Raw genomic sequence first — 56539 nt, 5'->3', positions numbered from 1 at the left:
GGGCCTTGACCCCGGATCCTGAACACGGGTTACGCGGCTGGCGTCAGCGTAGTTGGTGCGAGGTGGAAGGCGTTCTCGAAGGCGATGGGCGACCGCTGTCCGAGGCGGGAGTGTCGGCGCCGGGTGTTGTAGCGGTGGAGCCATCTGAACGCATCGAGTCGGGCCTCGCGCTCGCCCGGCCAGCTCTTTCGGCCCTGCAGGGTCTCGCGTTTGAAGGTCGCGTTGAAGGACTCGGCGAGTGCGTTGTCCGCGCTGGACCCGACCGCGCTCATGCTCTGTCGGACCCCTGCTGACCTGCAGGCTTCAGCAAAAGCCCTGCTGGTGTACTGGGCTCCGTGGTCGGTGTGCATGATCGACCCCGCGAGGCTGCCGCGGGTGCGGACGGCCGCGGCCAGGGCGTCGGTCACGAGATCCGCGCGCATGTGGTCGGCGATCGCCCAGCCGGCAAGACGGCGCGAGGCGAGGTCGATGACGGTCGCCAGGTAGCAGAACTTCCCGCCGTCGAGGGGCAGATAGGTGATGTCGCCGACGTACTTTGCGTTCGGCGTGATGGCGGTGAAGTCGCGGCGGATCAGGTCCGGGGCCTTGGCTGCAGCCGGATCGGGGACGGTGGTGCGGTGCCGGCGGCGCAACCGGACCCCTTCGATCCCGGACTCCCGCATGATCCGGGCGACCCGCTTGTGGTTGACCGCCTCACCGCTGGTCTCGCGGAGCTCGGCGGTGATTCTTGGGGCTCCGTAGGTGCCGTCCGATTCCTGATGCACCGCCCGTATCCGGGCGGCCAGTTGTGCGTCGGCCGCCCACCGGGCGGCCCGGTCGGCGGCTGTCCGGCGCCAGTAGTAAAAGCTCGAGCGGCTGATGCCGAGGACGTGGCAGAGCCGCTTCACGCCGTAGCGGCGCTGCAGGTCGGCGACGCACTGGAAGCGGTTCACCAGCGCGTCTCCCCGGCGAAATATTTGGCCGCCTTCCGCAGGATCTCGCGTTCCTCCTCGAGCTCGCGGATCTTCTTCCGCAAGGCCGCGTTCTCCGCCTCCAGCGGTTGCGGCGGCTGGGCCGTCTCCGACGTCCGGCGTCCTCGTGGACGGCTTGCTCCGGCAGCCCTCACCCAGTTCCGCAGGGTCTCCGGATTGATGCCCAGATCGGCGGCGACCGACCTGATCGTCGCCTCCGGCCGCGACTCGTAGAGCGCGACCGCGTCCGCCTTGAACTCCGGCGGGTAGTTCTTCATGACCACGAGATGTCCGTTCTCAGATCCTCTAGATCCAGTGTCTCGTGTGTCCAACATCAGGGGTCAAGGCCCGCTCACGCGGAATCGTCGGCCTGCTGCGGCGCCTGATCGAGGCCGGCTGCACCGGGGCCATCGCCAGCGGTGAGGAACGACTGTCCCTGGAACTGCTCAGAAGCACGCCGATCCGGCTCGGGAACCTCGATGACCTCGACGCGGAAACCGGCGAAGTCCCCGACATCCCCCAGAACGTCCCGCCACCGGCGGCCTCAGCCAAGAAGTCCGCCACCAGGCCCCGCAACACGGTCTTCGACGACCGTGGAGAACGGCCGGCCGCCGATGGCTGAGACGGCGAATGAGCCCGCGCGGCCGTTGGGCATGAGCTTGGAACCACTGGCAGGCGAGTCCCTGAATGGTTACCTCCTGCGGCTTGCCTACCGACTCCACCTGGAGCCGAACCGGCTCACCCGACTGCTCGGATGCGGCAGCACTCCAGAGACCCGGGTCAGCCGACGGCTCCATTTGGACCTCCGCACGAACGCCTTCGCCCGCGCCACCCGCCTGACCGAGGCCGAGGGCGAGTACCTGACACTCCGGCCCTGGGCCGACCGCTATCCACCCATCTCCCGGTCTCTGACCGCAGTGAAGGCTTTCGACAGCTGGCTGTTCAACGACAGCCCCCGCTACTGCCCGCAGTGCCTGGCCGGCGACGGCAGCACCGTCCAGCAGGAGTACGGCGGTTGCTGGAAGAAGGTATGGCAGATGCCCATCGCCTCCCTCTGCCCGGACCACCTGTCCTTCCTTCACCATGGCTGCCCGAGGAACCACGAGATCAGGCGAGTCACTCCCCTCTTCGCTGGCGCCAAGCATGCTGGCCTGCACCCCGCCGAGTGCCGCTTGCCGGATCCTGGAATCAAGCATGAGCCGGGGTTCACCCGCACACCCTGCAGAGTCCGCCTCGACCGACGTTCCAGCTCCGGGCCTGGACCGAACCCTGTGATCACCGAGATGCAGGCGCGTCTCCTGGACCTCCTGGACCCCGACACGTCCGCCGAGGAGGCCGCACAGCGGTTCGCGGATCTGCGAGTCGTCACCGCTCTGCTCTGCGCGTCCTGGCCCATGGGGCAGGACCTGCTGACACCAGCTCTCGCCACCGCAGTGGCCGGCCATGTGCACGAAGCGAACCGCAGCGGCAGCCTCTACTCGCCCCCTCGCAGCCCAGTGGCAACAGCGGCACTCCTCTTCGCCGCTGAAGCCGTTCTGGGAACAGACGATCTCGAAGGCGCCCTCGCCGGCCATCACCGGGCCAGTTGGAGCGGCCTGCCCAGCCTCGCCCCCTGGAGCCACATCCTCAACCGACACAGGAGTTTGTGCTCCGAGAGGCTTTTGCTCGCCGCCGAGCCGTCCATTCGAGCCTTCCGCCGCGACGGAGGTGCCTTTGGTCTGCGAGCGCCGACCCGCACGGTCGGCTACCAGCCGGAGCACATCGCCGCCGCATTGGAGCATGGCCAATTCGAACGCCACCTCGCGGTCTTCGGCTGGGGCACCCATACCCGAGCCGCACGCCGGCTGGCTGCCGTCAAACTCGTCCAGTGGAGGATCGGTGGCGCCATGGCCGAGGCAACCTCATACCTGGGAGTCACACACGCGGGCAAGCACACGATCACCCGGGCGCTCAGCCGTCAGATCGCCAGCCACCCTCCCGACCGGTTCACAACCGCTCTTCGGGCTCTCGCACGAGAACTTGACGCAGCACCGAACCCAGTCGACTACCGGCGACGCCGCGTCGCACTGAACAACTGGAGCTTGAGCCCACACGAATGGCAGGATCTTCGGTTCCAGCGACGGGGGTGCCCGGCGGGTGCCTCCCACCGGGCATCCCCCGGGAGCGGCTCGCGCCGGCCGCCGGTGACCCGGCCGCGCAGCCTCCCCGGGCCGGCTCCCGGGTGAGCGGCGAGCGACCTGCACGGTCGCGTCCGGCCGCACCTGGTACAAGAGCGACCGCGGAGCGGCATCAGCCGCGCCAGCACCGGCCTCCTGATACGCGCGGTGTGGTCCGGGCCGTTGGTGCCCGGTCGCGACCGAACGCGTCTGTCTGATACACGGCGCCATGAGAGAGCAGGCCCCTTCAGCCCTTGCGGTGTACGCCAACGTCGCCATGCCGGGTGCGGGCGGCGTTCCGGCGGGGGTGACCGGCCTGGCGCGCTCTCGTTGGGCAGGGCCAGGCGCCCAGTGCTCCCGCACGGGGCGGGAGCGGTGGGGTGCCAGAGACAAGGGTGTGAAGCCAGTGACGACGAGCCATGACGCGGTCCTGCGGGCGGGCGACGGTGCGGTGGGCGAGTGGCTGGCGAAGAGCGGCCGGGCGCTGCCCGCACTGCGCGCCTGGGCCGTGCGGGATCCGCAGGAGCCGCTGGCGGTGGCTTTGTGGGCGTACGCGGATGCCGAGCGCCTGGGGCACCAACAGGTCCGCACCCGTCTCCAGGCCGCCCACGCCGCCGCTGTGCAGGCAGGGAACGCGCATGCGGCATCGTTGATCCATGCGGTGTGGCTGGCTGCGCACAACCAGCACCGGGCCACGGCCGATCATCTGGTGCTGCACCTGGCCCAGCACCCCGGTGACGTGCTGGCCGGGCCGCTGCTCTCCGCGTTCTCCCTGAGCGGTGACCTCGCCTACCGCGACCACGGCCGGAACCTGGCCGTCACCCAGTACGAGGCGGCGGGTCAGGAGTCGTGGCCGTGGGCGTCCTGGGCGGCCGCCGCCCTGGCCGAGATGGGCGAGAGCGACCGGGCCTGGCACCTCGCCGGCCATGCCCTCACCCTCCAGCCACGCTCGGGAACCGCAGTGCACGCCCGCGCGCACGCCGAACACGAACAGGGCACCGGTCCCGCCTACACGTCCTTCATCGACGGCTGGCTCAAGGACGACCCGCGCGCCCTCCAGCGCCGCCATCTGCAGTGGCACGCCGCCCTGCAGGACCTGGCGTGCGGAAACCTCCAGGCGGCCCGCCTGCGGGCCGACACCGAGCTGCACCGTGGGGACGTGGGGATGCGCGCGGCCACCAACTGGCGCCTGCTGCTGGCCGGGCAGGCCCCCGCCAACACCAGCGACCTGGACCACATCCACCAGCTGGTGGACGAAGGCGCCGGGTGGGCGGAGGTCTTCCACACCTTCCAGCTCGCCCTCGCCCTGGCCGTCGCCTCCGACACCGACGGCCTGAACGCCATGGCGGCCCGCGCCGGGGGTGACCGGCGCCCGGACTACCACCAGGTCCTGACCCCCGTCATCCAGGCCCTCGCCCACATGACGGACGGCCAACCCGGTAAAGCCGTCGACCTCCTCACCCCCCTGGGCCAAGAGGTGGAGCGCGTCGGCGGGGTGCGGGTGGAACGCGAGATCATCCAGGACACCCTTGCCCGCGCCCTCATCGACACCGGCCAGATGGAACAGGCAGCCCACCTCCTGCACCACCGCGTCATCCACCGCCACCACCACACCTATGAAACCCTCCTCCTCACCCCCCGCACCCACGCCCTCCCCCACCCCACGCACGCACCCGCCGACTCCCCAGCGGCCCGCACCTGCACCCGGACGGGAGCGTGAGAACAACGGGCTCTCCCGAACGGGTACTTCGACCGCACGCCCGTGTCCCCTCCACCACGGGAGGCGTTAACCGGCTGATCACTCCGGCATGGACCGCCGGAAGGGCACCGGTTACCGCCAGCACAGGAAAGAGGCACTCATGGGTGTATGGAGTCTTCCGCGGACGCATCTGCGTAAGCGTGTTCTGGTCGTCGCTGCCGCAGCGGGGGCGGCCGGAGCCGTCCTCGGCCCCGCCCAGGCAGCGCAGGCCGACATCCTCGGCATCGGCAACCAGCAGAACGGCAACACCGCCGTCGTCCACGGCGCCAACCAGACGACGAACACCACCACCACCGGGAGCGGCGTCCTGACCGGCCCCGTCGCCACCCTGCCCGTCAACACCACCCAGGCCGCCGCCGGCAACAGCGGCATCACCTGCGTCGGCGCCGCTCACGGCCCCGGAGGTCTCGGCTTCGGGGTCTCTGACCGGGCGTTGAAGACGGCGGTGACCGCGGTGGTCTGGGAGCGGTGAAAGGCCGGCGGCTGCGGGGTGTGCTGGCCCGGGTGCGGACGCCCGCCCAGGTCCGACAGCTACGCGTCCGGGGCGGGTCGGCGGCCGGGCTGGCGTCGACGGCCGTCACCGGTGCCGTGACCGGCGGCGAGCCGGTCAACGGCTACCGGGTCCTGGAGCAGGTGGTGAACCTGCCCGTCAGCACCTGGCGCTACCACTGGGACCCACCCCACGTACGGCATCTGGGGCCGATGGCACAGGATTGGTGGAAGGCGTTCGAAGTCGGCGAGAACGACCGGACGATCTGCTGCACCGACACCAACGGCGTCGCCCTCGTCGCCATCCAGGCCCTGCACCGCGAACTTACCGACCTCCGGGAGGAAGTCGCCGCCCTACGGGTTCAGACCCTCCAGAACACCCTCGGCGCAAACGAAACCTGACCAACCCGGTGCCAGTCGGTGTGGGGGCGGTGGCCCCACCGCCACCGCCCACGCTCTTTCTTCCGATACTCGGTGCTTCACCGTGGAGCCGACTGTGGTTGTCCACGTGAGATTTCCTCGCGACAGGAAGCATCCGCCTTCATCTGGTCCCATGTCACCGAAGGTAAGCCCCAGTTCGCACCACGGCCCATCGAAGCCCAGCAGCCCGACGACATCCGCCGATCCTGGCTGCTGAGACGGGTCTCCACGCGGTCTCAGCTCTCGCGCCCCGACCCGCTGAACCACTATGCAGATGCACGGAAACTCCTCCTCCACCATGGCGACCTGCTCGCCAAGAAGATCGACACCGAAGCGCTACTTGATCAAGTGGAAGTCGGGATGTTGCAGCCAGGCTTCCAGAAACTCCACGTCTCCGACGTGTCGAAGCCACCGTCCACCGCCCCCGGTGCCATAGGAGACCTCCGAAAGCCTTCCCGGGAGGGCTGACGCCAGTGCTCTCGCCCGGGCCAGGACTGCCTCGTTCCTCGTGTCGTCTCCCGCGGCGGGGCAGCTGCTCAGGAGGCCGTCGAAGTCGACCAGCGCATCCAGACGGCGGGCGAGAGCGAGCGTCAGATGACCGAGCAGCACATGGTTCACTGAGCCCGAGCAGCCGGCGCCGACTACGAGCCCCTGCACCGGTGGCCGCAAGAAGGCTGCGTAATCCTCGTCCTCCCCAGGCACCTCCTCGTCCTCCGACACGAAGAACACGCCGACGCTGGCCGGGTCGAAGGCGCGCAGGCCCAGGGCCGAACCGTCTCGCACCCAGAAGTCCACAGCTCCGCCAGCTTTGGTCTCCACCGGTTCGCAGAATGTCTCCAACCACGGGACTACATCGGCCAGGATGTCCGCGAACTCGCGCGGTTCGAAGAGCCACAGTCCAACCGCCGGTCCCGACACACCGCCCCCAGAGCCTCGTGGCCCAGACGCCACTGGGACCCGGTTCTACCAGGTCCCGACGGTCGGCGTCTGATCATTTTGGGGCACAGCCAAAGCTCAAGATCGATTCCAGTGCTGGAGCCCTCCGGTTCCAACAACCGTGGCCAGGTTCCAACTAACGTCTCACGGCTCAACGGCCGGGTTCCTGCCCGCCCGGCGAAGGACGAGCCAGAGCATTATCACCTCGACATTGGGTACGCGTTCACGACAGCGCATGCGGACGTGGGAAGCATCCAGGAGGCCGAAGTCACCGGGGCCGCGTGGCATCAGCTAGCTGAGGCGGAGAGCCTGGTCGGCAGTCGCATCGCGCGAGCGGTCAGTACGCCGGCCCGGACCGATTGACCGACCGGGGCGTGGCGGTATCGCAGTCGGGAACGCCGCAGCGCGCGCCCAGACCCCGCCCTTCGACCAGCGGTCGACATTCTTAAAGATCGTCTTCCAGTTCCCGGACCGCTCGGGCGGATCACGCCACGGCGCCTCGCTGCGAGACCGCCACGCTGTCGCTTCGACCACCATGCGTCGGTCTACCGGCGGACGTGCTGCTGGGGTCATGTGACGAAGGCGATGTAGGTGCCGAGAGTGAGGCCAGAGAAGGTAATGAGCTGGCGCGGTTTGAGGCAGGTGAAGGCGCTGTGCAGACCGATGCCGAGGACGACGGCATACGGCATGGTCTGCGGGTAGAGCAGGGCGGGCGGCAGCGCGATCTCCGCCGCGATTACGGTGGCTGCGGACAGCCGCCATAGCCTGATGTCTCGGTCGCTCAGGTTACCCATGTTGCGTCGGACGAGGCCGGGGACGGCGTACTGACCGCGGTAAGGCAAGTGGCCTTTGACCTGGGCATAGACGTGCATCCACTGGGCGAGGTAGAGACCGGTACGGAACTGGGGCGAGCGGAGTTTGTGATAGGCGCTGTTCCAGTAGATGTCGGTGGTGACCAGCACCAGGAGGCACTGCGCCCAGGTGTTGGCCGTGCTGGCACCGTGCTCGATGCGCAGTCCGTGCCCGATGTCTCCCGCGAGGAGGAGGCAGGCGCCGGTGAGCAGGGTGTAGCGGACGGCGTTGGGGCTCTTGAGGTAGAGGAGTTCCATCCCTGCGCCCGCAAGGACGAGCACGAGCGAGAGCCTGGATACCAGTCCGATGGCCAGGCCAAGGGCGGCGGCAGTTCGGATGATCAATGCTGGCCGGTAGATCCGGGCGAGGATTTGAGCCTTGGCCGGGCCGAAGCGCTGCTCGGCGAGATGGCGGCTGAGGGAGCCGGGAGCCAGGCGGCCCCAGCCGCCTTGGCCGATGGAGAGGGCGAACCGCAGGGTGAGAATGACGCCGAAGATGATGCGGAACAGATGGAGCCTTGCGGGGTCGGTGGGGTGGTGGAAGCCGGAGGCGAGGCTCTCAAAGAACCACACGGCTGTCCCTGATGTCGATGGGTCGCTCGCCGTCGGCGTTGAGGAGGCGGCCGTGGCCGTCGACGCGGTCGTAACGGCCCGTGTGGGTGAGGTAGTTGAGGATTGTCTGGAGCTGGGGCGGGCCGAGAATGAAGGAGCCGGGCGACAGATGGTCGTACACGTTTACGGGCTCGGTGCGGCCGTCCTTGGTGCCGGTGAGCGTGACGATGGTGAAGGTGGCCCGGCAGAACATCTTCCAGCGCAGCCAGCGGCCGGGCAGGCGGGTGAAGCCGGTGGCCATCCAGGCCACCAAGGCGAGAGTGAGGGCGATCTCGACAGCGGACAGCACAGATGCGTGCATGCGCAGAAGCCTCCGTCAGGGAGGTGAAAGGTGGGTGGAGGCCTCGCGTGCGCGGGGCGCCGGGGGATCAGCGCTCAGGCTTGGGCGGGCGCTGCATGAGCGCGGCCGTAGCCTGGCCGAGTGTGATCTTTCCGTTCAAAAGGGTGGTGATCACGTCGGTGATGGGCATGTCGACGCCGTGGGAGTGGGCCAGGGCGAGGATCGCCTCCGCGGATTTGACGCCCTCAGTGGTCTGACGGGTGGCGGCGGTCGCCTCCTGGACGCTCAAGCCCTTACCGAGGTGGGTGCCGAAGGTCCGGTTGCGGGAGAGCGGCGAGGAACAAGTGGCGACCAGGTCACCCAGGCCGGCCAGGCCCGCGAGCGTTGCGGGATGGGCGCCCATGGCAGCGGCGAGCCGGGTGGTCTCGGCCAGACCCCGGGTGATGAGCATGGCCGCGGCGTTGTCACCCAGGCCCATGCCGGAGGCGATTCCGACCGCGAGTGCGATGACGTTCTTGATGGCACCACCGAGCTCGCAGCCGATCACGTCGGTGCTGGTGTAGGGCCGGAAGTAGGGGGCATGGCATGCCTGTTGGAAGCGGGCGGCGGCGTCTTCGTCGGGGCAGGCGACGGTCGCTGCAGCGGGCTGTCCGGCCATGATCTCGCGCGCCAGGTTGGGCCCCGACAGTACGGCTACCCGGTGGGCGCGGACGCCGGCCACATCGATGATGACCTCGCTGGCACGCTTGTCGGTGTCGCGTTCGATGCCCTTCATCAGCGACACGACGACGGTGTCGGGCCCGATGTGCGGCGCCCACGTGGCCAGGCTGTCCCGCAGGGACTGCGCGGGGATGGACAGCACAAGGAAGTCCGCGTTGTCCAGAGCGATAGCTGGGGCGGTCGTGGCCTTCACGGCAGCGGGCAGTTCCACGTCCGGGAAGTATCCGGGGTTGCGGTGCTCTGTGTTGATCGCGTCGGCGATCTCGCTGCGGCGAGCGTGCACGATGACGTCGGTCCCGGCGTCGGCCATGATCTTGGCGACGGCGGTGCCCCAGGACCCGGCGGAGAATACCGCCGCGCGGACGGTACGGCGCTGAGTCACTGCGGGGTCCTTCCGCTGAACGTGGGGCTGTTGCCGACGCGGCGGTCGAGCGTCGTCATCCTAGCGGCCGCAGGGGACCCCACTGGGCCGGTCGCGGGGCGTCTCAGCGTCAACAGGACAGCACGGCGACCGACCAGGAGGGGCAGCATCCGGTGTGCCTCGCGCAGCATGCTCTGGGCCTGGCCCCCGCCCAGCTCGCCAATCAAATCATCGGCGTGGGCGATCCATAGCCGGTAGAGCCGTTCCCACATCACCGGTTCGGCAGGGCGTTCGTCCACGTGCTCCACCTCGAGCCCGGCCGCCTGCGCCTGCTCGGTCCAGGCCGCAGTGGTGCCGGGGCGCAGCGAGCGGGTCATCGCCAAGCGGCCACCGGGGGCCAGGACACGGCCGAGCTCGCACATCGCTGAGACTTTGTCGGCGGAACGCCCCAGGACGTCCACACAGACGATGCCGTCGGCGCAGCCATCGGACAGACCGGTGTCCGCAAGCTCCGCGATGCGGAAACGAGCCCAGGTGGCCTTGCGGTCGAGGAAGTGGGGGCGGCGTGTGGTGGCCTGTGCGATGGCGATGGGGGAGAGGTCGAAGCCCTCCAGGCGTACGGCAAGGGCGCGGGCCAGCCACAGACCGATGCCTCCGGTGCCGCACCCCGCGTCCACCAGGAGCTGGTCGGGGGACATCCGCAGCCGTGCGGTCAGTAGCCCGAGCAGGGGCCAGTCGCAGGAACTGGAGGCGCTGACCTCCGATGGATAATCCTCGCCCATCGCAGCGGCGTACAGGCGGGCGGTCAGATCGGTGCGGGCGCGGGCGGCATGAAAGGCGTCGTAGGGGGCCGAGCGCTGTTTGCTAGTCGTGGGTGGCGTGGTCGTCTGTACCGCGGCGGGGTTCATCGGGGCATCGATCTCCTGATACGTGAGCGGGCTCCGGGGCAGATGACCTGGACGGTGGGGACTGGTGCGGTCGCGCCGGACAGATTCAGGGCCACTGGTTCGTGCCCTGTCACGGCGGTGATGCGCCGGGCCGCCTCAGCGACTTGGTTGGCGAAGCCGCCCTCGGGTGCGGGGTACGAGCCGCTCACTTCGGTCCACGGCGCGAGTGCAGTGGCGGTGGCCGGCCGCAAGGGCGTGGTGTCGAACGCGCCGGGGTCGCTGGCGAGGTCGTCGCGTGTTCCGGCGATCGCGGTCAGCCGGGACTGGGCGGCTTCGGTGAGGGCTCGGGTCAGCGCGATCGACGGGTCGTAGTGGCAGCCGCCGCCAGCGAAGACAACGGGATGGTCCTCCGCCCAGAGGTAGGCCACACACACCGGCAGGCCGTACGGGCCGTCCACGGACGCGGTCTCCAGCGACATGCCCGCGGCCAGCAGCCGATCCACAACCTCCCGGCCGAAGGAGTCGTCGACTGTCTTTGGATTGATGAGGGTGCGCTGGCGTCCGCCCGCCTGTCCGTCCCGGTACAGCACGTCTCGCTCCACGATCTCCAAGAGGGCGTGCAGCAGGGCCTCATCCCGGCTGTTGCCGCAGGCCAGGCCGGTGCTGGTGGCGCGCAGCAGGTCCGGAACCCACTCGGGCCGTTGCACACGGCGGCGTACCAAGTCGACCGGCAGCAGCTTCGTGACGCCGCTGAGCAGGCCGCTCCCGGGAGTCCACTCCCACACGATCCGGGCCAGGGACTCGTGGGAGTAGGGGATGGTCAGCGGCAGTTCGGTCACTGGGCAGGAAGGGGCTACCTCGACGGCCGGGCCGCGAATGGTGATGGGCAGCGGCTGTTCGACGTGCCACAGTTCGATTGCTTCCATGACCGCTGACAGCTTCGCCAGCAGGTGGGAGGCCCCCTTGCCCTGCGCCGTGCTCAAGGTACGCGAGGCAGGCCGGATCGCCGTCCATACTGGCAGCCCGATGCTGTCCAGGCCGGTCAGGTCCGCGACCCGGGTGATCCCGTAGTCGGGCAGCCGGCCGGACACCGCCGCCCAGGTCTGCGCTGGAGGCCGCGCGCGCACCGTGCCCGGCAGCGCCACCTGGCTGTCACCGCGCGGCATGGGCCACCTCTATCCGCGCGCTCGACACGAACATCCCGGCCTCGGCCTCCTCTACCAGGCCCGGCACGAGCCTTTTGGCCGACTCGACGGCACGCGCCCCGCACATCAAGCCCCGCGCGGACGCCTCCGCGTCGAAGCGCTCCTCGCAGCAGTGCCACACCCTCAGCAGCAGCCGGCGCGTGAGGTCCTCGCGTACCGCCGCGACCGAGAAGCCGGGCCGAGGGCGGCGCGCCTGGAGAGCGGCCCGGTAGCGGGCGACGGCCTCCCGGTCCTGCTCGGTCTCGCCAGCCAGCAGGAGCGACACGCTTTGTGCGTCCCGCAGGTCGATGGTCGGATGGAAGACGCGGTCGGCAGTCAGATCGCCGCCGGTGACCTGGGCCAGCCGCTCAGCCAGCGGCCGGCCCGGCCCGTCGGCCGGGTGCAGCGAGCGGTACTCCAGGTAATGGGCCCACGTCTCGGGGAACGCCGGGTCAAAGACCTGCTGGTAGATCAGACGGTCCTCGGTGGCCAGCTCCAGGCCCTCCACACGGCCCCGCGCGAAGGCGTTGGACCAGCGGCGGAAGTACCCCGTTTCCCAAACCTCAGGCGGCAGTCGGCCCCCCGGTACTGGCGTGGGGCCCTCGAGGGCCGCCTCAACGGCCTGGAGCGCATCGACACGCTTGATGTCGCCGAAGTGCCGGTTGTGCGTGCGCTGGAGCTCCAACCAGCGGGCGGCCTCCGCGGCTCCTTCACGCCGCAAGACAGCCAGCACCGCGGCCATGGTGCGCTGCGGGTAGTAGATCGCGCGCAGCGCCGCCAGCAGCCGCTCGGCTCCGCCACCGTCGATGACCCCCGCCCTGACCGCAAGGTCCAGGACATGCCGCAGATTGACCACCGGCCACGTCAGCGCCTTCAGGTCCCCATCCGGGGCCTGCCCGACGGCGACCTCATCGTCGCCCACGATCTGTTCTCGGGCATAGGCGGTGTAGACGGTGCCGATGCCGAGCATCCCGAACGGCGCGAGTTCAGCAGCGCGCAAGGCCCCGATGCTCGCCGCGCCGATCACCCGAACACCCCGGCCCATCGCCGCCAGGATCTCCTTGTGGCGCAGTGCCGGTGCCTGGTGGTACACCCCGTCGATGAGCACCACCGTATCGCTGTCCGCGATCGAGCTGGTGAACAGGTCACCGTGACGTATGGGCGGGTGTACCTGTACGTTCCCCACGGTGAGCTGAGGAGCGGACCGCTCCAGCGTCGGCCCGACGAAGACGTGGATCACTGTGACCTCCAGGATGCGGTGCGCGGAGCGCCCCCCTGGCCTTGGAAGAGGCCGAAGAGAGGGGCGCCTGGGACGGGATGCGCGGGGTGGGACTACTCCTCGTCCTCGACGTCGACGGCGACTACCACCGTGTCGGTGAGCTCCTCGGTCTCCTGGGTGGGCTTCAAAGTGCTGACGGCGGCCTGGGACTTGGACACCATGTGGTCCTCCTGCGAAAGGCGGCCGGTCGATCCGGCCGCGGGCATCCGCCAGTGAAGTCCGATCGGCCGATGCCAGTAACCCCACCGTGGGGGCCCCACCGTGGGGGTAGCGTCCCCTCGGGCACTGCGGCATGCTGCAGAGTTCGAGGGGGGAGTTGTGGATGAATTGCGGCAGTCGCCAGCCCAGATCCCGCGCCGGTTGTTGGATGATCCCTCTTTCCGTCGCGCGGTCCAGCATCGGGACTTCACGCTTGTGTTCGCTATGGCGCACCGAACTGGGATCTCTTTCAACCGGATCGGTGAGGCATGCGGGATGAAGGCCGAGCGGGCCTCCAAGGTCGCCCGGGGGGAGGCGACCGTGACGGCCCTTGACACCGTGGAGCGCGTCGCGGACGGACTCCGCATCCCAGGTGCCCTTTTGGGGCTGGCTGCGCGACTCTGGGAGGACAACCCTCCGACACCGCACCGGGAGTTCGACGATGGAGACGATCCCATGAACCGTCGCCAATTATTCCGCGGCGCGTTCGCCGCCGGCCTCACCGGGGCCGCTTTGACCGCCCTGACCGACACCCGCCAGTCGCTGAACCTCGCTCTTGCCTCCGACACCGACCTGGCCGGCCTGGCTGATCTGGAAACGGCCGCTGAAACGTACGGCTACGGCTACCACGGTCAGATGCCGACCCGCGTCGTGGCCGACCTCGCAGGCGACTTCACCGAGCTGCGGCCCTACCTCGACACCCCTCAACCTGTCGCCACGCGCGTCCGGGTCTGCCGCACCGCGGCACAGATGGCGGGGATGATCGCGATCGTGTTGCACGACCTCGGCGCCCGCAAAGAGGCCCGCAAATGGTTTGCCACCGCGGGCACTGCTGCTCAGGAGTCCGGGGATCGCCAACTGCACGCGTGGGTTCTGGCACGTGAGGCGATGGTCCCCCTCAACTACGGTGCCCCGCAAGCCGCCGCGCGTCTCGCGGAACAAGCCCGCTTTGCCGCCGGCAACCGACCGACCGCCGCCGCCACCCTCTCCGCCGCCGTCGCCGCCCGCGCATACGCCCTCTCTCACCAGCACGAACAAGCCCGCCAAGCGGTCAGGGCCGCAGAGGTACTCATGGAGCGCCTGGACGCCGGTGCACGCGCCGACACGTGGCTGACCCACGGCGAGCAGAAACACCACGTGCACCTGTCCCACGCCTTCACCGTCCTCGGCGACACCCGCCGAGCCCGCCAGAGCCAGGAGCGTGCCCTGGAACTGTCCGCACCGACCAGCACGATGACCCGCTCTTTGCTGACCATCGACGGTGCGGCCTGTTTCCACCACGACGGCGATACCGAGCAGGCGTGCCGACGCACCATCGCGGTCCTGGACAGCCTCTCGGACGCCTACCGCTCCGGGCTCGTGCACCAGCGCGCCATGAACCTCTACCACTCCATCCCCGACCGTCACCACCACGAAGCCGTCGTGGACGAGCTGCGCGACGCCCTCGCCGCATGAACCCTGCGGCACGCGCTGTCCACGGGCCCGCAGAGGGGCATCCAACAACGGTGGGACGAGCGGCGAGTGCAGCGCTGCTCATGCGGGGTGCCCGCGCGCGAGGTGGTTCAGCATGTACAGCCAGGCCGGTTGCGGATCGCGGGTGGAGGTGGCGCGGCGCAGGGCTGTCAGGAGTGCGCTCACGCGCGAAAGGTGTTGCAGGATGCTGTGCGCTTGGTGGGGCAGACGCATTCCGGGAGGGGCCAGGAGGGCGGCCGCGACGGCGTTGAGAGTGTCGGCGTGCCAGAGGCAGAGAACGTCCAGGAGCCAGGAGGCCCGGGCGGGCCGGGGGATGGCACGGCTGTGGTCGGTGACGGCTTTGCGAAGAGCGTCGGTGATCAGCTTGGCGGTGGCTGTGGGACAGGCGAGGAGGTCCAGTGTGCAGCGGGAGATGAGCTGGGCGAGGTCGGCGCCGCGGGGCCCGAAGTGGAGGAGGGGGCTCAGCAGCGTTTCGCGGTCTGCGTCGTGGCAGATGATGTGGTCGGTGTGCAGGTTGCCGTAGAGGGGCCGCGGGGAGCGGGGCAGCTTTTCGATGCGGGGGAGGAGCGTACGGGCGGCGTGGGTGATCTGGGTGATGAGGTGAGGAGCTGGTTGCGTGGCGGCGCTATGGGCGAGGTGGTGTGCTGAAGCGGTGTCTGGTTGGAGGCCGCGGAGGCCTTTGATGATCGGGCTGGCGCAGAGCGTGTTCCGGTCGAGCAGCGTGTCGTGCAGGGTGGGGCCGGTGGAGCGGAGGACTCGGGTCAGGACCGTGGCGGCGTGCGCCGGGTCGTCCTTCAGGACGTGGCTGAGGGTGGGGCCTGGGACGTGTTCGGTGAAAAGGAAGCCGCCGACTGCCTGGGTGGGGGCTGCCACGCTCAGCCCGGCTGTCCGCAGAGAGGTCAGGTGCCGGTGTTGGACGCGCTCATTGCTGTTGTCGGACAGCCGGTAGGCGACCTGCTGGCGGCGGATGTTGGCCGCGGAGCCGTAGGTGCCGCGGGTCAGGGAGTGCAGCGGGGCTCCCAAGGGCTGGTACTTGGCCACGAGCACCTGGCCGTCGACGTGGACAGTGCGCACGATGCTGGTGAGCGAGGGGATCACGGCACCGACCCTGACGCGGCGGTGGGGCCAGCACCGGTTGATCACGCCGCGCATCTCACTCTCGGCCCACACGAGGAGGTCGGGGCAGGCCGGAGCGGTGTGCAGCCCTGCCGGTGATCTGGCGGGGGCATAGGAGGGGTGGGGGCCCAGCATGCCCCAGGCGTGGGCACGCCGCACCAAGTCCGCCGTGTTGTCGGCGCCGGTGACGCGGACCAGTCGTGAGCGCCGGGGGCGGACCTCCGTGAGCGTGATCAGTGCGGCCGCGGCGATGTCTTCCTGGGCGGGGTAGCTCACCAGTGCGCGCAGCAGCAGGAGTTCGCTGGCGTCGAGCGAAGGCAGCCGCGCGTCACCGGCTGGGGGCTGCGGGCGGTGGCAGCAGAGGGCATGGACCAACGGCAACCGCCCTTCCACGCCGAACCTCACGGCCAGGGCCCGCTCGTGGCCCCTGTATGCGGTGATGTCCATGCCCAGGCGGGCTGCGGTGGTGTTTGCGGAGGTGCCGCAGACCAGGGCCTGGGCGACCTTGCGCTCGTCGTCGGTGAGGCTGACCGGCGGGGGCGGCGTGGCGGGGGTGATGGCAGGCATGGTGTGGATCCTGGTGGTGAGCGCGATGGGTTGGTGAGAGCAGGCTGCTGCAGTTGTGAGGCAGAGCCGGGGCGTGATGTGCCCGCCCCGGCTGGCATGCGCAGGAGGGGTTAGACGATGTGGGCACTGGTGGGGTAGGGGGTCGCGAAACGTGCGGACCACTGGGGCGGAGGCGTTGCGGAGCCCAACTGGGCGAGCCGGAGCATCTGGAGGTCGTCGGGCCCGGCGGGCGCGGCCAGGTGGCGGATGTCGCGGGCCAGGCGGGGCAGCGGGTAGTCGGCGCGTGAGCCGTAGCCGCCGAAGAGGCGGGTGGCCTCCTCGGCGCTTTCGGTCGCGTTGTTGTAGCTGGTCAGCTTGGCGTTCATGAGTTCGGCGTCGCAGGGGCGTGCGTGGTCCAGGAGCTGGGAAGGGCGGTAGGTGAGCGCCTCGGTGGTCATGAGCTTGGTGTTGATGTGGGTCAGGCGTTGTCTGAGGACAGCCATATCCGTAAGTGGCCGTCCGCGGCGTATGCGGTTGGCGAGGAAGGCTTGGGCGGCGTCACGGACGTGCCGGTGCAGGCCGAGCGCGACGGCGGCGATGTTCAGGCGCCCGCACACGACGGAAGCGCCGTAGGCGGCGGCGAGGCCGTCGCCTTCCGCGCCCAGGAGGTGGTGGGAGGGAACGCGCACGCGTTCCAGATGCACGTCGCCCAGGCTGAACCCGTGCAGGGAGTCGAAGGGAGGCTGGCTCACGCTCAGCCCGGGCCGGTCCTTCTCGACGAGAAAGGCCGACAGGCTGCTCGTGTCGCGGCCCGGCGCGGTGCGGGCGATCACCAGGTGGACGTCGGCGATGTGGGAGTTGCCGATGAACGTTTTGTGCCCGGTCAGGGTGTAGGAGCCGTCGGAATTTCGCTGTGCGCTGCTCTGCATGCCCAGGACGTCGCATCCGTCGTCCGGTTCGGTGACCGCGATCGTCGCCCACATCCCGGCACTGATCTGCGGCAGCCAGTCCCGTTTCTGCTCGTCGGTGCCCAGGTGGTGGATGGCGAAGGCGGGGATCAGCGAGGCCTGCAAGGTGGAACCGACGGCTCCGCTGGCGTACGAGACATCAGCCAGCAGCAGCGTTTTGGCCAGGTGCCCCAGGCCCAGGCCGCCATAGTCCGGGCTCACAAAGACGCCGAGCCACCCCAGGGCGCCCATCAGGCCTGGGAGTTCGGTGTCGCCGTGGGTGCCCTTGGCGTTCATGCTTTCCAGGCGCGGGCGGATCTCGTGTTCGGCGAACTCAGCCGCCTGGTCCCGCAGCGCGCGCTGGGCTTCGGTCAAAACCAATTCCGTGGCAGACATCGGTTTGCGTCCCCTCCCCTGTACGGTCGTGCTCGGCATGAGGTGTGCGTGCCAGTCTCAGAGCAGGCAAGCCCCCTTCCACCGCTCCAGCTCGATCGGTACTTCCTGGGCCATGTCCTTGATCAGGCCCACGCCGTCCTCGCCCCACTCGACGGGTGTGGGGCCCACGAAGCAGGTGGTGCCCAAGGTGATGCCGTTGTAGAAGATCGGTGTTCCGAGGTAGGTCTGGACGCCGAGTTTGGGGCGGGCGCCGTTCGCAGCCCAGCGATGGAAGTCCTTGACATCGTTCAGGGCCAGCGCTTTGCGGCGGCCCAAGGTGTGCACGCACCAACCCTCGCTGGTGGGCATGGTCCGCTGAGAGGCGACCACGTTGTCGGTGATCACATCGCTGGCCGTCAGACTGCGCTCGGGTTCGGCAACGTAGAGGCCGACGAAGTACTGGCGGCCGGGTTTGACGATGTTGACCATCGCGCTGAGTTCGCCGGGGAGCCCGACCAGCTCGGATGCTTTGAGCGCATAGGTGCGCGCCAGTTGGTCGAACACCTCCACCGGGTGTTCGTCCTCGAGGTTGAGCTGCGGCAGCAGCCGCATCCTGGCCGCCAGATCGCGGTCCTGGGGCCGGCGGTGCCTGCCGGAGACGGGGTCGAAGGTCGTCACAGTGCTCCTCAAGGTCAGCGGGTCAAAAAGGAAGCCTCGGCGCGGTCACAGGCGTGCCGGAGCAACTGGATGAGTACCTTGCGCGCCGAGGGGCGCTCACGGGCATCGCAGTCCATCACCGGAACCCACGGCTCGAGGTCGAGTGCGGCGTGTACGTCACCGGTGTCGTGCGTGCGCATGCCGTCGAACCGGTTGACGGCTACGACGAAGGGCATGGTGCGCCGCTCGAAGTACTCGACCGGTGCGAAGGCGTCCGGCAGCCGGCGGGTGTCGACCAGAACGCACGCGCCGACCGCTCTGTGCGTCAGCCCGTCCCACATGAAGCCGAAACGCTGCTGGCCCGGGGTGCCGAACATCAGGAGCTGCACGTGCTGTGCGCCCAGCCCGTTGCCCGCAGCCAGAGGGAGGGTGAGGCGTCCGAAGTCCATGGCGACGGTCGTGGTGCTCTTGGCGGCGAGGCCGTGCAGGCTGTCGATGTTGCGGCTGGCAGCGGTGAGCTGCTCCTCTGTGCGCAGGGGGCGGATCTCGCTGGCGGCGCCCACAAAGGTGGTCTTGCCCGCCCCGAATCCGCCCGCGATGATGATCTTCGCGGGCAGAGTGCTGTCAGTACCGTATGAGGGCATCGAGAACCTGTCTGAGGAATATGGGGTTGTCGGGGTCGGGGAGGGGCCCGGTGGTGGCGGGAAGGAGCAGGCGCTCGGCCAACAGGTCGCTGACCCAGATGGTTGCCACGTTCACGGGCCGGCGGAGGCGTCCGGCGATTTCAGCGACCGAGCAGGGTTCCTCGCACAGGTCCAGTACCTGGTTGTAGTGGTGGGCCAGAGCGACGGTGGGACGGTTGCGTACGGTTTGGACAAGGGAAGACCGGTCGAGCCCATAGTTCTGGTCCGGTTCGACCCGGCCTTGCACCAGCGCGTAAGGCCGTACGGCGCCCAGGCCTTCATCGCTGCGCGCAGCGCCGTCGTCCACGTCACAGGGCCGACTGCGGGTGCGGTTGCCAACGAGGCGGCACGGTCACGTGATCTGGGATCTGCTGGATGATCAGGTTCGCGTCGTAGGCGGCCTGTTCGGTGTTGATGCCGGAGTCGGTATAGACGACGAACAGTGCGTTTTCCCCCGCCGCCATGATCAACAGCATGGCGCTGCCGTACTCCAGGAGCAGTGTGCGCGGCTGTCCGGCGTCGGGAAACTTTTCGGGGACTGCGCGGGCCAGTGAGTACACGCCGCTGGTGATGGCGCTGAAGTGTTCTGCGACCTCGCCCGCGAATTGCTCGGAAGAGGCCAGGAGCAGTCCGTCGCGCGAGCAGATGATGACGCCGTGCACGCCTTTGGTGTTGCGGGTGAAGTCGTCCAGCAGGGCGGGCAGCTCTTCAGTTGAGGGCATGATGCCTCCGGGGCAGGGTGGGGCCGGTCATGGGCTGGTCGGGGTGTCGCCTGGGTCGCCTTGCCGGGCACGCTGCAGGCCGGACATGAACCCCGGGGCAGTGAATCCCGGCTCGGACACGGCCGGTCTGTCATCACGGGGCGTGGAGGCGGCGTGCTGAAGGGCGGGCGGCATGTAGCTCTTGGAACGGTCGCGTGCGGGCAGCGGGGCCCGCGGGCCGGGCCCGGAATCGGCCTCCGTTTGCGGCCGGGGGCGCTCACCGGGTGCGTCGTGGCCCGCGGCGATGGCAGCACGAGGTGCATCGCTGGCCAGTGCGTGCTCGCTGCCCGCACGGACGGGCGCTGCAAGAACCAGCCTCTCGCGCGGGTCTCCAGGGCGGGCTGCAGCCGCAGGGTCCGGCACAGGCTGCAGCTCGTCAGCCTGTAGCGCGTCGCTGGTGAACAGCTTGGGGGGAAGTACCACCACGGCGTCGGTGGAGCTGTAGATGTTGCGCTCCAGTTTGACCCGCACCCCCAGATTGAGGGCGTTGATGCCGACGACGAACAAGCCCAGCATGTCCTGCGGGACACGCCCACGATGCCGTTCGGGGTTGGCCAGACGCGCGTTGAGCTCCGCGAGCTTCTGCTCGGCAATGGGCAGACCGTGATCGCAGATGTGCAGCGCCACGCCCGCTGCCTCGTGAGTGGCCCTGACGGTGACGGACCTGGACGGCTTGGAGTACTTGGTTGCGTTGTCCAGCAGCTCCGACAACAGGTGGACGAGTTCGGACACCGCGTGCCCGTGGATGAGGCCCTCCAGCGGTGGGACGACCTCCACACGGCGGTAGTGCTCGATCTCGGCGATGGCGTGCTGGACGACATCCCACAGCGGCTCGGCCGGCTGCTTCGAGCGGCGCGGACGGTTGCCGCTGAGCAGCACGAAGGTATCGCCCAGCCGCCGGGCAATGGTGATGGTGTGATCGATCGCGTACTCGAGCTTGAGCAGCTCGGGGCTCTCGGTGGCGTGCTCCAGGACGTCCAGCCTGTCCAGCGCGCGGGTGAGCAGACGCAGCATCCGCCGGGCCAGGATCAGCATGACCGCCCGTCCCTGCTGATCCGACACCTTGACCAGGGCCTGAAGCATGTCGTGGGTGAAAGAACGCAGCGCGCACTCCACGTCCGCCAGAGGGTGCCCGCCTGGGGTGGCGGGCGCAGGCTCGCGCATCGGTGGCTGTTCACCCCTCAAGAGGTGCGCAACCGCCTCGTCCGTGTCCTTGCCCGCCTGGGCCAGCACGGCACGCAGCCGGTCCGCTCCGGCCTGCCACGCGGCTAGGGCAGCCTGATGCTGTTGCTGCAGACCGCCCAGGGTGTACTGGACCTCTTTTATACGCGCCAGAGCCTTGTCCAGGTCGCTGATGGCTGCGGCCTGCCCCGATGCGGCGGCAAGCGGCATCTGTGCGGGTTCAGCCGACCGGGAGCGGGGAAGCGCACAGATTGCCTGCGCGACCTCTTGGACCTTGCTGAGCAGTTCTGGCAAGCCTGGTTCTGTCGCGGTAGTCCCGGCCCGGCCGCTGCGCCGACAGACGATCCCGGCCACGGCACCCATGCCGACGCCAGCGGGTATAGACACAAAGATTGGCACCAGCTCCGTACCGGCAAGCACAGCGGCGGCACCGGAGGCCAGGGCTGGAAGGCTCAGCAACATGCGCAGGCGCCGTCGCTCGCGCGTGGCGGCGCCGCGGCGGTGCCGGATGGACTGCTCGGGCATGACGTTCCTCAAGATCAAAATGGAGAGTCGGAGACGAGACGGGGGAAGTCCGCGGCCGGAGCCGGCTGCTGTACATAGGGGCCCGGGCGGTGCCGCAGATGGGAACGCGTCCTGCTGAGCAGGTCATACAGTTCCCTGGCCCAGGCTGTATCCACAGCCCGGCCGTGTGCGGGACCGCCAGCGCTGCGTGCATCCCATGGTTCGACCAGGACACCGTCGGCACAGTGCCGGCTCTCGTACAGCGACTCCGTGCATCCCCAGCGCGCGCCCGGACGGCAGGACGAATGCGGAGCGCGCCACCACGACGCCGTTCCAGGAGCGACAGCCGTGAGCATGACCTGGTGCACACCGCAGCACAGGACCGGCAGGACAAAGCCGCGCTCCTGCATCGCATTCCAGACGGGGATGCCCAGGCCCAGAGGCATCCGCAGAACATCAACCGGGTCACCCGCGGGGGCTGGTGGCCGGTTTGCGAAGTCGAGACGGGTGCCTGCGGGAAGAAGGAGCGAAGCCATGAGTTCTCCGGGCGGACGGTAGTACCGGGGGGCGGCGAATCGACACGGGCAGCAGCGACGACAGGAGGCAGGAGCGGATCATCCACAGCGCGATATGCGGCGAGAGGCCGGTACGGCAGAGCCAAGGACATACAGGCCCGAAGGCGTCAGGTTCCAGGCAAGGCCACAGACACCGCGGCGTCCCGCCCGCCGGCCGGCGGCAGACACTGCGCAGCCCTCCCGCGCTCACGGCCGCCCTCTGCAGGAGAGGAGGTGGAAAACCCGGCGAAGCGCGGGCCGTAGGCGCCGCAGTCCTCGGGCGGACTGTGCGAGGCATGGAGCAGCGTCACCCAGTGCTGCAGCGTGCACAGCAGGAACAGGATGAGCCACGAACGCAGGCGTATGAACTGGTGACGGATCATGTGGCCAGCTCCTTCGCGTGGGCGCGAACGCGGTGGATCCACGATGCGCGATCGGTGGTTTCCTCAAGAGTCGGCGTTAGCACCGGCTGGGCCCAGACCTGGTTGAGCAGCTCGACACCAGCGTCCTGGACGATGCCCGCAGCCCACTGCCCGCCCTGCTGGGGAAGCCACGGAGGCACAAACCACCGGCCGTGAAGCGCCGGTAGCCAGACCAGGCCGGGCCCGGGGACTGGGTCCCCCGACGACTCCTGTGTCCTGAACAATCCGAGCGCCTGGTGGAAGACGGCAGTCTCGAAGCCGGTTTCCTCAAAGACCGGCACCGGTCGGCCGAACAACTGGCGGGTCACCTCATCGGTGGCCCACGTCGCGTACCCGGTGACGACAAACGCGGGGAAGGCTTCCTCGAGCAGTCCACGCTCCTGCGGGTAGGCGCTGTTGTGCACGGCCATCAACGGGCCAGCCTGGTACTGCAGAGCGCGGCACAGCGCCTGGGTGAGGTGGGCGGTCAGTTGTTTCTCGCGGACGCCGGCGTGGTGCAGCACGTCCTGGGCCAGCAGGACCTCGATGGTGCCGTCGGCGGCCTCGAGCGTGGTGACGCTTGCGAGCATCCAGCCCTCGCGCAGGTTCCGTTCACGCATGTACAGGCAGGCATCCAGCGCAACCTGGTCCATGCGGTCGCGCGGAACGTCATACACGTCCCTTTCGAGGGAGCGGCGCTGAGCCGCAACCACGTCGTGGACGAATGTCTCCCGGTCGATGCACCGGATAGACGAGGCAGCGTCGAATGACAGGCGGGTCACGCTCTCCAGGGCGGGGATTACCTGTTCGGCGATCGCTGCCACGTGGGCAGTGAGTTGCGGGTAGATCTCCTGGCGGATCTCGCACGTCGTCATCAAACAGACCAGCTTCTGTGATCGATTCTGGGTGAGGGCTCGTCAGGCGCAAGCAAGGCAGGCGTGCACCTGGGGGAGAGCGGCAATGCGGGCAGGAGGGCGTTGTCAGTCCGGCGGGCCGACGGGGTCGCGCAGAGCGATCGCGTGCCTCTTCGTGCCAGGCACCGACCAGTGCTGACGCCATGCCGGTGCCGCCTGGAGGGCGTCGAGCCGGTCCTGGGGGAGCGTGCGCTGAAAGGGGCTGCTGGGCTCGGTGTGCCGGTCCTCAGCCACCGCGGCCAGGGCGTAGAGGACCCCGTCCGGGCGCAGCCACCGCGCGGCCTGCCGCAACACACACGCGACATCCAGGAACTCCAGCGCGAAACGGCAGGTCACCACATCCGCGCTGGCCCGGCCAGGGGCACCACCTGCCTCAGGGGCGGCGGTGTTGAGGTCCCACTGCCGGTAGCGCACCCCGGGCACGATGAAGTGGCGGGCCTGGCGCAGAGCTTCGGCGCTGAAGTCGTAGCCAGTGACGTCCGACTGCCAGCGCCGCGCGAGCTGGCGCGTCCAGCCCCCGGTGCCACACCCGATGTCGACCACTGCCATCCCGGTCCGCGGCCGCACCAGCCACTCGAAATCCCTCAGCTCCTGCTGGCACACCCTTGCACCCTGATAGCGCCGGTGGTGGTTGTCCCAGTCCGCAGCGCAGGGCAGTAGCGGAGGCATCGACGAAGAAAGGGTGGTCATTCCTGGCGACCGCCGGGCGGCAGGGCTCCCTGCGGGTGAGCGTCCATCTCCGTGCGGAACAGCGGGTCGTGGCTGGTCTGGCAGAACTGCTCCTGCAAGGCCTCCTCGCGAGTCCTGTCCAGGTGCAGGCGCGCCACGACCGCCTTCGATCCTGGGATCTGGCCCTCCTGGTAGGTGAGGACGCCACCCAGCCGTAACACGCACGCCAGGCCGGAAACCGGGCCTAGATCGAGCTTCGCGGCCGTGAGTGCGTGCCCGAGTGTCTGGGCGAAGTCGGGGAAATCGGGGCGTGGGTCTTCCACCATGACCAGCAGCTCGTCCGCGTCGGTGGCGACCACGTCCAGGCGTATCGGGAAGTCCGGCCGGGCCGGATCGCAGGCGTGGATGATCGCGTTGCTGACGAGTAGGCCCGCGATCTGTGCAGCTGCCTCCGCGAGCGGCCCCAGCCCCAGCTTCAGCACATGCGTGCGCGTCCACTCCCGGGCCCGGGCACTCGCGTTTGCGGGCACCAGTTCGGTGGAGCACCGGGCACGCTCAGGGCCCTCCGTGATGAGGGGGAGCTTCCCGACGCAGACGGGCCAGTGGTCCGCCGCGTGCTGTGACATGGGCCCGGTGCTGGTGGGCGACGGCACAAGCTTGCTCATGATCATCCGTTCGATGAGGGGCAGCGTTACGGGGACTTGGGGGGCAGAGCCGGCTGCCGCTCGCCCCGCGGTGGTCGGCCGTGGCGCTCTGCCGCGTACATCGCATGGGGTGGGCCGGAGTGCCACATGCGAGGAACGTCGAGCATCAGCGCTCGCATGCTTGCGCACGGTCTCGACGGACCGGATGGGCATCACGGGTCACTACAGCCCAGCCTGTGACGCGCGGTGTGCAGAGATGACCGGTGGGATGGAGCGGCAGATGGAAACGTGGGGCGGATGTGTGCCAAATGCGCCCCACGGTGTCTCCCTTCGCGACGGGCGGGCCGAGTGGCTGGGGTGAGGCCGGTGACGGCGGTGGCAGCTCCCGTGATGGGTGGCCGTCGCTCTAAGACGATGCCGGGAGTAGGGCGCCCAAAGCTATGCCAAACCGCTTCCAAACCTCACCAAAAAGCCCGTCAGGTAGCTCGGCTTGGGCGCACGTGGGGCAGGTTTGGCCTAGCGATAGCTGATTTGGGTCATGCAGGGTGGGGAGAGCGCGTCCTCGGCGTACGCCCGAGGCGCCTCGAGCGCGAGGAGTTGCACGTGGACGCAACTCCGGGTATGGAGACAAGCGGGAGGCAGGGGATGTGTGAACAACTGGTGCGCGATTCTTCTGAGCGAGCCTCTCTGCGCGGGTGGTCCCGAGCTGTCCTCACTATCGAATGCGCGCGGCCGAATAGTGTATTTGTTGTCGGACGTGCGGAGGAGCGAGGTGTCAGCGAGTGAGCGCTGCCGCGGGCCCGGCCGCGCGCTTGCTATGCCGCGACTCCTTCGTCCCACCAGTCGGCGTCCACTGCACTGTGAGAGACGACGACACGGCATCGCCCGAAGGCGACCGCCGGTTCCTAAACGGTGTCCGCCGTGCAGTTGAAAAGGGCGTCACGCTTTTGGACACAGCTGATTCCTACGGGCATGGGCGAGCAGAACAGATGCTTGGCAAACTGCAGCGTGAGTACGTCCACCCCCTGCACCTGGCGAGCAAGGTCGGAACTCTCCGAGGCACTGCCGTGCATCCGTACGCCGGCCGCCGCGTTCATCACCAGCTGCAGCAGACGTTGGACAATCTGCAAGTGGAACGGTTGGCTCTCTACACGCTCGCGGCAGTTGATTTTGGGCCGGCCGACCGATACCTGCAACCAGTCAGCGATCAGATGTCCGAACTGCGACGTCTTGGGCACATCGAGGCGATCGGAATGCGTGGACCGCAGATCAACTGTCTGAGGTCGCCGGAGGCGGTGACTCGCCGTATCGAGCGTTTTCTGTACCTGTTCGACCATGTGCAACCCGATGTCCTATGGATTCGATTCGATCCCTTCGCCCCTGCCGCACTGATCGATGGCGAGGACCTTTTTAGCTTCGCGACTCAGCGGGGTGTGAGTCTTCTACTCGCGCCCCCCGAAAGGTTTTTGGCGGGCGTGCCCGCAGGGAGCGCCAGGTACACTCCCGACACCCACGGAGCGGTAGGCGGGCCCTCAGGGTCAGCTCCTCAGGGGGTGTCGCAGAAGCGTACCTCCGGCTGCCCTGTGTGGTGTGACTCGCGAGCGCAGTCTCGACAGGCCCTTTCGTCCCTTGCGCTGCGCTACTTCCTGAAGAAGACGCCGAATGGCGCCGTATTGATCGACATGGGTTCTGAGCAGCAAATTAGCGAAGCCCTCGATAGACTCCGCCTCCCGTTGACGCCTCTGGAGTTTGAGATGGCTGAGAGTCTGTATGCCGCACTGCGCGCGGCCGGGCAGCCCTTGGCTGAGGACTGTGTCGCGTCACCTTGGACCCAGGCCTGATAGGCGCACCGCGGCGCGACCACTCTTCCGCCCGCTACCACAGATCACCCCTGACCGAGGCATGTCTCTGACAGGGGATTTCCGGCTCTTCTCCGCCGTGCCTCGTCAGATACTCTGATAGATAGTGATGCCTGCTCCCGGGCCCCCTGCGCAGTCTGAACAGCGCCGATAGGCTGCCCCGCATGCGAGCCAACCGAGAGCTGAGGAAGCACCAATGACCAGTCGCACGGCGAATCCCAAGGTGCTCCTCGTCAGTCTTGGCGGAACTATCGCCATGACCAGGTCTCACACTGACGGAGCCGCCCGCCCTACCCTCGGAGTCAGCGACCTGGTGGCCGCCGTTCCGCAACTGTCCGATACGGACGTGACCATCGCGACTCTCCCCGCTTCTGTCGCACCGGTCCCGGGGGCGTCGTTGTCGCTCGACGCTATCGAGGCCCTTGCAGTCCAGCTAGGCACTATGGAGAAAGAGGGCTCCATCGACGGGGCGGTCGTGATGCAGGGTACGGACACGCTGGAGGAATCTGCCTTCCTGATGAGCCTGATCTACAGCGGCCGGGCTCCCGTTGTCGTCACCGGCGCGATGCGCGCTCCTCACCTCGCAGGTGCTGATGGTCCGGCCAACTTGCTCGCCGCCGTGTCCGTGGCTGGCAGTTCTGCAGCACGTGGACTCGGCGTCCTCGTCGCATTCAACGACCAGGTCTTCGACCCCGCACGGGTGCGCAAAGCCCACAGCACCAGCACTGCTGCCTTCACTGCGCCCGACACCGGCCCACTGGGCGTTGTTGCAGAGGGGAAGTTCCGGCTGTTGGCGACTCCCGCACACACGCCAGCGCCCATCACCGGTACGGCGACCAACCGAGTTCACGTTGGTCTGTACACGGCATCGCTGGGTGACGATGGCAGCCATCTGCCCCATCTTCTCTCGCACGCCGACGGCATGGTCATTGCCGGATTCGGTGTTGGCCACGTCCCCGAACGCTGGGTGCCCGCCTTGCACGAGGCGGCTCAACGCATCCCGGTCATCCTTGCCTCACGTACGGGTGGCGGTACGACACTCTCAAGCACCTACGGCTTTTCCGGTTCCGAGAAGGACCTTCTGAACGGAGGGCTTATTGGTGCGGGCCACCTTGACCCCTACAAAGCACGACTGCTTCTCCTGACTCTCCTGCAGCGTGGGGCTGACCGGGATCGGATCCGTCGTGCATTTGCTCCGGCTGGAACAGCACCAGAAGGGCGTGGCTGATGCGACACACAGAACTGACGATGGGGCGGACCTTCGCCCTGATCTTTCACGATGGGGACGACTTCCTGAGTGAGCTCGACCGTTTCTGCCGTGAAGCAGGTATCCGACAGGCGATCATTCCGACGTTCCTGGGCGGGTTCCGGAAGGTAGGGCTTGTAGGAACCCAGGGGCCGCTGCAGAACCCGGATAGGCCCGTGTGGGAAGAGACGGTCCTAGAAACCGTGGAAGCGCTCGGCGCTGGCACCCTGGCACGCAAGCCGGATGACGACGATTCCGTGAGCTTGCACATCCATGTCGCGGTCGGGCGCAAGGACGCACACGCTGCAGGCAGCGTCTCCCACCTCAAATGGGCTGAAGTGCAGTTCATCCAGGAGATGTACCTGCAAGAAGTCATCTCGCCTCACCTACGGCGTCCTGTTTGTGACGACGTACCTACTTTGACGTTCGGGGAGCCAGAGGACTAAGGCGTGTCCTGTAGATCTTTCCTTGCCCATATCACCAGGGCGGCGTGGTAGTGGATGGCGAGCCTGTCCGTGCGTATGGCCAGGCCGCGCCATTGCTTGATGCGATTGGTACAGCGTTCGACTGTGTTGCTGATCTTGTAGTCGTCCAGAGTGAAGGTGGGTGGCCCGCCCCTGGCTCGGCCTCTGTTCTTGCGATTGGTGATGCGGACAGCCGCTTCCGGGATGACCGCCTTGATGCCGCGACGCCGCAGGTGAGTTCGGATCAACCGTGATGAGTAGGCGCGGTCCGCGATGACGGGGACGGGGCGAGTACGGGGAAGGCCGGTGCGCGGCACGCGGAGGTGAGCCATGACGGTGGCGAAGCAGACCACGTCGTGACGTTGGCCGTGCGACAGGACAAGGGCCAGCGGGTGGCATCGGCGGTCGGCGGCAAGGTGCACTTTGGTGGTGAGACCGTGAAGTCGACGCTGACACGCCAGTCGATGTCACCTGAGGCGTCAGCCTGGGCCTGCAGGCGTCTGAAGATGCGGCCCCAGGTACCGTCCCTTGCCCAGCGTCGGTAGCGGTAGTAGGCGGTCTGCCAGGGACCGAAGCGGGCAGGGCCGGTCCCGCCACGGGGCGCCGGTGCGGTACTTCCAGATCACGGCGTCGATCACGAGTCGGTGGTTCCGCCACCGCCCGCCGGCTCTTGAGACCTTCAGCTTCGTGCGCCACGTCGATGGCCTCCGCTACCACTTCGAGAGCGACGGTGAGAGCAATGGCCGGCCCGCCTATCGCCGAACCGACGGACAGTTGTGGTGCGTTTTGGGGGTCAGAGAAGGGCTGGCACTGCGAGATTGTCGGCGGCCTCGTCACCGCCTACCCCGTCAACAGCATCGGCAACGAGCCTGAGCCTCCTGCCACCGTCTGGCGCAGCTTCAAGAACGACCGCTCCTACCTCTACGACCTGCGCCCCGCTGAGCCACAGCGCGACTCATCGGACCCGCCCTAGAACGGCGATGTGGTGGACTACCCTCTGTGCGAGAAAGCGCCGACAAATCGAAGTGTTTCCTCGAGTGCCCGGACTGTCAGGTGCCGACTGCGCGGACGCAACAGGGCGGAGACACCGACATCACCGAGGTCACGGCAGCGCTGCACCAGCCAGGCCCACGGCAGGCTGAGATAGCCCGCGAGCGCCCGTAATCTCTGCTCTGGTCCGGAGCCTTCCATCACGTTGTGCTCACTAGCATCCATGAACGCCTGCTGGTACTCCCGCAGCACCGCGCCGCGCGTGATCGTCTCCGCGGCCCATACCTCGTCCGTGCGTACCCAGTTGGCCACGACGACACGGTCCCCGCGCGATAGAGCGAACCCGTCGACGGTCGTGTACTCGGGTCGTGCCGTCACACGCACGTGGCTTCCCCACCGTTCCATCAGCGCGACGGCAAGAAATAGTAGGATTTTCTCGTACTGGCCGCTTCGCGCTACCTCTTCCTCGGGAATGGCGAAGACACGAGGGCCGGAGAGCTCTTTGAGGTATTCCACTTTGTGCTGGAAGAAAAGCCACGCAGAGGCTTGTTCCCCCGTCTGTTCGCGGGTCCAAAAGACCGGCGTCTCTGTGCGGCCTTCCAAATGGGACCGGAGGTAGCGTGCACAGAACGCGGACCCCGTCCAGCTAGCAGCCACCGAGGTGAGGGTGGGCAAGGCCATATGGCCGGGAGCGGACCGGGGCAATGCCAAGTAGGTGTCCAGCAGTGGCTGTTGTTCGGCCAGCGTCAGGTCGTCGGCCAGGAGCCCGTCATCGAACTGAACCAGCGACCACACCAGGCCGAAGGTGAGGTCGTCGAGCTCGTAGGCGCGTGGAACGGCGATAGGTTCGCCAGAGGGGTACTGCTGCCGCCGCAGCCCGCACCCGTCGATGACGTATACCCGCGGATCCGCGTGCCCCTCCACTCCGAGGAGGAAGCCGCGGCGGGCTGGCCGCAGGAAGCCGTGCAGAGCTTCCGCCGAGGTGGGGACAACGGTAGTCCAGATGCCCTCAGACGTCGCCGGGTGAGCCTGCACCGCAACTGCCGTACCGTCCAGGACATTTCTGCCGGCCAGTTCCCACGTACCCGTGTCCTCTGCGGCCGCAGCGAACAGTCGCGAAGTCGGCCAGCGACCGACCGCCCAGTCCACGGCCTGCAGCCTGCGTCGTACCGCAGACTCCTTGGCGGAGACCGGCTCCGGGGCTGGGCTAAAGAGCCGGTCACACTGGTGTCCCAGCATCTTCTCCAACACGATGCGGGCGGGATTCTGCGGCGTGCCCTGCCAGCCTGCCGCCCACCTTCTGAAGGTGTTCTCAGCGACAGTCGCAGAGGCGATCTCCGGTTTCTTGAGTTCATGGCTCAAATACCGTGCCGTCGCCTCGTACCGCATGGCGAACAAGGTCCAGTCCCCTAGGTGCAGTTCGTCAAGACAGCGCTGGAACAGCGTGGGGCCGGGCATCTCGGACCTTCCTGAGATGAGGCGCAGCGAACCGTCGTACGCGGAGCTACGTGAGCTGAGTCACTACGCAACTATGCTCCTCGCGGACGGCTTGTGACAAGTCCTCACCATGCAGCCGCCGCCATGCAACTTGCATGAGCTGTGTTGCACCCTGGTCGGCACCGGCCCTGCCATGGCACACTTCTCCGAGTGACCAGCGCAGGGGAGGGGGACCCGACGTGAGCGCTCCACGACCTGCCCCGACAGTGGGTCAAATGGTGCTGGGCAGACGTCTCCTCGGATACCGCGAGACTGCTGGCTTGACTGCTCTGCAGGCATCCAAAGCAGTGCATGTGTCTCTGACCACCGTCACGCGGATGGAGAAGGCGGAGACGCCGCTGAAGTGGGCGACGGTCAAAGCGCTTCTGGAGCTGTACGACGTGGAGGCGCAGGAGACAGAGGAGTTCCTCCAACTCACCGTCAAGGCCAACGAGCCCGGTTGGTGGCAGAGCTTCAGCGACGTGCTCCCGAACTGGTTCAGCATCCACGTGTCACTGGAGACCGCAGCCACTCAGCTTCGCATCTACGAGCCCCACGTAGTGCCAGGACTGTTGCAGACCAGGCAATACGCCGAGGCAGTTCTCCGGGCGGGCCTGCCCCGGATGACACCCGACGTCCTCGACAGGCACGTGACTCTTCGCATGAAGCGACAGGAGATCCTGACGCGTACGAGACCGGCGCGCCCGCCAAAAGTGTGGGTGGTCATGGACGAAACCTGTCTGCGCCGACCGGTGGGCGACCGCAGCGTGATGGCCGGTCAGATTGACCGCCTGCTGGAAGTCGCAGACTTGCCGAACCTGACCTTGCAGGTGTGCCCCCTTGAGGCAGGTCTGCACCCCGGGGCGTTCGGCCCCTTCCACATCTTTCGCTTCGCAGTTCCTGAACTCCCCGACGTAGTCAGCACGGACATGCTCAGCGGTGCTAAGTACACCGAAGACGAGGACGCGGCAGGACTCTTCCGCGAAGCCCTCGACCACATGAGTAGCGTGCACGCCCTCGATCGGGAGTCGACCAAGGATTTTCTCGCTGATGCCCGTAAGGAGCTTCCTTGATGAGTCACGTTATCGATGCCGACAATGACCTGGGGACGGAAGAGTGGTGTAAACCATGGAGCGGCAGCAACGGCGGGGCTTGCTTCGAAGTCAAGCAGTTGCCCGAGGGGAAGGTTGCCATCCGTCAATCCACTCAGCCGGGCGGACCCGCACTGGTCTTCCCTGGCGAGGCCGTCCGCGCCTTCGTCGAGGGAGCCAAAGGCGGGGATGCGGATTTCCTGCTCTCCCGATGACTGATACCTCCCAGAGTCTGGCGCTCAAGAAAACGGAGCCGGAAGAGTGTCTGATGCAGAAGACGTCTTAGGTGCAATCGATACCAGTAAGCCGCACGGGGCGCGCATGTACGACTGGTACCTAAATGGTAAAGATCACTACCCCCGCGACCGGGCAGCGGCCGAGCAGGTCCAGCAGATGTTCCCAGACGTGGGCCCACTCGCACGCATCAATAGACGATTCATGCACCAGGCGTCACGGCTGCTCGCCGAGCGTGGGGTAAAGCAGTTCCTCGATATTGGAACCGGGATCCCAACCGAACCAAACCTCCACCAGGTGGTTCAAGAGGTCTCACGGGACGCCAAAGTGATGTACGTCGACCGCGACCCCACCGTCCTGGCTCATGCTCAAGCGTTACTTCGCAGCACTCCTGAGGGGCAGACGCAGTACCTGCACGCAGATGTCCGGGAGCCAGGGAAGATCACCGCTGCGGCCAGTAAGTTCCTCAACTTCCAGGAACCCGTAGCCCTTTCCATGGTGGCAGTACTTCATTTCATCGAGGACAACAGCAAGCCGTACGACCTTCTAGCACGATTGCTAGAGCCTCTCCCGCGCGGCAGTTGCCTCATGCTCTCACACGTAACTGGAGACCTTGACCCCGCTACATGGGACAAAGTCGTCGCCTACTACCGCAAGATCGGAACCTCCGCACAAGCAAGATCTCGCCGCGAGTTCGCTGATTTCTTCTCCGGACTCCAACTTTTCGAGCCTGGGGTCCAACTCGTGGAGGAATGGGAACCCACATTGCAGGGCGATGGCTCAGGCGCCCCCCTCCCGTTATACGTAGGCGTAGCGCAAAAGGTGTAGACGGCCATGCGGGCGAGGTCCGGCGCCTCGGCGCAGATTGCTCGAATGAGCGCCGGCCTCCGCCTGTATCGCAAGGCGTGATCGGGAATCTCCGAGAACTTGTCTCCCCGTTCTGGGGCTGTTCTCGTGGGTGCTGCAGGGTGGCGGCATGCTCAGTATGTGCCTCGAGCGCAACGGGGCCGTCGGTCGCAGAGGCGCTCTCCCGACAGCACAATGACTGCTTAAAGGCTTCGGCGGATCCAGCCACGCCGATCTAACTGCCGCTGCCAGTGCCCACGTCCTGCGGCATCAAAAGCGGCTATGGCAGCGTACTCATATTTCCTCCATTCCAGGCAACCTTGGAAGCCGACTGCCTTGAACGACAATGCCCGCAGTGATCCGATCTGCGAGCGGTGCGCAACAACAGGCGCTTCACACGGCTTTGTGGCGTCGAATTCTGCTGCCACAGGGCTCGCGTTCAGCGGCTAGCTCGACGCCGTCGAGACGCCAGCACGTGACGAGACCTCTCGTCGCCCGGTCGCTACTCTGTAGGGTGCTTCCGCACAGTGTGAAAGGCAAGGCGGGTTCCGCTATACCCCGAAACCCCTCAGGTTCTGCGCACTAGCCAGCACTTTGGTGAACTTTGGGGCGGGTTTACGCATAGCTTTGAGTGACCGGACTAAGGCATGCTTCTAAGTGTGGCCAACGAGGTGTCATGCATTTCGGCGGCTCTACATCTGCTGGAGCCTACGTCAGGCCGCTCCAACCCCGGCGCACCCTCAGCTAGGCCGAGTCCTTGGATGTCGATCCTACATTCGCCTGCTGCTGCGACTCGACTCTTCACTAGGAATCCGATGCAAGCGATGAAACGCATGAAACGCTGTACATGCGCACGTTGGCCACGAGATGGACCGAAGCGGTCCGCGTGCTACCAGAACGTCAAAACCGAACCGAGCCGGACGCACCCCCTCCGCTTGCAGAACGAGTTGCGCCGGCCGCAACTGCATGCCGGGCCAGATATGACTGGCCGCCACCCGTAGGGCGGTCAGCAACGGCCTACGGCTTCTTACTCTTGCGCAGCCAGGCGAATGGCCTCCGGCCGGTACTCACCCTTTGCACATCGACCGCAATGGCTTTCGCTGCCAGCGCGATCCACGCCCTTATGGCCTCTGGACGGTCTTCTCGGTCCGTGCTCTCGCTGTCCGGAGAGGCGAGCGGACCCTGGCGCGAGGCGACGGGCGCAGGAGCCCGCGCCCCCTCCACCGATCTCCATTGAGGACGTTGCGATGCCCACACCACGCTCTCGTCGGCACCTTCGCGGCTACTCGGTCGTGAGCCTGCCGATGGCTGGATCAGCCGCCTTCGCGTCGCAGGGAGCATTGCAATGAGGCTGCCCCTAATCGGTGCGTACCGCGGCAACCGTGAGATCGATGTCTTGCTGCAGGGGGCACTGTTGCTGCCTGATACCCCCAAGCGGTCCACCTGCCCCGCGCCAGGAGTAGCACCCGCCGCCGACCCTGTCCTCTCAAGCTCCATTGCACGTGACATAGGCCGCGTATCCAGCGTGCGCCAGAGGGTCAAGACTCGGCTGGAGGCGTGGGGGGTGAGCGAGGATCGCTCTGCGGAGATTGTGCTTGGCGTCTCTGAGCTGGTCGCCAATGGTATCCAGCACGGTCTGTGTGGGGTGGTGGAGGTGGAGGTGCGCCTCGTTGACGCGGGAGTGCTGGTCCACGTCACCGACGGGAACCCGGAGCCGGCCCGACTGCGCGATGCGGACAGCGACGAGGAGTCGGGCCGGGGCTTAGCGCTGGTGTCCGCACTCGCCCACAAATGGGCAGTAGCCGATGGCGGCAGAACCACGTGCGCGTTGTTCGGGGTCGACCAGTGACCGCGGTAGCCGGCCCGCCTGACCGGCCTAAAGCCCACGACGACCTGGAGCTATCTGTGTCCCATGCACGCGGCTCCACCTGCTGTCCTGCTCATACGGCACGAGCAAGCGGCGTTTGCGGCCGAAAGGAAGTCCACCTGCCCGAGCGGAACGCGCATGATGTGAACAGGAGCCTCGTGAACGCCGTGAAGAGAGCCCTACGCGGTCTGGTCGTGCTCCGCACAAGGTGCCTAGGACGTCCAAGGGATCAGGATGTCGGACGGCGTCGGGCTGAACTCCGCGGTGTCGCGGTGACCTCGCACACGGCCAAGACCGGGAACGACCGGTCGGACGGGACCCGGCTTGTGTTCGCTCTGACGATCTTGGCCGTCTGCACTGCCGTCATCGCCTTCCTGCCGCTGAAAGAACACTTCTGAGCTGGTCGTTCCCGCCGCGGACCTGCGGGAACGGCCAGGAGGGGCCCTTTCGGTTCCGCTCGTACCGCGCCTCCCCCGAGACAGCGCGGTCGCGGAAGTCAGGACGAAGGGGTACGGCACCGCTGCCCGGGGGAAGCGCCTGCACGGCGTGGGCAGCAGGGGCCCGGCTGCCGCTCAGTTTGGGGCTGAGCGGCAGCCGCCGCCACAGGATCATCAGCCTTCTCCTGCGAACGGATCACGATGCGGAGCGATACAGATCAGAGCCACGATGGCGTGCGGAAGCCATCCGCACGCAAAGGGCGATCCTGGCACCAGGGAACCCCGGCACTGGCAGACGGGCGCCTGCCGCACTTGGTCCGCCAGAACGAATCCGCTTGGCACGGAGCACCCCTTCCTCCTGATCACCGGAGGCCCGTGGCAGGCAGCAACACCGCGCGAACATCACGGCAGTAGCCAGTCAGCTCCCCGCGACGGCCCGCACCTCGCCGCCCCGCGCGCTGCCAGTGCCGCTACCCGGCCTTCTTGCGGAACTCCGCACACTAGGAAATGAGATCGCATGACCACCTTCCAGCTCCACCAGGACACGCGCGCCCATCCGGAATTGGCAAGCCAGCTCGAGGGCCTGGCCAAGCGTGTCTTCCCGGTCCTTGAGAGGGTTACCCAGTTGCCATTGGGCGAGGTGACCATTCGTCTGCAGGGCACGGACGATTTCCTGGACCGGATCGTGAGCGGATTTCATGACTCTGTGGCCCGCGAGGCCGATGCTTTCGGCCTCGACACGGCGGAGATACGGGCTTGCCGGACGAGGCTGGAGGCTCGGGAGGAGTCGTTACGCCTGAGGTGGCCTTCCGTTCCGGGCTGCACCGTGGACGCCGAGGGACAGCCGGAGATACTGATCAATGCTGACGCCGTCCAGCACGCAGGCCTGCACGAAGCGCACATGATCAAGCTCCTCGCCCACGAGGGCTGCCGGGTTGGCCAGCACCGCGGTGGTGAAGGCGAACTGTTCCGCGTACTGGCAACCACACGCCCCCAGTACTACGGTCTCCTGCCGGGCGCGCAGGCGGCCTTCATTGCCGACGGGCACGCGCTGTGGGCGGACCAGCAGGTGACACAGGAACTCATCGGCCGCGTGGTCGTACCGGGGGAGACCAGCGGGCACGAGACGGACACCCTCCGCCAGGCGCGCGCACGATACGACGCACGCATCGAGGAACTGGAGCAAGCCACCCCTGGTGCTGCCGCAGCCGCTCACTCCGCCTTGACCCCGGGGGAGTACCGCGCTGGCGCGCAATGGGTCGGGCGGGTAATGCAGTTCACCGGTGTGGCCCTGCTCAACTGGGTGTGGGCCTACCCGTGCCTGCTCCCCACCCGTGCCGAAGTGGCCTGCCCCGAACAGTGGACCGTACGTGCCACCGCGACAGCGGCCGCCGTGACAGGCTGAGGCGAGCAAACAGCCGCGTGATCAGCGGCACCGGCCCGCGCTCCCGCCCCGCCCGCGCGCCGCCGCGGCGATCGGACAGGGGCCGCGGCAGGCGGACCTGCCTCAGCCACAGTCCGGAGGCTTTGGCAAACACGCGGGCCCCAGCACGACGACTGCACCCTTTTCAGCCAGGAACTGGCTCTGCCCGGGGCGGTCAAGGGCTTCGTCGTCGGGGACCTGGACCCCAAGATCGATGCGCGTCTGGATCCGCCGCGACCGCCTCGAGTCCCTCATGCGTGCCCTCTGGCCCAGCCCGGCCTTGGTAACAGCGGCACCCTCACCGCCCGCCCCGGCAGCAGTCCGCCGACAGCACGCATACACCCCACACAACCACGACCCCACCAAGCCGAACGACCGCGCTCATCAACGGAAACGCTAGGCGCTGACCAGCTAGATGCCGCCCAAGGTGCCCCGGGCCCAACACTGCCACGCAGCCGAAACTCCCCCGGGCCCCGCTCCCGCCTGACGCCACCCGCGAAGGAACCCTCGTGCACATCCTCTCCGCCCCGCTCACCCTCCCCTCAGCACCGCCTGCCGGCACGCTGCTCAGGGCACTCCGCTCACCCGCAGCCACCTGTAGCGCGCCGCCACAGGAAGCGCCCAACAGCAGATGTTGCGCACTGCACGCGATACGCACGAGGGACCTGCGGCACGCGCTTGCACGCCTCCCCGATGGCGCGCCCGTACGAGTGGCCCGATACACGCTGGTCGAGCCGGGCCAGGACCCCGCCGAGCGCCTGGCGCAGACCCAGGCGGTGCTCATGCGCCGCGGATGGACACAGTCCATCGTCACCTTCGACAACACCGGCAACAGCGATCCGGCGGTGCGCCCGCAGATGGCCCGCCTGTTCACGGCCCTGTGCGACCGCGACATCCACGGCATCATCGCGGTCTCCCAAGTCGACATCAGCACCTTCCCCCAGGTCTATACCGACACCCTCGCGATCCTGCGGGCCCGCGGTGGCTTCCTCGACCTGGCCCGCGATGAGTGCAGCCTCTGAAGGGCCTGCAGGTGAGGTAGCTCCACTGACGATTCGCTGACCTGCACAGGAGAGACATCCGCGGGTGCACGCGCGCTCTCCACGGACACGACCCTCTTGCCACTTGCCCCTGCCTTGATATCGCCGACCGCCGACCAAAGGACGTCACCGTGCCCCTGATCGAGGACCACATCCTCGTGGGAGACCTGCAGACCGCCTGCCTCATCGACCGGGTTGGTACCGCGGCCTGGATGTGTCTGCCCGCATTCGATTCACCCGCCGTCTTCACCAGCCTGCTCGGCACCGCAGATCACGGCTCGTGGCAGCTCGCACCCCAGGACCAGCACGCGGTGCCCGAACGCTGCTACACCGAAGACACCCTCGTCGCGCAGACGCTCTGGTCGCTGCCGACCGGTGCCGTCCGCGTCCTGGACTTCATGCCGCCCCACTCCGCCGGAACACCGGGAGCGCCACAGCTGATCCGCATCGTCGAAGGAGTCAGCGGTATGGTCCGGATGACCTCCCTCATGCGGCTGCGGTTCGGCTACGGGCAGGTAGAGCCGCGGCGGGCCCGGCTGCAGCCGGGCGGCACGCAGCGCGCCGTGGCCCTGGCCGGACCGGACGCGGTCTGGCTCGACAGCACGGTACCCACCACCGATCACGAGGACGGCACCACACGGGCGGACTTCACCCTGCGCGCCGGCGAGAGCGCCACCTTCACCCTGACCTGGCGGCAGTCCCATCTGCCGCCCCCACCGCTTCCCGATCCCGCCCAGGCCCTCGCCGACACCACACGCTTCTGGAAGAACTGGGCGGCCCGCTGTACCTACGCCGGCCCGCACCGGGAAGCAGTAGTCAGGTCTCTGCTCACGCTCAAGGCCCTCTCCTACGCACCGACCGGCGCCATGGTCGCCGCGCCGACGACCTCTTTGCCCGAAGACCTCGGCGGAACCCGCAACTGGGACTACCGCTTCACCTGGCTGCGCGACGCTGCTATCACGCTCACCTCCTTGCTGCGCACCGGCTACCGCGAAGAGGCCAGTGCATGGCGGGAGTGGCTGCTGCGGGCCGTGGCCGGAGACCCGGAGCGTGTGCAGATCATGTACAGCATCACCGGCCGCCGGGACCTGGCCGAGACAGTCCTCGATCTGCCCGGATATGAGGACTCGCAACCCGTCCGGATCGGCAACGCCGCAGCCCGGCAGCTCCAGCTCGACGTGTACGGCGAGGTCATCGAAACCCTGTACCTCGGGCATCAATCAGGCCTTGATCACCACGACGGCGCCTACGAGCTGCAAGCCGACCTCCTCACCTGCCTGGCCCAGCACTGGAGGGAACCGGACGAAGGGATCTGGGAAGTCCGCGGTCCCCGACGGCACTTCGTCCACTCCAAGGTCATGGCCTGGGTCGCCTTCGACCGGATGATCCAGCACGCGAAGGCCCACGGAGACACCGCCCGGCTCAAGGAATGGAGGCAACTGCGCGAGGAGATTCACCGCGAGGTATGTGAACAAGGCTACGACCCCGAGCGCAACACGTTCACCCAGTTCTACGGCTCCAAGGAGCTGGACGCCGCGCTGCTGCTGATCCCGCAAGTCGGCTTCCTACCACCGGACGACAAACGGGTCATCGGCACGATCGACGCGGTGCAGCGCGAGCTGTCCACACAGCACCGTCTGCTGCTGCGCTACCCGACCGCCGGCACAGAAACGGGAGTGGACGGACTGGCCGGGAACGAGGGCGCTTTCCTGGCCTGTTCGTTCTGGCTCGTCGAAGCTCTTGCCATGATCGGGCGCCGCGATGAAGCCCGCAGCCTGTTCGAACAGCTCCTTGCCCTGAGCAACGATGTCGGGCTCCTCGCTGAAGAGTACGACCCCGTCCACAAACGCCAACTCGGCAACTTTCCGCAGGCGTTCTCACATTTTGCGCTCGTCCTGGCCGCCCTGCGCCTTGCTTCGCCCCTCGCGGACATGCCGCGGGACGATGCGGGATCCCGAATCCTGTGCCGCAGTCCGCGCCGCGATGCCGGAGCCATGTCGGATACGACATCGGCTCCCCAGCCCGGGCCTTGCCCCACCGTGAGGAAAGCGACGCAGGGGCGGGAGGAGGCCTTGTGGACGCCTGGTGTGACGTTTGCAGGAGCCGCTGATCAGAGCAACGTCAGTAGACAGCCCGATGCGGACGCTACCGCACTGCTCTGACAGGGGTGAAAGAGATGACGGGCACACCGCCTCCTCGCACCTCGGGTCTGAGCACGTCGTGCCGCATGCAGAGCGTGCGTGAAGGCGACCGCCGCGCACGGCGTGGGCAGCCGCGAACGGGCACCGACCTGCCCTAGGCCAGAGGTTGCAAGCCCTCTCGCGCGCCGCCGGTCCACTCGCGGCCGCGAGGCACTCGACCTCCTCTTCCGGCCCGGACCGTCACAGGAGGATCACGGGCCCGGCGATCAGCTCCGCAGCGAGCCCGCACCCTCAACCAGGACTGCCCGATGGCGGGCACAAGCCTGCCGCTGAGTCAAGCACCACCCCACGCATGCGAAGGCGCGGGCTGAATTCTTCCAACGGTTTGTACCTATTCTGCACAAAGGAGTGGTAACGCCATGGCGACCTGCATCATCCACGACGAGACCGATGAGGGCTGGGCGGAGCTCGTCGAGCAGTTGCATGACATCAGCGACCGAGTGACCCCAGCCTTGCAGGACTGCACCGGTCTTGGCATGGGGCCGAAACCGGTCATCCGGCTGCTCGACTCGGACCGCCTGGTATCCCAGGTGAACGAAGACCAGCGCCGGGCCCTCGACCGGGACATCGCCCTCTACGCGCTCGACGCGCAGGAAACTGCCGGTCTGCGAGCCAGCATGCATGCACGTGAGAAACTGCTGAGCGAAACGTGGATGCTCGCCACAGGCTACACGGCCGCGAACAAACGTGGCGCGGCCGAGATCCTGATCGCCCCGCAGACGCTTCGCCACGCGGGGTTCCGCGAGCCTCAGATGACCAAGCTGGTGGCACACGAGTTCTGCAGCGTGGCGCGACATCAGGCCGGTCAGGGCGCGCTGCACCGCGTGGTCTACAGTCCCTGCCCTGAGCGGCACCATCTGCTGCCCGACGCCTATCCTGCCTTTGTGGCCTATGGGTTCGCGGAATGGGCCAACCGCGAGGTGACGTCCCACCTGCTGGGGGAGCCGGTCGTGCCCGGCAACCCGACCGGGTATGAGACCCGGCAGTTCATGCAGCAGGTCGCCGGGCTTCAGCGGCGGATCGGGGAGAGGGATCTGCTGCTGCCGGGTGCGGACACGGTGTGGCTGCCGGCCCGGGCGGACTTCCCGATGCCGCCGCCCGCCGTCTATATCGACGGTGCAAAGTGGATCGCCGATGTCGTGAACCGCACAGGCGGCGTCACGCTGGTGAATCACATGTGGGCACAACCCTCGCTGATCCCCACCCTGGGAGAGATCGCCGACCCCGGCCTGTGGGTGGCACGTGCCGAGCAGGCCACGGACGCGGCGGGTGCGGCCGTTGTGGGCGGGGAGGCGGCGCTGTGACCGACGATGACGAGATCCGCGTCCTGACGGCGAACATCGAGCACGACGGGCGCGACCGCGACGGCTCCACCACGCGCTGGCACAAGGCCATGAAGGTCATGGCCGCGGTGAGCCCGCACGTGCTGCTGCGCCAGGAGCTGACCCGGGCCGACCTGCACGGCAAGCAGGCAATGTGGGATCAGGCCAACGCTCTGGGCAACGGCTTCTTCCCCTTCATGGCCACCGCCTCGAAAGAGTCAGCGAATCCCACCGGCGTGTTCCTCGACACGAGCGTGTTCCAGCCCATCCAGGAGTTCGAGCACTCCACCCTGTTGTGGCATCCGGTGTGCAACCCGGTGGTCCGGCTCAAGGGCGCCCTGCCGGAGGTAAAACCCCTCAGCCTCGCCTCGGCTCACCTGTGCTACTGGGACCCCGACACGCGTGCCCGGGAAGCCAGACGGCTCACCACCCTGGGCAAGCCCGGCATGGAGACGATCATCGGGGGTGACTTCAACTCCTACGTCCACGCCGCGGACGAGGCACCGAGCCTGCCGGACTGGGACGAGGTCGACAACCGCTCGCACGTCGAGCACCGCACGGTCATCGGGCCCAACGGTGTCCGGGTGTCGGACACCCGGCCGGACGCCATCCTGGCGGGACGGCACGGCACACGCCCGCCGGTCTTCGCGGAGCTGGGCCAGCACGCGGTGCGTCTGGGACAGTCCCGCACGACGGCGCTCGCCCCCACCGCGTCGCTGTGGCGCAAGGACCAGGGACCCCGGCAGCGCATCGACCGCATCTATGCCACGCCGGGGATCGCTGACGCTCTCGTGCGGATCGAGGTCCTCGACAGCGACGAGGTCGCCGAGGCGACCGATCATGCTCTCGTTCTGGCCGTGTTCCGGTGGAGCAAGGTCGTGCAGGCACTGTCCGGGCCGGCGGTGACGCCATGACCGGGCAGGCCCGGCAGGAGTTGATCGCCACGTTGCTGCTCTTCCTGTTCGGCGTGCAGCACCGGTGGCTGCTGCCCACCCTGGCCGCCCGCCCGATAGCGGCGCTGTCCGCCGCCGAGGACCAGCGCTTTGCCGCCTTCGTCCAAGACACGCGCCGCCGCAGCAGACCTGGCCCGTGAACCGGCCGGCTGGCGCCGCACGAGTATGCGGCCTCCCGGCGCCAGCCGGCCACTCTCCCCTTCCGCGTCCTTGCCGAGTGGGGTAAGCGGCCGACTCCGTACGACGGCATGGCACCCACCCGATCTCAGGACTCCACGGACCGCTGTACGCCGCGTGCACCTCGCGCGGCGTACACGGTCCGCACCGTGATCACCGGCGATCCGACAGTGGGGTTTGTATGAGCTCGCCACCCGATGAGAGACCACGATGGCACAGCCCACACGCGCACAGCGGAGCTCAAGAAACCGCTGACCGACAGGCAAGTTCTCTGTCCAGTCCACGTTCGACCACGAGCAACGGAGCCAGCAATGAAAGGGAGCGGAACCGGATCAGGCCGCCATCTCCTGGCGGAGACGGTCAAGGGCCCGTTCCGCTTCGTCGCGCACCGTGGGCAAATGGGGCCATGCTGTGCGGATGACGCGCTGGAGCTGGTGCGGCAGACGCTGGCGACCCGCCTCCCCAATGGCGACGCTCAGCGATTGAGCCGCTCCCGTGAAGTCACCGGCAAGCAGTTGGACATGCCCCACCGTCACTGCCTCGATCACACGCCACTGAGGGGCTACGGTGCTCGTAAGAGCAGGACCCGTTTCCACGAGGTCTATGGCGGCCGCGGCGCGGCCTGTGGCCAGCAAGCCGCGCAGGCGGATCTCATACAGAGCGAACGGGTTGAACAGCGACGTGTGTCCGGTCTGCTCCAGGAGCACGTCAGTTTCACGCAGTACCGAGTCGAACAGAGCTGTGTCACCGAGTTCGCCGGCGGCCCGGGCCAGGAGCGGCAGCACAGCCGCGCGGGCCTCTGGGCCGGGCGCGAGCGCCGCGGCATGGCGCAGGCGTGCAATGGCTGCCCCGTTCAGGTTGGCCTTGCGCAGTTCGTTGCCGTGCATGCGCAGGACGTAGGAGGTGAAGCCCGGGTCGTCGAAGTGGCGGGCGATGGGCAGGCTCTTACCCGTCCAGCGGGCCGCGGTGGGCAGACGCTCTTCGGGCAGAACATTCCCGAGCGCCACGCCCAGGCCGACGCGGGCGCGGGCTAGCAAGCGCAGGGCTTCGCGCTCGGTGTGTCCGTCCTCGAGGCGGGCTTCGAGCCGGGCCACCAGCGGCCACAGTTCAGCGACGGCTTCGAAGGCATGTCCGCTCTGGCGGGCGATCTCGGCGAGCCGCACCGTGGACTCGCCGAACTGCAGCATCGCCCGGTGGTCGGTGGCGCCCGGGTCGGTGACGCCCAGGACATGCGGCGGGAGCTGCAGCCGTTCGGCGATGCGACGCCGCGAAGCAACATCGTCCAGACGACGTCTGCCCCGCTCCACCAGCGAGACATAGGTCTTGTCGTATCCGAGGATCTCGCCGAGCTGCGTCTGGCTGAGGCCGTGCACGGTCCGGTAGTAACGCAGGATGACACCAAGATCGCGGGTGGCCAGGACGCTCTCGGCTTGCGGTGTAGCCCATCTCCACAAGGCGTGCTGAGCAGTGGGCTGGAGCCTGCCCCTTCGCCGACCGGCGTGGATCACCATGGCCGTTCACCACTTTTTGTGATCGTCCACGGCGGGGGAGAGCTGCGCGTACCAGGCCGCGATGGACTGCTTGTACCCGTCGGGCATGGTGAGACCGGCTGCCTCGGCGGCGGTAAAGAGGCCCGCCTGCTTGTGCTCAGGGCTGACCACCGGGGCGCGTTCGGGCGTCAGTACGGCGCAGCCGTAGGTCACGATGAGGACGCGGCGGCCCGGGAGGGGCTCATACAGCCAGGTGTCCAGCAGCCGGTCGGCTTTGACCTCCCAGCCGCTCTCTTCATAGATCTCCCTTACCAGCGCTGCCTCGCAACTGGAGTCGGGGATCTGCCCCGTTGCTTCATTGCCGATCTCCAGGCGCCCGCCGGGCAGTTCCCATTCCTGGCGCTCGTTCTTCAGCAGCAGCACACGCCCCTGGCTGTCGGTGGCGACGCCCTTGACCGAGACCGGCCAGAGCGGCGGAGAGTACGGCATCCCGCTCCTCGAAATGCAGGGGGCAGCACGGCTACCCGGAACGTAGCACGCCCTTCCCAACACGGGCCCGGCCCGGGCGGGTTGAGCCGGTCGACAATCTGTCGCTTTACGCGGCTGTCCTTACCTCCCAAGAGTAGAGACGTCATCCAGACCCGGGAGTTCGTGATGCGCCCTGCCCCGATCCAGCCGTTCGCGCGGCACCTCGTCGACCTCAGCGCCCCCGGCGCGGAAAGCGCCATCGCTGACCGGCTCCGCTCGCGTGGTCTGGTCACGGTGACCGGTCTGACCTCACGCACCGCGGTGCTGGAATTCGCATCAAGGATCATGACCGTCGTACCGCACCCGGACAGCAGCGCGGACGGTCTGACCACCATCGGCAACACCGGCCGGCATGCCTGGCGTCCCGGGCACGCGGGGTTCGGCGCCGGGGAACTGGCTGCTCACACCGATCGCTCCAGCATTCCGGCACCACCGCGTCTCATGCTGCTGGTGTGCGCCCGCCCCGCAGCCACGGGCGGCCAGAGCCTGCTGGCCGACGGCCAGGCCGTGTACCACGATCTGCTCCGGCACCGGCGTGAGGGCCTGTACGCGCTGTCCCGCCGGCACACCGCCTACTTCGGTGCCGGTGACGGCCACCCCGGCCAGGTGTTCACGGTGCACGACAACGCCACCGTGACATTGCGGCTACGCCTGGACGGGCTCGTGCGCTTCAGCCCCATCGTCCAGCCCTACCTGCCCCAGCTGCGCTCCGCGATCACCCGCAACCAGATCGGCCTGCCCCTGGCAGGCGGCCAGGGCTACCTGCTGGACAACCATCGCTGGCTGCACGCCCGCACCGCCTTCACCGGCGACCGGGTCTGCTGGCGCGCCCTGGGACAGGCCCGCTTCCCCCTCCCGTTCGGCTTCACGCCCGCGCCCGCACACCCCAGCTCCGTGCGAGAGGTGCGGCACCCGGCACTCCCCTGATACCGGCGGCGGGTCGCCGGTGCCTGCCCGGGGGGGCGATGCGGATACCACACCTCTTTGCCCGCCAGCCGCATGCAGCCACGACCGAGAGGAGAGAACATGCTCACCGCGCCGTCCTACCGCAGCGTGGAGGAACCCTACTTAGCCCTGTTACGTCTGGCCTGTGATGCTCAGCAGCACATCACCGCGCGCGGCAACGCGGCCCGTGAGGTGATCGGCGTCAGCTTCCGACTGCCTGACCCCCGCCAGCGGCTTCCCTACCTGGCCTCCCGCAGGGCCAATCCGGTCTTCCAGTATGCCGAGGCCCTCTGGTATCTTGCAGGCCGCCGCGATCTGGCGATGATCGGCTACTACGCGCCGTCCATGCGATTCAGCTCCATTGACGGCATCAACCTGGGCGGGTCTGCCTACGGCCACACACTGTTCAACCCGCCTGCGGGCGACCATCGGTCGCCCTTCGAGCGAGTCCTGGAGCTGCTGCGCACCGAGAAGGACAGCAAGCGCGGCTACCTGCCGGTCTTCTCTCGGGCCGAACTCGCGATCAAGGACAACCCTGACATGGCGTGCCTGGCCGGGCTGCATCTTCTGGTCCGCGACAAACGCCTGCACATGGTGTGCCACATGCGGGCCAACGACCTGGACTGCGGACTGCTCAGCGACGTCTTCTCCTTCACCATGATCCAGGAATACACCGCCACACAACTCGGCCTGGAGCTAGGCACGTACACCCACGTCATCGGCTCGGCGCACGTCAACGACCACAACACCGAACGCGTCAAGAAGGTGCTCCACGAAGCAAAGGAGCGCTTGGCCCCACGGTGCTTCCCGTTCCCCTCGATGCCGTCGGCGACCACCCGCGGCACCATCACGCACGTCCTGCACCATGAGGAACTGCTCCGCACCAACACCACCCACTACAGCGCAGCGGACATCGCACGCCTGGGCCTTGCCCCGTACTGGCAACAGCCCCTGCTGCTCTTCGAGGTCTACCGGCAGATCGTGCACGACAAGACCAAAGCCGTCCGCCCGGACGTGCTGCAGGCCCTGCACCCAGGCCTGCGCTGGCTCCTGGAGCACCGCTGGCCCTCCTGCGCGGCCGCCGGGAGCAAGCAGTGAGTGGCCGGCCGCGCAGCGGCGCGGTCGATACCGGCACCGACTTTGCCCGCTGGGCGGTCATCCTGTGCAAGCCCGACGCCGTCGAACGGAACCTGACCGGCACCATCCTGCAACGCATCGCCGCCGCGGGCATCAGCGTCAGCGGGCGCCGCGACCTGGTGGCGCAGGCATGGCAGGCCCACGTCGCCTACCGTGATCTCCTCGCACACACCGGCCGGGCCCCGCAGGTGCGCGCCGCCCGCCTGGATGCCGCGTTCGCCGGCCAGCCCGTCGTCGTGGCGCTCGCCCACGGCGAGCCGGGCCTGCACGCACGCCTGCGACAGCTCCTTGGCCACACCGACCCCACCCGCGCCGCCCCCGGCACGATCCGGCGCGACCTGGGAGAGGACAGCCTGGCGGCCGCACGCGAACAGAACCGTCTCGTGCGCAACCTCGTGCACACCTCCGACGACCCCGCAGCCGCCCGCCGCGACGCCGGCACCTGGGCCGCTGCACCACCCGACGCTGAGGCCGACTTCGAACGGTGCTCGGTCATCCTGTGCAAGCCCGACGCCGTCGAACGCCGTCTGGTCGAGGCGGTCTTGAACCGCATCCGGGCGGCGGGCTTCACCATCACCGACCGGCGCGCCCTGATCGCCGCAGCCTGGCAGGTCCACGTCCACTACTGGGATCTGCTGGTGGACGCCGACCACTTTCCCGACCGAGACATCCCCGCATGCCTCGACGCAGACTTCGCCGGCCGACCCGTCACGGTGGCACTCGCGCACGGCGAGCCGGGCCTACACGCACGCCTGCGCCAGCTCCTGGGGCACTTCGACCCCACCCGCGCCGCCCCAGGCACGATCCGCGGCGACCTGGGCACGGACAGCCTCGACGCTGCCCTGCGACAACGGCGCCTGGTACGCAACCTGGTGCACACCTCGGATGACCCCGACGCCGCCCGCCGCGACTTCGGAACCTGGCTCGGAGCCCGCCACCACCGGCTCCTGACAACCCCGCCACCCCCCAAGAGCACCCCCGGCGGCAGGTAACCCCCGTCCCTAGCCCCTTTGGAGGAGCCCATGCCCGTGCCCGCCGCCCTCTCCCGCTGTGTGCTGCCGATCCTTGGCCCCCAAGAGATCAGCAGTCTGCAACCACAGCTCGCCGACGTGATCGAGTACCGCAAATCCGGGATCTCCCTGAACTGGATCATCGGCTGCCCGCTCGACTGCGGCTACTGCGTGCGCCACCTCTTCGACAACTTCGGTATGAAAGCCCCGAAACGTCTGATGAGCGACGAGGACGCAGTGCAGCGACTGACCGGACACCCGTGGTTCCGGCCGCACCAGACGCCGATCCAGCTCCTGAACCGGGCCACCGACCCGATGCTGCCCCAGGTCAAGCCCCACGTGTTCAACGTCCTGCAGCAGCTCGATGACCGCGGCCTGACCAACCACGTCCTGATCATCACCCGGTGGCGGGTCACGCCCGAGGACTGCGCCGCCCTCAACAGCTTCACGCACCTGCGCCTGACCGTCCTGGTGACGCACTCCAACATCCAGGACGTCCGGATCGAGCCCGTCGACAGCACCATCGCCGCCACCAGCCTGCGCACCCTCTACCAACACGCCCAGCGCTACCGCACCATCCTCTACTGGCGGCCGATCGTGCCGGGCCTGAACGACACTGAAGCGCACCTCCAGCAGGCACACCATCTGTCCCGCCACGCACACGCCACCGTGTTCACCGGCCTGTTCTACAAAAATGAGATCGCCGCCTATTACAAGGCCCACGGGCTGGCCGCGCCCTACCGGGACACCGCCCGGCGCAAAATCATGCCCGAAGTGGCCGAAGACCGGATCCTGCAGCACTTTGGCACCACCGATCCCACCGCCCCTTACGGCACGCTCTTCCGCAAGACCAGCTGCGGCGTGGCCTTTGCCCACGGCGAAGCCGACTACAACGGTCACATCGGTGTCCCCGAACTGTGCGACATCTGCCCCGACACACAAGTCGCGCTGTGCCGCTCGGCGCGGACCACCCCAGATGCCGCAGAGGTCGAAACCCGAGCGCGGGCACTGGGCGCGACGGGCCCCATCGACATCACCGAACGCGCCATCATCGTCGAAGGCCTGGACGAACGACCCCGCAACTACCTCCAGCAGCTCTTCGCCTACCAGTGCAACGACCGGGCAAAACCGCACCTCTACCGCCAACACGGCCGAGCCCCCCTCGGCTGGCCAGCACAGAACGGAACACCCGCACCATGAACTTCACCACCTGGCCCCCACTGCTCGTCGTCGACGTCGAAGGCAACGGAGGCAACCCGCCCGACCTGGTTGAGATCGCAGCCCTCCCCGTGCGCGACGGACGAGCAGACACGAGCACGGCAGGCTGGTGGCTGACCAAACCGCACCACCCCGTGACGGCCTTCGCGACGAACAAGATCCACGGCCTGTCCAACGACCGCCTGGCGAACCAGCCCCACTGGGAGGAGATCGCCGAAACCGTCCACGCGTTCCTGGGCACCTCCTGGATCTGCGCCCACCACGCGCACGTGGACTACAGCGTGCTGTCCAGGCACCTGCCGCAATGGCAACCCGCCGGAGTCCTCGACACCCTCCGCCTGGCCAAAACCCTCTACCCCAACCTGCGCCACCGCTCCCTCGACGCCCTGATCCAGCACGTCAAGCCGGACCTGGCCGCCGCACCCGGCCAGCGACACCGCGCCACCTTCGACGCCTACGCCACAGCCCAGCTCCTGCTCACCATGGCCACCCACTACGCCACCTGGGACCAACTCGTCGCCGCGGCAGTACCCCCCACGCTGCCCGGCACCCCCCAACCAGAAGAGGAACCCACACTGTGGTGACGCAAGGCCCGACCCTTCGACCGGTCGCCAGCCGGTCGCCAGCCGAAAGGCAGCATTCCACCGCAGCCGTCTTCCGCATGCTCATCGAAGGACCTTCGTTCTGGACCCTGAACTGCCCGTCTTGACCCCGGAGGGTACCGAGTGAGGCGCTATCTGCACGGCGTACGCAGCCCACAACCGCAGGTGTCCGAGGCCGAGGAGCAGTTGTTCGGCGGGCCCTTGCGCTACGACATGGGCTGGTCCGAGCACGAGCGGGCACGGTTCGACCTGACGATGGTCACCGCGATCCGGGCGATGCCGCAGCCGGTGCTGGCCACGCTGCGCCGCGCCTGGCGGGCGGACCGCTCCTCGCTGCTCGGCGTGGGGATCAGCGAGGTCGGGCAGGGGATCACCGCCGCGGTGAGCCTGCTGGCCGTCAACGCGGTCATGCACGCCCTGCTCGGGGCGGGGGACCCGCAGCAGCGGCTGCGCGCAGCGCTGCCCGCCCTGGCCGTGGTCGCCGCGGTCGCCATCGCCCGGGCAGGGTTCGCGGGCTGGTCCACCTCCCGGGCCGGGCGCCTGGAACCCCTCGTGGAACGCGTGGCCACCACCGAATACCTCCAGGCGGCCACCGCGGTGGAGCTGGAAGCCATCGAAGACCCCGACTTCCGCCGCCTGATCGACGTCGCCCAGCAAGGCGCCACCGCGGCCCGCCGCATGATCGGCGCCTGCGTGGCCGCGCTGAACGGCACCATCAGCCTGATCGCCACCGCCGGCGTCCTGGCCGTCCTGCACCCCGTGCTGCTGCCCCTGCTGCTGCTCATCGCAGCTCCCCGGGGGTGGGGAGCGATGCGGGTGGCACAGGAACGCTACGCCTCGGTGATGACCTGGGTGGAACACCTGCGCGCCAGCCGCCTGATCGGCAATCTCCTCACCGAGCGCAGCGCCGCGCAGGAGGTCCGCCTGCACCGCGTGGGGCCCTTCCTCCTTAACCGCTACCGGGGCATGGCCGAGAGCGCCGAAGCCGAGCAGCGGCGCCTGGCCGACGGCAAAGCCATCACCGAGCTGGTAGCCGCAGCCCTGTCGGGACTTGCGATGGCCGCCACCTACGCGGCCATGATCTGGCTGATCATGTCCGGCCGGATGGAGCTGGCGGTCGCCGGCACCGCGGTGATCGCGGTGCGCTCGGGCTCGGCGAGCCTGGGCGCGCTGGTGATGCACGTCAACCAGTTGCACGAGGAGAGCCCCTACGTCCGCGACCACGAACGCTTCCTCCTCGAAGCCGCCCACCACGCCATCCCCAGCGGCGGGACCGCGGTGCCTGCTCACGTTGACGCGGTCCGGCTGGAGAAGATCAGCTACCGCTACCCCGACCGGGACGAACCCGCCCTGGACGGCGTGTCCCTGAACATCCCGATGGGCTCGGTCACCGCGGTCGTCGGAGAGAACGGATCAGGCAAATCCACCCTGATGAAGGTCCTGTCCGGACTGCTGCTGCCCCACACCGGCCACGTGTACTGGGGAGCGACCCCCCTGCCCGACCTGGACCGCTTCGAGGTGTTCGAACGCGTCACCCTGCTCACCCAGGACTTCCAGCGGTGGCCGGTCACCGCCGCCATGAACGTCCAGCTCGGCCGCCCCCACCAGCAACCCACCACGCAGCAACTACGCGACTGCTTCGACTACGCCGCCGCCACACCGGTCATCGACAAGCTCCCGCACGGCTCCCAGACGCTGCTGGCCCGCATGTTCCGCGGCGCATCCGAAATCAGCGGCGGCGAATGGCAGAAAGTCGGCCTGGCCCGCGCCCACTGGCGCACCCAGACCTCCCCCGCCCACGGCCTCCTCATCGTCGACGAACCGACCTCCGCACTCGACCCCGAAGCCGAAATCGAAGCCTTCGACCGCATCCGCCAACTCGCCGGACCCCAGCGCGCCGTCGTCCTGGTCACCCACCGCATGTCCGGCGTCCGCCACGCCGACACCATCCACGTCCTCCACCAAGGCCGCCTCGCCGAATCCGGCACCCACGACCAGCTCATCACCGCCGACGGCCGCTACGCGGCCGCGTTCCGCTCCCAAGCCGCCCAGTACGCACCCCGGCCCAAACCGGTGCCGCACCCCACCACACCACCGAACCCCGCCATCTGACGCATCCCGTCCACCACAAGCCCGGAGAACGCCCATGACCAACCGCTACCGCAGCATCGTGGACGTATACGTTCTGCTGCGCAGAGCCGACGGATGCATCCTGCTCATGGAACGCGCCAACACCGGATACGCAGACGGCCGGCTGTGCCCGCCCAGCGGACACCTCGAGGACGGAGAATCCGTGCTCGAAGGAGCGGTTCGCGAGGCAGCCGCCGCTCGCGCCGCTCGCCGCCAGGCCTCCCGGCTCGGATCCCTGGCGTTCCCCTGCCCCGCCCCGCCGAGCGGCTGGAGGGCTACGTCCAGCGCGTCGCCGTCGCGGCCGACGTCCAGCGCCACCGCGCCATGGAACTCCTCGGGAGCCCGGCAACTCCGCCACCGAACGCCTCGACGAACTCGCCGCCGGCCCTCTGCCCAAGGACACCGTCCGGGCCCTCGTCGCGGCTACCGGCATGAACGCGGACCAGGCCCGCGCCCAAACCGCGCGCCCCGACCTGGGGGCCGTACGGCGCATCACCGAGCTGAACTTCGCCGCCGGGCACTACCAGCGCGGCGGCACGGGCAAGACCGCAACAGCCCCCGGCGAGCTGGCCGCGGCCCTGGCGCTCGTCTTCGCCCGGCGGGCTCGCATGACCGACACCGCCGTGCCCGGCGCGCCACACGACGACGTCCGGCCCCGCGCCGAGACGTACGGATCACGGGTCCTTCCCGTCGACCTGCCTGTGCACGAGCTTCCGTTTCCTCGCTTGAGCAAGTGCAGGTCTTTGAAGCGCTGTCAGTGCCGGCCTGCAAGACGGCCGGGCTGCGACACGGCGGCCCCGACTTCGCTGATGAGATCGTGAAGCTGCTGGCCGAGTACACGCGAACGTGACCAGCGGAACAGGCGATCGGTGAGGTTGATCATGCATAAAGCGACCAAAGGTGTGCTCGCCATGGATCGCACCGTCTGTCACTCTGTGGTGCTCATGAAGATACCGAAGGTATACGTACGACTACTCAAGCGGGCTCTTGCAATTGCTGTGGTATGCGCCCTGGCCGCATGTAGTCATCCCGGGATGTCCTCCGCGAAGAAGGCGCCGCATGGCGCGTCATCGAACTCGGCCGCGGACAGCGGCGGGAGCGGACCGGCGGGCCCGCCGCAGAAGTTCGAGAGCCAACCCAGTGCCTCGATTGACATGCAAGACAATCCTGTGGAGGTATCTGGCACGCTCTCCGACGTGCTCACGCTCGGCGACACTCTCGCGTACCTCTACGACGGCGACGGTTCTGGCATTACCGCCTACCGTCTCGACACCGGAGACGCCGCCTGGCACACATCCGTGCCAGACAGCGATGGGCAGAGCGGGACTCCGCGTCTGGCGGGCACGGCGGTGGTCGGCGCCTTCGCCACGAGCACGGAAGGCGCGGGTACCTCTGCAGGCCATCATGCGATCACAGTCGTCGCGTACAACGCGGCTACGGGCAGGCAACGGTGGTCAACCGACTTCGCGCGAGCCAACGGCACCGACCAGACGCTGGGAACACCCCGCGTCGTAGCAGCTGACAACGCTCACGTACTGGTCTCGGTGGCTGAAGAGGGCTACTCAGAGACACTGCCCATGAGCGCCTTGCTCGACGTGCGCACCGGCTCGGTGATTTGGACCGATCGGGACTTCGACGGCGTAAACCTGACGAAGACGGTGGCTGTAGGGGCTACCCAAGGTGGAAATACCTTTGTGGGCAAAGCAGTCTCGGACGGCCACCAGGTGTGGAGCCGAACGGTGCCTGGTGGTGAACTCCTCACGGAGCCGCTAGGTCCGGGGCTGACAAAGGTGGACGCGATCACCGGCGACCCCGACAACCTTCTCCTCTACTCTGCCACCGGAAAGTCCAAACTGACTTTGGACAGCAGTGTGAGTGGTTGCCTGTATGACGGTCAGGCCACGTTGGTATGCACTGGCGACGACGTCGTAGGGGTCGACGTGTCCACCGCACGCGTGCTGTGGTACTTGCCCGATCGAGCTACGAACCGTGCCAAGCCGGATGTGTACTGCGCTTGGCACGGTGTCGTCTACGCGGCGGGGACGAACTCCCTCGTGACGCTCGATGCCCGAACGGGCAAGGATCTCCACACGCACATCGGTGCTGCCCCGGTGATGGTCAATGACCGTTATGGACTTAAATATGATGATTCGACGGGTGAGCGTGTCAATATCTACCGAGCCACCGGTTGATCGCTGTCCGAGGGTCTCGTACTGCGGCCCCGGGACTGGCGCGATTACCTAATCAACCGCCTCGCTTCGGCAGTTCTTCCGCCTGGACGCGAAGGCCCTGGGGCTGGCGCGGGCGAAGCGCCGTGCGGCGACCCGGTTGGGGTGGGCGGTGCAGTGGGGCACCGTACGGATGCTCGGCACCTTCCTGACAGAAGATCCCACCGCGGTTCCGGCCTGGACGGAGGCGTTCGTCGCCGAGCAAGTCGACGTCGAGCCGGAGCTGTTCGCTGAGTACGTGGCCCGGGCCGAAGACGGCGTACGAGCACGCGTGGGAGATCCGCGACGCCTACGGGTACCGGGTTTCACGCGCGGGCGAGGGTGAGCGGGAGTTGCTCGGGGATCGACGGCACGGCGTAGGGAAGCCGGGTTCAGGCGGCTTCCCCGCCGCCGTCGGCGGCGGCCGTGCGTTCGTTCACCCACCGCACGGCGTCCGCGAGGTTCGCGGCGGTGCCCGCGGGTTCGTAGGAGAATCCGTTCCATTCCTCCAGGATCCGGGGTTCCTCGGGGCGGAGGTGTCCGCAGCCGCCGTGCAGCGGGCGGTGCCGGCGGTGGACGTCCAGCGGGGGGCGGCGGCGCTTGTTGTACGCCGCGAGCGGGTCGCCGGCGTCGGCGCGGGGGATCGCGCGGGACGGCTGGTTCGGTGGCCCGGGACGGTGAAGGCCGCCCCCTGGCCTTCACCCTCACCGCCGGCAACGTCAACGACTGCACCCAGTTCGAGCAGGTCATGGCCCGCATCCGCATTCAGCGGTGCGGACCCGGCAGACCCAGAACCAGGCCCGAGCGGGTCGCGGCGGACAAGGGCTACTCGTCCACGAAGATCCGCACCTACCTGCGACGTCGCGGCATCAAGGCGGCGATTCCCGAGGTAGAAAGGGAGGGTCATAAGACGTACACGCTGCCGACGCGCAACCAGGCGGACGGCGACGTCAACGCCGGCCAGGCCCGCAACGAGATCGAGGAGAGCTGATGCCCGCGAAGTTTCGCGCTGCCACGGCGACCGTCATATGGTCCGGCACGGACGACACGACACCGCCCGGCCACTGCATCGCCCAGGGCACCGACAGTCTCGGCGTCCACTGGCTATGGCTGTTCAAGGGCGCCACGCCGCACGACGACGCCTTCGTCGGGGCGATCAGCGTCCCGAAGCGAGCGGGGGAATCCTCGGTCGCCTACGGGCGAGGTGGAGGCTTCGTGGGGCTGGCGACCGACACGAAGGACACCCTGGCAAAGCTCGCCGCCTGCGCCGAAGAACAGGAGAGCTGATGCCCGCGAAGAAGCCTTCGAGGCGTGGCGGCTGGCCATCCCGTCACCCGACGGGTCCGTCTACAAGCCGCACCGCTCCGAATCCGCCGTCCTGGACGCCGTCGCTGCCGAGAAGAAGGTCACCGACGCCAACCAGGTCACGATCGAGAAGTGGGCGGACGGCCGCTGGGACGTCTGGCTCCGCTGGGTACGCACCGGCAACCAGTGGCACGCCAAATAGGAAGGGAAGGCGACCATGCAGGCAACCCCGGAACGCGTCCGCGAGGGCAGTGGCCGGACCGTGCAGGTCTGGCATCTGCTCGCCGACGGCCAGGACTGCAACGGCGACTGCGACTGGCACCCCATCTCCTGCAGCGATGAGGAAGGCATCGTCGCGCCAGGCGGAACGCGAGATGTGCCGCTCGACCTGGACGAGCGCGGCCAGCGCTGGTGCGGCGACTGCCTCGTCCTCGCGCGAGTCGGAAAGTGAGGATGCTATGGGACCGAAGTATCCGCTCGAGGTGGCACTGAGGGGCGGCCGCGTCGCCACTCCGCGAAGTGGGTGAGCGCAGGGGCTGTGGTGACGCTGTGCAGGAAGCGCGGCTTCGTCGACGAGGGAGGCGGGCACCTGCCCTTCTGCCGGGCCTGCTCGAACCGCCCCAACCCGCTGTCACAGCAGAGCGGCTCGCCCTCAGCCTGACCATCCAGTGAAGAAGCCCCGGCCTAGTGAAAGTAGGCCGGGGCTCTCGCACTTATCTGCGTCACCCTGCTGCTGGTGGTGGGTCAACTGCGCGGTTTTGCCCTGCTGTTCGAGGCTTCGGCCGCTTGGCGGGCGCTTCCGGCCAGGGCCGTGAGTGCGTGGGCGGCGACCCAGTCCTGGGCGGTGGGATCGTCACCGTTGTGGAAGTGTCCCAGTCCGGCTCCGCCAGTCCGATGCGTGCTCCTGGCCGCGTGGCCAGGTGTAGTTATGCCAGCACGCTGGTCGGCTCGGTGACATGCATGCGAACCCGGTCGTTCCTGGCCCGGTCCACCGTGCCGGGCTCGACGGGGAGGGCGTGGGCGTCAGCTTCGCGGATCTGGACTGCGGGCAGTCGCTGGTGCGTCGGCGGGCCTCGACCAGCATGGCCGGGTCACGGTCGACGCCAATTACTGTGCCGCTCACGCCGACGCGCCCTGCCAGCGTCGGCAGGTCTGTGCCAGTCTGTGCCCGGGCCGCAGCCCACGGTTGGACGTCCATCAGCTCCATTAACTCCTGCTTGTAGCCGCAGCCGGCGGCGCTGGCCGCGGCTTGCAGCATGTAGACAGCCGGGTCAGGCCGAGGTGCGCCAAAGTTGTTGACATGGCAGAAAGTGAAACACGGTCCATATTCCTGTCGATCACGGATGTCGCGGTGCCGTCGTTGCAACTCGTCGGCGAGCTCAGTACCAGGCTAACCAGCGACGCTTCCTAGGAACGCAGTAGCGTCACACACATGGCACTCTTCGCCTTCTTCGGCCCGCCCGCGATCACGCTCCTACTCTTCGTCCTAGGAGTGTTCCCGTACGCTCTGTGGACGGCCAGAAAGAGACCCACGCGGACGGCCCGCCTGGCCGCGGTCGGAAGCACAGCAGCCCTCGTCGCATACGGTGCCGGCACCTTCTACGGTCTCGCCTACACACACCCCCTCGACGTCTGCGCAGCGAAGACCGCAAGTGGCGACTACGTGGACGCCGGGCGGGACTACAGCCTGACGTCAGCGACCATCCACCACTTTCCTCCATCCGTTACCTGCCGTTGGAGCAGCGGACACACCACCAACGACGTGTCGTTCTGGACCACGCCTCTGCTCTACACAGGGCTGGCCTGCGCCACCGTCTGCTTCACCCTGATACT

At 67.9% G+C, this 56539-nt stretch carries 54 protein-coding genes and 5 pseudogenes; 34 read left to right on the top strand and 25 right to left on the bottom strand.

Annotated features, from left to right (window positions below; translation table 11 throughout):
* Positions 1 to 29: 29 nt before the first annotated feature.
* Positions 30 to 1234, bottom strand: a protein-coding gene (locus IG78_RS0132970) for an IS3 family transposase (protein WP_107055045.1) whose coding sequence is annotated in 2 segments (ribosomal slippage) — positions 30 to 943 and positions 943 to 1234 — 1206 coding nt in all. Because the reading frame shifts where the segments join, the coding sequence is not laid out codon by codon here.
* A gap of 38 nt (positions 1235 to 1272) precedes the next feature.
* On the opposite strand from IG78_RS0132970, the gene IG78_RS0132960 reads away from it, so the two are divergent.
* The 5 genes from IG78_RS0132960 (at position 1273) to IG78_RS44465 (ending at position 5756) form a co-directional block, all read left to right on the top strand.
* On the top strand, positions 1273 to 1572 hold the full coding sequence (locus IG78_RS0132960) for a hypothetical protein (protein WP_030570422.1): 300 nt from the start codon (positions 1273 to 1275) through the stop codon (positions 1570 to 1572).
* Positions 1565 to 3175, top strand: a complete 1611-nt coding sequence (locus IG78_RS0132955) for a TniQ family protein (protein ID WP_051853140.1) — start codon at positions 1565 to 1567, stop codon at positions 3173 to 3175. Before IG78_RS0132960 ends, IG78_RS0132955 begins: the two co-directional genes overlap by 8 nt.
* A gap of 337 nt (positions 3176 to 3512) precedes the next feature.
* On the top strand, positions 3513 to 4826 hold the full coding sequence (locus tag IG78_RS0132950) for a tetratricopeptide repeat protein (protein WP_063760832.1): 1314 nt from the start codon (positions 3513 to 3515) through the stop codon (positions 4824 to 4826).
* A gap of 139 nt (positions 4827 to 4965) precedes the next feature.
* Positions 4966 to 5337 (top strand): hypothetical protein, encoded by a 372-nt coding sequence (locus IG78_RS0132945; RefSeq protein ID WP_051853139.1) that lies wholly within the window; start codon positions 4966 to 4968, stop codon positions 5335 to 5337.
* Positions 5334 to 5756: a tail fiber domain-containing protein gene (locus tag IG78_RS44465; protein WP_051853138.1), complete on the top strand. Its 423-nt coding sequence runs from the start codon at positions 5334 to 5336 to the stop codon at positions 5754 to 5756. Before IG78_RS0132945 ends, IG78_RS44465 begins: the two co-directional genes overlap by 4 nt.
* 354 nt (positions 5757 to 6110) lie before the next feature.
* On the opposite strand, the gene IG78_RS0132935 is transcribed toward IG78_RS44465, so the two are convergent.
* From IG78_RS0132935 to IG78_RS0132905, 8 genes are all read right to left on the bottom strand, one after another.
* Positions 6111 to 6692 (bottom strand): DUF6368 family protein, encoded by a 582-nt coding sequence (locus IG78_RS0132935; RefSeq protein WP_030570408.1) that lies wholly within the window; start codon positions 6690 to 6692, stop codon positions 6111 to 6113.
* Positions 6693 to 7001: 309 nt separating this feature from the next.
* On the bottom strand, positions 7002 to 7283 hold the full coding sequence (locus tag IG78_RS52805) for a transposase (protein WP_078965749.1): 282 nt from the start codon (positions 7281 to 7283) through the stop codon (positions 7002 to 7004).
* Complete coding sequence (locus tag IG78_RS0132930; RefSeq protein ID WP_030570405.1) at positions 7280 to 8134, bottom strand: HTTM domain-containing protein; 855 nt, start codon at positions 8132 to 8134, stop codon at positions 7280 to 7282. Before IG78_RS0132930 ends, IG78_RS52805 begins: the two co-directional genes overlap by 4 nt.
* Positions 8121 to 8474: a hypothetical protein gene (locus IG78_RS0132925; RefSeq protein ID WP_030570402.1), complete on the bottom strand. Its 354-nt coding sequence runs from the start codon at positions 8472 to 8474 to the stop codon at positions 8121 to 8123. Before IG78_RS0132925 ends, IG78_RS0132930 begins: the two co-directional genes overlap by 14 nt.
* Positions 8475 to 8541: 67 nt before the next feature.
* Positions 8542 to 9555: an NAD(P)H-dependent glycerol-3-phosphate dehydrogenase gene (locus IG78_RS0132920; protein ID WP_030570399.1), complete on the bottom strand. Its 1014-nt coding sequence runs from the start codon at positions 9553 to 9555 to the stop codon at positions 8542 to 8544.
* Complete coding sequence (locus tag IG78_RS0132915) at positions 9552 to 10442, bottom strand: class I SAM-dependent DNA methyltransferase (protein WP_051853137.1); 891 nt, start codon at positions 10440 to 10442, stop codon at positions 9552 to 9554. The genes IG78_RS0132920 and IG78_RS0132915 overlap by 4 nt, the downstream gene beginning before the upstream one ends.
* The gene (locus tag IG78_RS0132910; protein WP_030570393.1) at positions 10439 to 11587 is read right to left on the bottom strand and encodes a YcaO-like family protein; all 1149 of its coding nucleotides are present in this window, start codon (positions 11585 to 11587) and stop codon (positions 10439 to 10441) included. Before IG78_RS0132910 ends, IG78_RS0132915 begins: the two co-directional genes overlap by 4 nt.
* Entirely contained in the window at positions 11574 to 12845 is a 1272-nt protein-coding gene (locus tag IG78_RS0132905) for a TfuA-like protein (RefSeq protein ID WP_107055044.1), read from the bottom strand. The genes IG78_RS0132910 and IG78_RS0132905 overlap by 14 nt, the downstream gene beginning before the upstream one ends.
* Before the next feature lie 357 nt (positions 12846 to 13202).
* Between IG78_RS0132905 and IG78_RS0132895 the strand changes: the two genes are divergently transcribed.
* Positions 13203 to 14537, top strand: a complete 1335-nt coding sequence (locus IG78_RS0132895; protein WP_030570387.1) for an NsdA family TPR-like regulatory protein — start codon at positions 13203 to 13205, stop codon at positions 14535 to 14537.
* 78 nt (positions 14538 to 14615) lie between these two features.
* Here the strand turns inward: IG78_RS0132895 and IG78_RS44460 are convergent, their stop codons facing one another.
* The 11 genes from IG78_RS44460 to IG78_RS0132840 all read right to left on the bottom strand — a co-directional run bounded on the left by IG78_RS44460 (position 14616) and on the right by IG78_RS0132840 (position 24529).
* Entirely contained in the window at positions 14616 to 16238 is a 1623-nt protein-coding gene (locus IG78_RS44460; protein ID WP_051853136.1) for a hypothetical protein, read from the bottom strand.
* A gap of 110 nt (positions 16239 to 16348) precedes the next feature.
* Complete coding sequence (locus tag IG78_RS0132885) at positions 16349 to 17539, bottom strand: acyl-CoA dehydrogenase family protein (protein WP_051853135.1); 1191 nt, start codon at positions 17537 to 17539, stop codon at positions 16349 to 16351.
* Positions 17540 to 17617: 78 nt separating this feature from the next.
* Entirely contained in the window at positions 17618 to 18217 is a 600-nt protein-coding gene (locus IG78_RS0132880; protein WP_030570378.1) for a GAF domain-containing protein, read from the bottom strand.
* 14 nt (positions 18218 to 18231) lie between these two features.
* Complete coding sequence (locus IG78_RS0132875) at positions 18232 to 18840, bottom strand: GTP-binding protein (protein ID WP_030570373.1); 609 nt, start codon at positions 18838 to 18840, stop codon at positions 18232 to 18234.
* On the bottom strand, positions 18821 to 19186 hold the full coding sequence (locus tag IG78_RS0132870; RefSeq protein WP_030570370.1) for a DUF742 domain-containing protein: 366 nt from the start codon (positions 19184 to 19186) through the stop codon (positions 18821 to 18823). The genes IG78_RS0132875 and IG78_RS0132870 overlap by 20 nt, the downstream gene beginning before the upstream one ends.
* 1 nt (position 19187) lies before the next feature.
* Positions 19188 to 19601 carry a roadblock/LC7 domain-containing protein gene (locus IG78_RS0132865; RefSeq protein WP_030570367.1) on the bottom strand — a complete coding sequence of 138 codons (414 nt, stop codon included), beginning with the start codon at positions 19599 to 19601 and terminating at the stop codon, positions 19188 to 19190.
* Positions 19602 to 19628: 27 nt separating this feature from the next.
* Positions 19629 to 21347: an ATP-binding protein gene (locus IG78_RS44455; protein ID WP_157855959.1), complete on the bottom strand. Its 1719-nt coding sequence runs from the start codon at positions 21345 to 21347 to the stop codon at positions 19629 to 19631.
* Between the two features lie 661 nt (positions 21348 to 22008).
* The gene (locus IG78_RS0132855; protein WP_030570361.1) at positions 22009 to 22263 is read right to left on the bottom strand and encodes a hypothetical protein; all 255 of its coding nucleotides are present in this window, start codon (positions 22261 to 22263) and stop codon (positions 22009 to 22011) included.
* Positions 22260 to 23156, bottom strand: coding sequence for a hypothetical protein (locus IG78_RS0132850; RefSeq protein WP_030570357.1), 897 nt, complete (start codon positions 23154 to 23156; stop codon positions 22260 to 22262). The genes IG78_RS0132855 and IG78_RS0132850 overlap by 4 nt, the downstream gene beginning before the upstream one ends.
* Positions 23157 to 23261: 105 nt before the next feature.
* Positions 23262 to 23864 carry a class I SAM-dependent methyltransferase gene (locus IG78_RS44450; RefSeq protein ID WP_157855958.1) on the bottom strand — a complete coding sequence of 201 codons (603 nt, stop codon included), beginning with the start codon at positions 23862 to 23864 and terminating at the stop codon, positions 23262 to 23264.
* Between the two features lie 17 nt (positions 23865 to 23881).
* Positions 23882 to 24529, bottom strand: a complete 648-nt coding sequence (locus IG78_RS0132840) for a hypothetical protein (RefSeq protein WP_157855957.1) — start codon at positions 24527 to 24529, stop codon at positions 23882 to 23884.
* 761 nt (positions 24530 to 25290) lie between these two features.
* Here IG78_RS0132840 and IG78_RS52800 point away from each other — a divergent pair.
* The 3 genes from IG78_RS52800 to IG78_RS0132825 all read left to right on the top strand — a co-directional run bounded on the left by IG78_RS52800 (position 25291) and on the right by IG78_RS0132825 (position 28059).
* On the top strand, positions 25291 to 26349 hold the full coding sequence (locus tag IG78_RS52800) for an aldo/keto reductase (RefSeq protein ID WP_430739061.1): 1059 nt from the start codon (positions 25291 to 25293) through the stop codon (positions 26347 to 26349).
* Between the two features lie 214 nt (positions 26350 to 26563).
* Complete coding sequence (locus IG78_RS46615; protein ID WP_078965752.1) at positions 26564 to 27595, top strand: asparaginase; 1032 nt, start codon at positions 26564 to 26566, stop codon at positions 27593 to 27595.
* A complete protein-coding gene (locus IG78_RS0132825) occupies positions 27595 to 28059 on the top strand; it encodes a PPC domain-containing DNA-binding protein (protein ID WP_030570335.1) in 465 nt (154 codons plus the stop codon). Before IG78_RS46615 ends, IG78_RS0132825 begins: the two co-directional genes overlap by 1 nt.
* On the opposite strand, the gene IG78_RS51795 is transcribed toward IG78_RS0132825, so the two are convergent.
* Positions 28056 to 28538, bottom strand: coding sequence for a transposase (locus IG78_RS51795; RefSeq protein ID WP_404827791.1), 483 nt, complete (start codon positions 28536 to 28538; stop codon positions 28056 to 28058). The two genes, IG78_RS0132825 and IG78_RS51795, sit on opposite strands and share 4 nt — an antisense overlap.
* Before the next feature lie 278 nt (positions 28539 to 28816).
* Between IG78_RS51795 and IG78_RS43035 the strand changes: the two genes are divergently transcribed.
* On the top strand, positions 28817 to 29050 hold the full coding sequence (locus IG78_RS43035) for a hypothetical protein (protein ID WP_225882298.1): 234 nt from the start codon (positions 28817 to 28819) through the stop codon (positions 29048 to 29050).
* A gap of 17 nt (positions 29051 to 29067) precedes the next feature.
* On the opposite strand, the gene IG78_RS0132815 is transcribed toward IG78_RS43035, so the two are convergent.
* Complete coding sequence (locus IG78_RS0132815; protein ID WP_030570332.1) at positions 29068 to 30525, bottom strand: hypothetical protein; 1458 nt, start codon at positions 30523 to 30525, stop codon at positions 29068 to 29070.
* A gap of 218 nt (positions 30526 to 30743) precedes the next feature.
* Between IG78_RS0132815 and IG78_RS0132810 the strand changes: the two genes are divergently transcribed.
* The 10 genes and pseudogenes from IG78_RS0132810 (at position 30744) to IG78_RS0132765 (ending at position 42097) form a co-directional block, all read left to right on the top strand.
* Entirely contained in the window at positions 30744 to 31616 is an 873-nt protein-coding gene (locus IG78_RS0132810) for a helix-turn-helix domain-containing protein (RefSeq protein WP_030570329.1), read from the top strand.
* The gene (locus IG78_RS0132805; protein ID WP_030570326.1) at positions 31616 to 31849 is read left to right on the top strand and encodes a DUF397 domain-containing protein; all 234 of its coding nucleotides are present in this window, start codon (positions 31616 to 31618) and stop codon (positions 31847 to 31849) included. The genes IG78_RS0132810 and IG78_RS0132805 overlap by 1 nt, the downstream gene beginning before the upstream one ends.
* Before the next feature lie 46 nt (positions 31850 to 31895).
* On the top strand, positions 31896 to 32696 hold the full coding sequence (locus tag IG78_RS46605; protein WP_078965753.1) for an SAM-dependent methyltransferase: 801 nt from the start codon (positions 31896 to 31898) through the stop codon (positions 32694 to 32696).
* Between the two features lie 1363 nt (positions 32697 to 34059).
* Positions 34060 to 34563: an ATP-binding protein gene (locus IG78_RS43030; RefSeq protein ID WP_051915556.1), complete on the top strand. Its 504-nt coding sequence runs from the start codon at positions 34060 to 34062 to the stop codon at positions 34561 to 34563.
* A gap of 972 nt (positions 34564 to 35535) precedes the next feature.
* Complete coding sequence (locus tag IG78_RS0132790; RefSeq protein WP_030570320.1) at positions 35536 to 36423, top strand: zinc-dependent metalloprotease; 888 nt, start codon at positions 35536 to 35538, stop codon at positions 36421 to 36423.
* 728 nt (positions 36424 to 37151) lie between these two features.
* Positions 37152 to 37463, top strand: coding sequence for a hypothetical protein (locus IG78_RS0132785; RefSeq protein ID WP_051853132.1), 312 nt, complete (start codon positions 37152 to 37154; stop codon positions 37461 to 37463).
* 149 nt (positions 37464 to 37612) lie between these two features.
* Positions 37613 to 39400 (top strand): annotated as a pseudogene (locus tag IG78_RS0132780) (glycoside hydrolase family 15 protein); the annotation flags it as partial.
* Positions 39401 to 40041: 641 nt separating this feature from the next.
* Complete coding sequence (locus tag IG78_RS0132775; protein WP_030570310.1) at positions 40042 to 40986, top strand: hypothetical protein; 945 nt, start codon at positions 40042 to 40044, stop codon at positions 40984 to 40986.
* Positions 40983 to 41918, top strand: coding sequence for an endonuclease/exonuclease/phosphatase family protein (locus tag IG78_RS0132770; RefSeq protein ID WP_030570307.1), 936 nt, complete (start codon positions 40983 to 40985; stop codon positions 41916 to 41918). The genes IG78_RS0132775 and IG78_RS0132770 overlap by 4 nt, the downstream gene beginning before the upstream one ends.
* Entirely contained in the window at positions 41915 to 42097 is a 183-nt protein-coding gene (locus IG78_RS0132765) for a hypothetical protein (protein ID WP_030570291.1), read from the top strand. Before IG78_RS0132770 ends, IG78_RS0132765 begins: the two co-directional genes overlap by 4 nt.
* A 369-nt stretch (positions 42098 to 42466) precedes the next feature.
* On the opposite strand, the gene IG78_RS0132760 is transcribed toward IG78_RS0132765, so the two are convergent.
* Both IG78_RS0132760 and IG78_RS0132755 read right to left on the bottom strand, forming a co-directional pair.
* A complete protein-coding gene (locus IG78_RS0132760; protein ID WP_225882299.1) occupies positions 42467 to 43645 on the bottom strand; it encodes a helix-turn-helix domain-containing protein in 1179 nt (392 codons plus the stop codon).
* 6 nt (positions 43646 to 43651) lie between these two features.
* On the bottom strand, positions 43652 to 44113 hold the full coding sequence (locus tag IG78_RS0132755; RefSeq protein ID WP_030570285.1) for an NUDIX hydrolase: 462 nt from the start codon (positions 44111 to 44113) through the stop codon (positions 43652 to 43654).
* A 165-nt stretch (positions 44114 to 44278) separates the two neighbouring features.
* Here IG78_RS0132755 and IG78_RS0132750 point away from each other — a divergent pair, with 165 nt between their 5' ends.
* The 10 genes and pseudogenes from IG78_RS0132750 to IG78_RS51785 all read left to right on the top strand — a co-directional run.
* A complete protein-coding gene (locus tag IG78_RS0132750; protein ID WP_030570283.1) occupies positions 44279 to 45079 on the top strand; it encodes a TauD/TfdA family dioxygenase in 801 nt (266 codons plus the stop codon).
* Positions 45080 to 45178: 99 nt separating this feature from the next.
* Positions 45179 to 46195: a thymidylate synthase gene (locus IG78_RS0132745; protein ID WP_030570280.1), complete on the top strand. Its 1017-nt coding sequence runs from the start codon at positions 45179 to 45181 to the stop codon at positions 46193 to 46195.
* On the top strand, positions 46192 to 47226 hold the full coding sequence (locus tag IG78_RS0132740) for a nucleoside-diphosphate kinase (RefSeq protein WP_051853131.1): 1035 nt from the start codon (positions 46192 to 46194) through the stop codon (positions 47224 to 47226). Before IG78_RS0132745 ends, IG78_RS0132740 begins: the two co-directional genes overlap by 4 nt.
* Positions 47227 to 47256: 30 nt before the next feature.
* Complete coding sequence (locus tag IG78_RS0132735) at positions 47257 to 48444, top strand: radical SAM protein (protein WP_030570274.1); 1188 nt, start codon at positions 47257 to 47259, stop codon at positions 48442 to 48444.
* Entirely contained in the window at positions 48441 to 49046 is a 606-nt protein-coding gene (locus tag IG78_RS0132730; RefSeq protein ID WP_030570271.1) for a 3'-5' exonuclease, read from the top strand. The genes IG78_RS0132735 and IG78_RS0132730 overlap by 4 nt, the downstream gene beginning before the upstream one ends.
* Before the next feature lie 141 nt (positions 49047 to 49187).
* Positions 49188 to 51176, top strand: a complete 1989-nt coding sequence (locus IG78_RS0132725) for an ATP-binding cassette domain-containing protein (RefSeq protein WP_030570268.1) — start codon at positions 49188 to 49190, stop codon at positions 51174 to 51176.
* Positions 51177 to 51210: 34 nt separating this feature from the next.
* Positions 51211 to 51324 (top strand): annotated as a pseudogene (locus tag IG78_RS52795) (hypothetical protein); the annotation flags it as partial.
* A gap of 301 nt (positions 51325 to 51625) precedes the next feature.
* On the top strand, positions 51626 to 52015 hold the full coding sequence (locus IG78_RS51790) for a hypothetical protein (RefSeq protein WP_051853130.1): 390 nt from the start codon (positions 51626 to 51628) through the stop codon (positions 52013 to 52015).
* A 90-nt stretch (positions 52016 to 52105) separates the two neighbouring features.
* Complete coding sequence (locus IG78_RS0132710; protein ID WP_157855955.1) at positions 52106 to 53386, top strand: outer membrane protein assembly factor BamB family protein; 1281 nt, start codon at positions 52106 to 52108, stop codon at positions 53384 to 53386.
* Positions 53387 to 53498: 112 nt separating this feature from the next.
* A pseudogene (locus IG78_RS51785) lies at positions 53499 to 53747 on the top strand (DUF4158 domain-containing protein); the annotation flags it as partial.
* Between the two features lie 46 nt (positions 53748 to 53793).
* Here the strand turns inward: IG78_RS51785 and IG78_RS51780 are convergent.
* The gene (locus IG78_RS51780; protein ID WP_430739062.1) at positions 53794 to 53985 is read right to left on the bottom strand and encodes a DUF6087 family protein; all 192 of its coding nucleotides are present in this window, start codon (positions 53983 to 53985) and stop codon (positions 53794 to 53796) included.
* Between the two features lie 29 nt (positions 53986 to 54014).
* On the opposite strand from IG78_RS51780, the pseudogene IG78_RS48535 reads away from it, so the two are divergent.
* From IG78_RS48535 to IG78_RS0132680, 4 genes and pseudogenes are all read left to right on the top strand, one after another.
* Positions 54015 to 54392: pseudogene (locus IG78_RS48535) on the top strand (transposase); the annotation flags it as partial.
* Positions 54392 to 54688: a hypothetical protein gene (locus IG78_RS0132695; protein WP_030570255.1), complete on the top strand. Its 297-nt coding sequence runs from the start codon at positions 54392 to 54394 to the stop codon at positions 54686 to 54688. The pseudogene IG78_RS48535 and the gene IG78_RS0132695, both read left to right, overlap by 1 nt.
* A 235-nt stretch (positions 54689 to 54923) precedes the next feature.
* Complete coding sequence (locus tag IG78_RS0132685) at positions 54924 to 55157, top strand: hypothetical protein (RefSeq protein ID WP_030570252.1); 234 nt, start codon at positions 54924 to 54926, stop codon at positions 55155 to 55157.
* A gap of 981 nt (positions 55158 to 56138) precedes the next feature.
* Positions 56139 to 56539 (top strand): annotated as a pseudogene (locus IG78_RS0132680) (hypothetical protein); the annotation flags it as partial.

It is taken from the genome of Streptomyces aureocirculatus (assembly GCF_000720475.1).
GTDB lineage: Bacteria > Actinomycetota > Actinomycetes > Streptomycetales > Streptomycetaceae > Streptomyces > Streptomyces aureocirculatus.
This window is presented reverse-complemented; position numbering and strand designations above follow the sequence as displayed.

Excerpts from the sequence above, each read along its gene's own strand:
- IG78_RS43030 (WP_051915556.1), top strand. The coding sequence starts at position 34,060 with ATGAGGCTGCCCCTAATCGGTGCGTACCGCGGCAACCGTGAGATCGAT.
- IG78_RS0132755 (WP_030570285.1), bottom strand. The coding sequence starts at position 44,113 with ATGCCGTACTCTCCGCCGCTCTGGCCGGTCTCGGTCAAGGGCGTCGCC.
- IG78_RS46615 (WP_078965752.1), top strand. The coding sequence starts at position 26,564 with ATGACCAGTCGCACGGCGAATCCCAAGGTGCTCCTCGTCAGTCTTGGC.
- IG78_RS0132855 (WP_030570361.1), bottom strand. The coding sequence starts at position 22,263 with ATGATCCGTCACCAGTTCATACGCCTGCGTTCGTGGCTCATCCTGTTC.
- IG78_RS44455 (WP_157855959.1), bottom strand. The coding sequence starts at position 21,347 with ATGCCCGAGCAGTCCATCCGGCACCGCCGCGGCGCCGCCACGCGCGAG.
- IG78_RS44460 (WP_051853136.1), bottom strand. The coding sequence starts at position 16,238 with ATGCCTGCCATCACCCCCGCCACGCCGCCCCCGCCGGTCAGCCTCACC.
- IG78_RS52805 (WP_078965749.1), bottom strand. The coding sequence starts at position 7,283 with ATGACCCCAGCAGCACGTCCGCCGGTAGACCGACGCATGGTGGTCGAA.
- IG78_RS0132710 (WP_157855955.1), top strand. The coding sequence starts at position 52,106 with ATGGATCGCACCGTCTGTCACTCTGTGGTGCTCATGAAGATACCGAAG.
- IG78_RS0132825 (WP_030570335.1), top strand. The coding sequence starts at position 27,595 with ATGCGACACACAGAACTGACGATGGGGCGGACCTTCGCCCTGATCTTT.
- IG78_RS0132875 (WP_030570373.1), bottom strand. The coding sequence starts at position 18,840 with ATGCCCTCATACGGTACTGACAGCACTCTGCCCGCGAAGATCATCATC.
- IG78_RS44450 (WP_157855958.1), bottom strand. The coding sequence starts at position 23,864 with ATGCCTCCGCTACTGCCCTGCGCTGCGGACTGGGACAACCACCACCGG.
- IG78_RS0132840 (WP_157855957.1), bottom strand. The coding sequence starts at position 24,529 with ATGAGCAAGCTTGTGCCGTCGCCCACCAGCACCGGGCCCATGTCACAG.
- IG78_RS0132925 (WP_030570402.1), bottom strand. The coding sequence starts at position 8,474 with ATGCACGCATCTGTGCTGTCCGCTGTCGAGATCGCCCTCACTCTCGCC.
- IG78_RS0132760 (WP_225882299.1), bottom strand. The coding sequence starts at position 43,645 with ATGGTGATCCACGCCGGTCGGCGAAGGGGCAGGCTCCAGCCCACTGCT.
- IG78_RS0132750 (WP_030570283.1), top strand. The coding sequence starts at position 44,279 with ATGCGCCCTGCCCCGATCCAGCCGTTCGCGCGGCACCTCGTCGACCTC.
- IG78_RS0132775 (WP_030570310.1), top strand. The coding sequence starts at position 40,042 with ATGGCGACCTGCATCATCCACGACGAGACCGATGAGGGCTGGGCGGAG.
- IG78_RS0132945 (WP_051853139.1), top strand. The coding sequence starts at position 4,966 with ATGGGTGTATGGAGTCTTCCGCGGACGCATCTGCGTAAGCGTGTTCTG.
- IG78_RS0132765 (WP_030570291.1), top strand. The coding sequence starts at position 41,915 with ATGACCGGGCAGGCCCGGCAGGAGTTGATCGCCACGTTGCTGCTCTTC.
- IG78_RS0132815 (WP_030570332.1), bottom strand. The coding sequence starts at position 30,525 with ATGCCCGGCCCCACGCTGTTCCAGCGCTGTCTTGACGAACTGCACCTA.
- IG78_RS0132910 (WP_030570393.1), bottom strand. The coding sequence starts at position 11,587 with ATGCCGCGCGGTGACAGCCAGGTGGCGCTGCCGGGCACGGTGCGCGCG.
- IG78_RS0132850 (WP_030570357.1), bottom strand. The coding sequence starts at position 23,156 with ATGACGACGTGCGAGATCCGCCAGGAGATCTACCCGCAACTCACTGCC.
- IG78_RS0132865 (WP_030570367.1), bottom strand. The coding sequence starts at position 19,601 with ATGCCCTCAACTGAAGAGCTGCCCGCCCTGCTGGACGACTTCACCCGC.
- IG78_RS0132955 (WP_051853140.1), top strand. The coding sequence starts at position 1,565 with ATGGCTGAGACGGCGAATGAGCCCGCGCGGCCGTTGGGCATGAGCTTG.
- IG78_RS0132695 (WP_030570255.1), top strand. The coding sequence starts at position 54,392 with ATGCCCGCGAAGTTTCGCGCTGCCACGGCGACCGTCATATGGTCCGGC.
- IG78_RS0132745 (WP_030570280.1), top strand. The coding sequence starts at position 45,179 with ATGCTCACCGCGCCGTCCTACCGCAGCGTGGAGGAACCCTACTTAGCC.
- IG78_RS0132730 (WP_030570271.1), top strand. The coding sequence starts at position 48,441 with ATGAACTTCACCACCTGGCCCCCACTGCTCGTCGTCGACGTCGAAGGC.
- IG78_RS0132685 (WP_030570252.1), top strand. The coding sequence starts at position 54,924 with ATGCAGGCAACCCCGGAACGCGTCCGCGAGGGCAGTGGCCGGACCGTG.
- IG78_RS0132915 (WP_051853137.1), bottom strand. The coding sequence starts at position 10,442 with ATGAACCCCGCCGCGGTACAGACGACCACGCCACCCACGACTAGCAAA.
- IG78_RS43035 (WP_225882298.1), top strand. The coding sequence starts at position 28,817 with ATGGCCGGCCCGCCTATCGCCGAACCGACGGACAGTTGTGGTGCGTTT.
- IG78_RS51790 (WP_051853130.1), top strand. The coding sequence starts at position 51,626 with ATGAACGCGGACCAGGCCCGCGCCCAAACCGCGCGCCCCGACCTGGGG.
- IG78_RS0132790 (WP_030570320.1), top strand. The coding sequence starts at position 35,536 with ATGACCACCTTCCAGCTCCACCAGGACACGCGCGCCCATCCGGAATTG.
- IG78_RS0132735 (WP_030570274.1), top strand. The coding sequence starts at position 47,257 with ATGCCCGTGCCCGCCGCCCTCTCCCGCTGTGTGCTGCCGATCCTTGGC.
- IG78_RS0132805 (WP_030570326.1), top strand. The coding sequence starts at position 31,616 with ATGAGTCACGTTATCGATGCCGACAATGACCTGGGGACGGAAGAGTGG.